General features: G+C 67.2%; 63 protein-coding genes, 1 tRNA gene and 1 pseudogene (1 of these 65 running past the window's edge). 39 read left to right on the top strand and 26 right to left on the bottom strand.

From position 1 onward, the window contains the following. Positions 1–364: 364 nt before the first annotated feature. Positions 365–1,330 (top strand): CARDB domain-containing protein, encoded by a 966-nt coding sequence (locus RJT48_RS06020; RefSeq protein ID WP_345784733.1) that lies wholly within the window; start codon positions 365–367, stop codon positions 1,328–1,330. A gap of 163 nt (positions 1,331–1,493) precedes the next feature. On the opposite strand, the gene RJT48_RS06025 is transcribed toward RJT48_RS06020, so the two are convergent. From RJT48_RS06025 to RJT48_RS06040, 4 genes are all read right to left on the bottom strand, one after another. Beyond that, positions 1,494–1,566, bottom strand: a tRNA-Gln gene (locus tag RJT48_RS06025). Positions 1,567–1,639: 73 nt separating this feature from the next. Continuing rightward, complete coding sequence (locus RJT48_RS06030) at positions 1,640–1,888, bottom strand: hypothetical protein (RefSeq protein ID WP_311171353.1); 249 nt, start codon at positions 1,886–1,888, stop codon at positions 1,640–1,642. A 67-nt stretch (positions 1,889–1,955) separates the two neighbouring features. Beyond that, the gene (locus RJT48_RS06035) at positions 1,956–2,408 is read right to left on the bottom strand and encodes a metal-dependent transcriptional regulator (protein WP_311171354.1); all 453 of its coding nucleotides are present in this window, start codon (positions 2,406–2,408) and stop codon (positions 1,956–1,958) included. 31 nt (positions 2,409–2,439) lie between these two features. Then, a complete protein-coding gene (locus tag RJT48_RS06040; RefSeq protein ID WP_311171355.1) occupies positions 2,440–2,931 on the bottom strand; it encodes a ferritin-like domain-containing protein in 492 nt (163 codons plus the stop codon). A gap of 144 nt (positions 2,932–3,075) precedes the next feature. Here RJT48_RS06040 and RJT48_RS06045 point away from each other — a divergent pair, with 144 nt between their 5' ends. The 5 genes from RJT48_RS06045 (at position 3,076) to RJT48_RS06065 (ending at position 7,568) form a co-directional block, all read left to right on the top strand. Then, on the top strand, positions 3,076–3,504 hold the full coding sequence (locus RJT48_RS06045; protein ID WP_311171356.1) for a DUF5791 family protein: 429 nt from the start codon (positions 3,076–3,078) through the stop codon (positions 3,502–3,504). Further along, entirely contained in the window at positions 3,501–4,475 is a 975-nt protein-coding gene (locus tag RJT48_RS06050) for an NAD-dependent epimerase/dehydratase family protein (RefSeq protein WP_311171357.1), read from the top strand. The genes RJT48_RS06045 and RJT48_RS06050 overlap by 4 nt, the downstream gene beginning before the upstream one ends. A gap of 165 nt (positions 4,476–4,640) precedes the next feature. Next, positions 4,641–4,985 (top strand): HalOD1 output domain-containing protein, encoded by a 345-nt coding sequence (locus RJT48_RS06055; RefSeq protein WP_311171358.1) that lies wholly within the window; start codon positions 4,641–4,643, stop codon positions 4,983–4,985. Between the two features lie 215 nt (positions 4,986–5,200). Continuing rightward, positions 5,201–6,394 carry a DHH family phosphoesterase gene (locus tag RJT48_RS06060; protein ID WP_311171359.1) on the top strand — a complete coding sequence of 398 codons (1,194 nt, stop codon included), beginning with the start codon at positions 5,201–5,203 and terminating at the stop codon, positions 6,392–6,394. A 79-nt stretch (positions 6,395–6,473) separates the two neighbouring features. Next, positions 6,474–7,568 carry an aldo/keto reductase gene (locus RJT48_RS06065; RefSeq protein ID WP_311171361.1) on the top strand — a complete coding sequence of 365 codons (1,095 nt, stop codon included), beginning with the start codon at positions 6,474–6,476 and terminating at the stop codon, positions 7,566–7,568. A 2-nt stretch (positions 7,569–7,570) separates the two neighbouring features. On the opposite strand, the gene RJT48_RS06070 is transcribed toward RJT48_RS06065, so the two are convergent. Further along, positions 7,571–7,741 (bottom strand): HVO_0758 family zinc finger protein, encoded by a 171-nt coding sequence (locus RJT48_RS06070; protein ID WP_311171362.1) that lies wholly within the window; start codon positions 7,739–7,741, stop codon positions 7,571–7,573. Between the two features lie 232 nt (positions 7,742–7,973). Here RJT48_RS06070 and RJT48_RS06075 point away from each other — a divergent pair, with 232 nt between their 5' ends. From RJT48_RS06075 to RJT48_RS06090, 4 genes are all read left to right on the top strand, one after another. After that, positions 7,974–9,101, top strand: a complete 1,128-nt coding sequence (locus tag RJT48_RS06075) for an MFS transporter (RefSeq protein WP_311171451.1) — start codon at positions 7,974–7,976, stop codon at positions 9,099–9,101. Positions 9,102–9,153: 52 nt separating this feature from the next. Further along, positions 9,154–10,287 carry a glycosyltransferase family protein gene (locus tag RJT48_RS06080; RefSeq protein WP_311171363.1) on the top strand — a complete coding sequence of 378 codons (1,134 nt, stop codon included), beginning with the start codon at positions 9,154–9,156 and terminating at the stop codon, positions 10,285–10,287. Between the two features lie 157 nt (positions 10,288–10,444). Continuing rightward, positions 10,445–10,954 carry a DUF7109 family protein gene (locus RJT48_RS06085; RefSeq protein ID WP_311171452.1) on the top strand — a complete coding sequence of 170 codons (510 nt, stop codon included), beginning with the start codon at positions 10,445–10,447 and terminating at the stop codon, positions 10,952–10,954. Positions 10,955–11,084: 130 nt separating this feature from the next. Further along, positions 11,085–11,684, top strand: a complete 600-nt coding sequence (locus RJT48_RS06090) for an NUDIX hydrolase (protein ID WP_311171364.1) — start codon at positions 11,085–11,087, stop codon at positions 11,682–11,684. A 21-nt stretch (positions 11,685–11,705) separates the two neighbouring features. Here RJT48_RS06090 and RJT48_RS06095 read toward each other — a convergent pair. The 6 genes and pseudogenes from RJT48_RS06095 to trpC all read right to left on the bottom strand — a co-directional run. Next, a pseudogene (locus RJT48_RS06095) lies at positions 11,706–12,131 on the bottom strand (Hsp20/alpha crystallin family protein); the annotation flags it as partial. Further along, a complete protein-coding gene (locus RJT48_RS06100) occupies positions 12,128–12,286 on the bottom strand; it encodes a DUF7559 family protein (RefSeq protein ID WP_311171365.1) in 159 nt (52 codons plus the stop codon). The gene RJT48_RS06100 and the pseudogene RJT48_RS06095, both read right to left, overlap by 4 nt. 115 nt (positions 12,287–12,401) lie before the next feature. After that, a complete protein-coding gene (locus RJT48_RS06105) occupies positions 12,402–13,196 on the bottom strand; it encodes a 2-amino-3,7-dideoxy-D-threo-hept-6-ulosonate synthase (protein WP_311171366.1) in 795 nt (264 codons plus the stop codon). Between the two features lie 27 nt (positions 13,197–13,223). Further along, on the bottom strand, positions 13,224–14,219 hold the full coding sequence (trpA, locus tag RJT48_RS06110) for a tryptophan synthase subunit alpha (RefSeq protein WP_311171367.1): 996 nt from the start codon (positions 14,217–14,219) through the stop codon (positions 13,224–13,226). Between the two features lies 1 nt (position 14,220). Beyond that, entirely contained in the window at positions 14,221–15,519 is a 1,299-nt protein-coding gene (gene trpB / locus RJT48_RS06115; protein WP_311171368.1) for a tryptophan synthase subunit beta, read from the bottom strand. Continuing rightward, positions 15,516–16,427 carry an indole-3-glycerol phosphate synthase gene (gene trpC / locus RJT48_RS06120; RefSeq protein WP_311171369.1) on the bottom strand — a complete coding sequence of 304 codons (912 nt, stop codon included), beginning with the start codon at positions 16,425–16,427 and terminating at the stop codon, positions 15,516–15,518. The genes trpB and trpC overlap by 4 nt, the downstream gene beginning before the upstream one ends. A gap of 148 nt (positions 16,428–16,575) precedes the next feature. Here trpC and RJT48_RS06125 point away from each other — a divergent pair, with 148 nt between their 5' ends. Together RJT48_RS06125 and RJT48_RS06130 are read left to right on the top strand one after the other, a co-directional pair. Next, positions 16,576–17,346, top strand: coding sequence for a pirin family protein (locus tag RJT48_RS06125; protein ID WP_311171370.1), 771 nt, complete (start codon positions 16,576–16,578; stop codon positions 17,344–17,346). A gap of 89 nt (positions 17,347–17,435) precedes the next feature. Continuing rightward, entirely contained in the window at positions 17,436–17,888 is a 453-nt protein-coding gene (locus RJT48_RS06130; protein ID WP_311171371.1) for an MGMT family protein, read from the top strand. 60 nt (positions 17,889–17,948) lie between these two features. Here RJT48_RS06130 and RJT48_RS06135 read toward each other — a convergent pair whose 3' ends face one another. From RJT48_RS06135 to lonB, 3 genes are read right to left on the bottom strand one after another with little or no spacing between them, the layout of a single operon-like run. Further along, on the bottom strand, positions 17,949–18,278 hold the full coding sequence (locus tag RJT48_RS06135) for a hypothetical protein (protein ID WP_311171372.1): 330 nt from the start codon (positions 18,276–18,278) through the stop codon (positions 17,949–17,951). A gap of 51 nt (positions 18,279–18,329) precedes the next feature. Further along, positions 18,330–19,433, bottom strand: a complete 1,104-nt coding sequence (locus RJT48_RS06140) for a CPBP family intramembrane glutamic endopeptidase (protein WP_311171373.1) — start codon at positions 19,431–19,433, stop codon at positions 18,330–18,332. A gap of 6 nt (positions 19,434–19,439) precedes the next feature. Beyond that, entirely contained in the window at positions 19,440–21,614 is a 2,175-nt protein-coding gene (lonB, locus tag RJT48_RS06145) for an ATP-dependent protease LonB (RefSeq protein WP_311171374.1), read from the bottom strand. A 166-nt stretch (positions 21,615–21,780) separates the two neighbouring features. Here lonB and RJT48_RS06150 point away from each other — a divergent pair, with 166 nt between their 5' ends. After that, the gene (locus RJT48_RS06150; protein ID WP_311171376.1) at positions 21,781–22,314 is read left to right on the top strand and encodes a nicotinamide-nucleotide adenylyltransferase; all 534 of its coding nucleotides are present in this window, start codon (positions 21,781–21,783) and stop codon (positions 22,312–22,314) included. 60 nt (positions 22,315–22,374) lie between these two features. Next, positions 22,375–23,220, top strand: a complete 846-nt coding sequence (locus RJT48_RS06155) for an SAM hydrolase/SAM-dependent halogenase family protein (protein WP_311171378.1) — start codon at positions 22,375–22,377, stop codon at positions 23,218–23,220. Between the two features lie 67 nt (positions 23,221–23,287). Here the strand turns inward: RJT48_RS06155 and thsA are convergent, their stop codons facing one another. Further along, positions 23,288–24,856, bottom strand: a complete 1,569-nt coding sequence (thsA, locus tag RJT48_RS06160; protein WP_311171379.1) for a thermosome subunit alpha — start codon at positions 24,854–24,856, stop codon at positions 23,288–23,290. 255 nt (positions 24,857–25,111) lie between these two features. Here thsA and RJT48_RS06165 point away from each other — a divergent pair, with 255 nt between their 5' ends. The 5 genes from RJT48_RS06165 (at position 25,112) to RJT48_RS06185 (ending at position 29,552) form a co-directional block, all read left to right on the top strand. Further along, positions 25,112–25,948 carry an amidohydrolase family protein gene (locus RJT48_RS06165; protein ID WP_311171380.1) on the top strand — a complete coding sequence of 279 codons (837 nt, stop codon included), beginning with the start codon at positions 25,112–25,114 and terminating at the stop codon, positions 25,946–25,948. Between the two features lie 88 nt (positions 25,949–26,036). Further along, positions 26,037–27,419: a D-aminoacyl-tRNA deacylase gene (locus RJT48_RS06170; protein ID WP_311171381.1), complete on the top strand. Its 1,383-nt coding sequence runs from the start codon at positions 26,037–26,039 to the stop codon at positions 27,417–27,419. A 164-nt stretch (positions 27,420–27,583) separates the two neighbouring features. Beyond that, a complete protein-coding gene (gene ftsZ / locus RJT48_RS06175; protein WP_311171383.1) occupies positions 27,584–28,738 on the top strand; it encodes a cell division protein FtsZ in 1,155 nt (384 codons plus the stop codon). A 186-nt stretch (positions 28,739–28,924) separates the two neighbouring features. Then, positions 28,925–29,098, top strand: a complete 174-nt coding sequence (locus RJT48_RS06180; RefSeq protein WP_311171384.1) for a protein translocase SEC61 complex subunit gamma — start codon at positions 28,925–28,927, stop codon at positions 29,096–29,098. Between the two features lies 1 nt (position 29,099). Beyond that, positions 29,100–29,552 (top strand): transcription elongation factor Spt5, encoded by a 453-nt coding sequence (locus RJT48_RS06185; RefSeq protein ID WP_311171453.1) that lies wholly within the window; start codon positions 29,100–29,102, stop codon positions 29,550–29,552. Between the two features lie 137 nt (positions 29,553–29,689). Here the strand turns inward: RJT48_RS06185 and RJT48_RS06190 are convergent, their stop codons facing one another. Further along, a complete protein-coding gene (locus tag RJT48_RS06190; RefSeq protein ID WP_311171385.1) occupies positions 29,690–29,992 on the bottom strand; it encodes a DUF7565 family protein in 303 nt (100 codons plus the stop codon). A 203-nt stretch (positions 29,993–30,195) separates the two neighbouring features. Here RJT48_RS06190 and RJT48_RS06195 point away from each other — a divergent pair, with 203 nt between their 5' ends. Next, positions 30,196–30,951 carry a PHP-associated domain-containing protein gene (locus tag RJT48_RS06195; protein WP_311171454.1) on the top strand — a complete coding sequence of 252 codons (756 nt, stop codon included), beginning with the start codon at positions 30,196–30,198 and terminating at the stop codon, positions 30,949–30,951. 101 nt (positions 30,952–31,052) lie between these two features. Here the strand turns inward: RJT48_RS06195 and hisH are convergent, their stop codons facing one another. The 4 genes from hisH to RJT48_RS06215 all read right to left on the bottom strand — a co-directional run bounded on the left by hisH (position 31,053) and on the right by RJT48_RS06215 (position 33,533). Continuing rightward, positions 31,053–31,697, bottom strand: coding sequence for an imidazole glycerol phosphate synthase subunit HisH (gene hisH, locus RJT48_RS06200; RefSeq protein ID WP_311171386.1), 645 nt, complete (start codon positions 31,695–31,697; stop codon positions 31,053–31,055). A 95-nt stretch (positions 31,698–31,792) separates the two neighbouring features. Further along, positions 31,793–32,380 carry a uracil-DNA glycosylase gene (locus tag RJT48_RS06205; RefSeq protein WP_311171455.1) on the bottom strand — a complete coding sequence of 196 codons (588 nt, stop codon included), beginning with the start codon at positions 32,378–32,380 and terminating at the stop codon, positions 31,793–31,795. 162 nt (positions 32,381–32,542) lie between these two features. Beyond that, positions 32,543–33,214 carry an endonuclease dU gene (locus RJT48_RS06210; RefSeq protein WP_311171387.1) on the bottom strand — a complete coding sequence of 224 codons (672 nt, stop codon included), beginning with the start codon at positions 33,212–33,214 and terminating at the stop codon, positions 32,543–32,545. Positions 33,215–33,356: 142 nt separating this feature from the next. Continuing rightward, a complete protein-coding gene (locus RJT48_RS06215; RefSeq protein ID WP_311171388.1) occupies positions 33,357–33,533 on the bottom strand; it encodes a DUF5786 family protein in 177 nt (58 codons plus the stop codon). 181 nt (positions 33,534–33,714) lie between these two features. On the opposite strand from RJT48_RS06215, the gene RJT48_RS06220 reads away from it, so the two are divergent. Further along, entirely contained in the window at positions 33,715–34,347 is a 633-nt protein-coding gene (locus RJT48_RS06220) for an MBL fold metallo-hydrolase (RefSeq protein WP_311171456.1), read from the top strand. A gap of 84 nt (positions 34,348–34,431) precedes the next feature. Here the strand turns inward: RJT48_RS06220 and RJT48_RS06225 are convergent, their stop codons facing one another. Then, positions 34,432–34,956: a hypothetical protein gene (locus RJT48_RS06225; protein ID WP_311171389.1), complete on the bottom strand. Its 525-nt coding sequence runs from the start codon at positions 34,954–34,956 to the stop codon at positions 34,432–34,434. Between the two features lie 128 nt (positions 34,957–35,084). Here RJT48_RS06225 and RJT48_RS06230 point away from each other — a divergent pair, with 128 nt between their 5' ends. The 5 genes from RJT48_RS06230 to nucS all read left to right on the top strand — a co-directional run bounded on the left by RJT48_RS06230 (position 35,085) and on the right by nucS (position 39,656). Further along, positions 35,085–36,944, top strand: a complete 1,860-nt coding sequence (locus RJT48_RS06230; RefSeq protein WP_425604705.1) for a formate/nitrite transporter family protein — start codon at positions 35,085–35,087, stop codon at positions 36,942–36,944. A 212-nt stretch (positions 36,945–37,156) separates the two neighbouring features. Beyond that, positions 37,157–37,351, top strand: a complete 195-nt coding sequence (locus RJT48_RS06235) for a cold-shock protein (RefSeq protein WP_311171390.1) — start codon at positions 37,157–37,159, stop codon at positions 37,349–37,351. Between the two features lie 230 nt (positions 37,352–37,581). Further along, positions 37,582–38,406, top strand: a complete 825-nt coding sequence (locus RJT48_RS06240; RefSeq protein ID WP_425604706.1) for an aldo/keto reductase — start codon at positions 37,582–37,584, stop codon at positions 38,404–38,406. Then, on the top strand, positions 38,406–38,867 hold the full coding sequence (locus RJT48_RS06245) for a VanZ family protein (protein ID WP_311171392.1): 462 nt from the start codon (positions 38,406–38,408) through the stop codon (positions 38,865–38,867). The genes RJT48_RS06240 and RJT48_RS06245 overlap by 1 nt, the downstream gene beginning before the upstream one ends. Before the next feature lie 48 nt (positions 38,868–38,915). Further along, positions 38,916–39,656, top strand: a complete 741-nt coding sequence (gene nucS, locus RJT48_RS06250; RefSeq protein WP_311171393.1) for an endonuclease NucS — start codon at positions 38,916–38,918, stop codon at positions 39,654–39,656. A gap of 72 nt (positions 39,657–39,728) precedes the next feature. Here nucS and RJT48_RS06255 read toward each other — a convergent pair whose 3' ends face one another. Continuing rightward, positions 39,729–40,388, bottom strand: coding sequence for a type 1 glutamine amidotransferase (locus tag RJT48_RS06255; RefSeq protein ID WP_311171394.1), 660 nt, complete (start codon positions 40,386–40,388; stop codon positions 39,729–39,731). A gap of 148 nt (positions 40,389–40,536) precedes the next feature. Here RJT48_RS06255 and RJT48_RS06260 point away from each other — a divergent pair, with 148 nt between their 5' ends. Both RJT48_RS06260 and RJT48_RS06265 read left to right on the top strand, forming a co-directional pair. Next, positions 40,537–41,067 (top strand): 50S ribosomal protein L16, encoded by a 531-nt coding sequence (locus tag RJT48_RS06260; RefSeq protein WP_311171395.1) that lies wholly within the window; start codon positions 40,537–40,539, stop codon positions 41,065–41,067. Between the two features lie 59 nt (positions 41,068–41,126). Further along, the gene (locus RJT48_RS06265; protein ID WP_311171396.1) at positions 41,127–41,987 is read left to right on the top strand and encodes an ATP-grasp domain-containing protein; all 861 of its coding nucleotides are present in this window, start codon (positions 41,127–41,129) and stop codon (positions 41,985–41,987) included. 31 nt (positions 41,988–42,018) lie between these two features. Here RJT48_RS06265 and RJT48_RS06270 read toward each other — a convergent pair whose 3' ends face one another. After that, positions 42,019–42,381, bottom strand: a complete 363-nt coding sequence (locus RJT48_RS06270; RefSeq protein WP_311171397.1) for an Hsp20/alpha crystallin family protein — start codon at positions 42,379–42,381, stop codon at positions 42,019–42,021. A 93-nt stretch (positions 42,382–42,474) separates the two neighbouring features. Here RJT48_RS06270 and RJT48_RS06275 point away from each other — a divergent pair, with 93 nt between their 5' ends. From RJT48_RS06275 to RJT48_RS06290, 4 genes are all read left to right on the top strand, one after another. Next, on the top strand, positions 42,475–42,720 hold the full coding sequence (locus RJT48_RS06275; protein WP_311171398.1) for a hypothetical protein: 246 nt from the start codon (positions 42,475–42,477) through the stop codon (positions 42,718–42,720). After that, positions 42,713–43,762, top strand: a complete 1,050-nt coding sequence (gene gap / locus RJT48_RS06280) for a type I glyceraldehyde-3-phosphate dehydrogenase (protein ID WP_311171399.1) — start codon at positions 42,713–42,715, stop codon at positions 43,760–43,762. The genes RJT48_RS06275 and gap overlap by 8 nt, the downstream gene beginning before the upstream one ends. Positions 43,763–43,860: 98 nt before the next feature. Next, entirely contained in the window at positions 43,861–45,084 is a 1,224-nt protein-coding gene (locus RJT48_RS06285) for a phosphoglycerate kinase (protein ID WP_311171400.1), read from the top strand. Positions 45,085–45,154: 70 nt separating this feature from the next. Beyond that, positions 45,155–45,649: a metallophosphoesterase family protein gene (locus RJT48_RS06290; RefSeq protein ID WP_311171401.1), complete on the top strand. Its 495-nt coding sequence runs from the start codon at positions 45,155–45,157 to the stop codon at positions 45,647–45,649. A gap of 78 nt (positions 45,650–45,727) precedes the next feature. Here the strand turns inward: RJT48_RS06290 and RJT48_RS06295 are convergent, their stop codons facing one another. Together RJT48_RS06295 and RJT48_RS06300 are read right to left on the bottom strand one after the other, a co-directional pair. Continuing rightward, positions 45,728–46,432 (bottom strand): DUF2391 family protein, encoded by a 705-nt coding sequence (locus RJT48_RS06295; protein WP_311171402.1) that lies wholly within the window; start codon positions 46,430–46,432, stop codon positions 45,728–45,730. A 143-nt stretch (positions 46,433–46,575) separates the two neighbouring features. Continuing rightward, the gene (locus RJT48_RS06300) at positions 46,576–47,649 is read right to left on the bottom strand and encodes a type II glyceraldehyde-3-phosphate dehydrogenase (protein WP_311171403.1); all 1,074 of its coding nucleotides are present in this window, start codon (positions 47,647–47,649) and stop codon (positions 46,576–46,578) included. Positions 47,650–47,953: 304 nt separating this feature from the next. Here RJT48_RS06300 and RJT48_RS06305 point away from each other — a divergent pair, with 304 nt between their 5' ends. From RJT48_RS06305 to RJT48_RS06335, 7 genes are all read left to right on the top strand, one after another. After that, entirely contained in the window at positions 47,954–48,904 is a 951-nt protein-coding gene (locus RJT48_RS06305; RefSeq protein WP_311171404.1) for an aminopeptidase, read from the top strand. A 197-nt stretch (positions 48,905–49,101) separates the two neighbouring features. Further along, positions 49,102–49,392: a DUF7344 domain-containing protein gene (locus RJT48_RS06310; protein ID WP_311171405.1), complete on the top strand. Its 291-nt coding sequence runs from the start codon at positions 49,102–49,104 to the stop codon at positions 49,390–49,392. A 165-nt stretch (positions 49,393–49,557) separates the two neighbouring features. Next, positions 49,558–49,818, top strand: a complete 261-nt coding sequence (locus tag RJT48_RS06315; RefSeq protein WP_311171406.1) for a HalOD1 output domain-containing protein — start codon at positions 49,558–49,560, stop codon at positions 49,816–49,818. Between the two features lie 175 nt (positions 49,819–49,993). Then, positions 49,994–50,653 (top strand): HVO_0476 family zinc finger protein, encoded by a 660-nt coding sequence (locus RJT48_RS06320; RefSeq protein ID WP_311171407.1) that lies wholly within the window; start codon positions 49,994–49,996, stop codon positions 50,651–50,653. A 102-nt stretch (positions 50,654–50,755) separates the two neighbouring features. Further along, entirely contained in the window at positions 50,756–50,980 is a 225-nt protein-coding gene (locus RJT48_RS06325; RefSeq protein WP_311171408.1) for a hypothetical protein, read from the top strand. Between the two features lie 62 nt (positions 50,981–51,042). Then, positions 51,043–51,681, top strand: coding sequence for a protein-L-isoaspartate(D-aspartate) O-methyltransferase (locus tag RJT48_RS06330; RefSeq protein ID WP_311171409.1), 639 nt, complete (start codon positions 51,043–51,045; stop codon positions 51,679–51,681). 147 nt (positions 51,682–51,828) lie between these two features. Beyond that, positions 51,829–52,620: a protein-L-isoaspartate O-methyltransferase family protein gene (locus RJT48_RS06335; RefSeq protein ID WP_311171410.1), complete on the top strand. Its 792-nt coding sequence runs from the start codon at positions 51,829–51,831 to the stop codon at positions 52,618–52,620. A 44-nt stretch (positions 52,621–52,664) separates the two neighbouring features. Here the strand turns inward: RJT48_RS06335 and RJT48_RS06340 are convergent, their stop codons facing one another. Continuing rightward, positions 52,665–53,672, bottom strand: partial view of a pyridoxal-phosphate dependent enzyme gene (locus RJT48_RS06340; RefSeq protein ID WP_311171411.1) — the 3' portion only. Its footprint extends 117 nt past the window's final position; 1,008 of the gene's 1,125 nt are visible here — the last part of the coding sequence; its start codon lies off the right edge, out of view; it ends in the stop codon at positions 52,665–52,667.

Here is a 53,672-nt window from a genome sequence, read left to right on the forward strand (position 1 = left end):
AGACGACGAGGATGCAGAGGAGGATGAGAATGAAGAAGAAGACGCAGATGACGCGAATGAGAATGAAAACGAGGAGGAAGCAACTGCTACCCCAACACCAGCGCCGACTGCAACCCCAACTCGGACACCAACGCCAACACCAACCGCCACTGCAACGCCAACCGCAACTCAGTCACCAACTCCGACCAGGACGCCAACACCGACGGTCACCCCCACTGCAACGCCAACCGCAACTCAGTCGCCAACCCCCACCGCGACGCCAACGGCGACTGCTACACCGACCGCGACCCCAACCGTAACTCAGTCACCAACTCCGACTGCTACATCGACCGCGACGCCAACACCGATCATCATCCCGGCTGCAATGCCGACCGTAACTCAGTCGCCAACTCCCACCGCGACGCCAACGGCGACTGCTACACCGACCGCGACCCCAACCGTATCTCAGTCACCAACTCCGACTGCTACATCGACCGCAACTCGGTCACCGACGGCAACCGGTACCCCGACAACAAGGCCGGCGTCTACGACCGACACCGCAACTTCGCGATACATAGCGACCGCTCCCGCGACGACCGCAGCACCGACGACTACCGCCGCTGAACCGAGGTTCAATATAATCGGGGCGACGCTCAATAACACGGAGATCACCGCAGGGGAGAGTGTACAGATGGCGCTACGGGTCGAGAACGCCGGCGAGCAGGACGGGACGTTCCAGGCAGATCTGACGATAAACTCCGAGACGGTCGACTCGAGGTCAGTCGTCGTCGGGGCGGGTGAGACCAGGACAATAGTATACGAGCCTCGACTCGATGAACCGGGCGAGTACGATATCGCCGTCGCGGACACGTCACTGGGTACGCTGACCGTGACGGCCGCAAGCGACGACAGAACAGTTACAGCCGGGGCCGGCGACGACGCCGACGAAACCGGACCTATCGAGGTCACCGATGCCACAGCGCCGGCCGATTGGATCAAGAAAGGCTACCAGACCACCGTGAGAGCGACGGTCGTGAACACGGCAAACCGGACGGCGAACCGGACTCTTGCAGTGACTGTCGACGGCCAACCGGTCGCAACGGAGACCGTGACGCTCCGACCCAAGGAGCGCGACGTGGTGGTTATCGAATTCGAGGCCGTCGACGGGACAGTCTCGGTTGCGGGCGTTGACGCGGGACGGATTGCTGTCAGTACGAGGACCAGTGACGTGGGAACGGAAACTGACACCCCCGCGAAGGATGCCTGGCTGGGGTTCGAACACGGCATCGCCGTGCTTGTCGCGTTTGTTATGATTTTCGCTAGTGTCGCCGTTTTATCGAGCGAGGGGTAACGGCGCGGAGTGGTCGTGCAACGAACGTCCCAGATACGGGATAGAGCGTCGCCAGTCCGTGCGAAGGGGACGACTCTAGCTCGAAACCGCGTGATGGCCGTTCTCCACTCACGCCGTTGTGCTTGCCGTCAGATACAGTTGAACGGTCGAACGTCTGAAGGAATAGTCCCGGGCGGATTCGAACCGCCGTCATAGGCTCCAAAGGCCCATATGATTGGCCACTACACCACGGGACTGCACGCGATACTCACGTCGCAATCTTTGAAAACCCATCGGGTCGTCGCCGACGCCGGGCGCAACCTCCTCCCGCTATCCGGCCGATTGTTCGGTGCGTTCGGGCTGTCGACGGTCGTCCACGCCCTCGTCAGGTTCGTGTTCGTCCGCTCTGAACTCGACCGAGTACCCGCCGCACTCCGGGCAGACGTGGTACTGGACCTCGAAAGTCGCCCCGCAGCCCTGACAGGCGTACGGTGTCGTTCGGCCGCTCGATGCCGATCGGTCGCGGGGCCCCAGTCCCGCGAACGACAGCAGTCGATCGATCGCTGCTTTCCCATCCATACGGGGTCCCTCCGGCGCGAGGGTCTTGAAAATGTGGGCTTTCGGTTCGCGGTCCCGGTCGGGCAACTCAGTCTGCGCGCTGCTCTCCGGTCTCGGTGCCCTCGGCCGCGACCTCGAGGTGGCAGCAGGCGTCCGTCTCCGGATCGAAACAGTCCGGACAGTCCGCGTTCCGGTCGATGATGGTGTCGAGTCGTTCGGCGACCAGATCGTCGATGACCGGTTCGAGATCGCTCGCTTCCGCGCGGAACTCGTCGACCGAAAGGACGTTCGCGAGGAACCGCTCGATGATACAGTACGTCTGCAGCGCGTCCCGGGCGCGGACGATGCCCTCGTCGGTGAGGGTCACGCCCTTGTACTTCTCGTGTTCGGCGAGCCCCCGGGATTCGAGTTTGCCGATCATCTCGTTTGCACTCGCCGGACTCACGCCGAGACGGTCGGCGAGCGACCCCGTCGACGCCGGGCCGTTCTCCATCTCCTGGAGGAGGTAGATCGCTTTGACGTACTGGTCGGCCGTGTTCATCGCGTCCCTCCGTGGGGTGTCGTGTGTCGTCTCATGACCGGTTTTCCATAACTTTCGTGACCTCCTCGACGCCCTCGGCCTCCTCCTCGCGGATCTCGACGAGGACGTCGATGAGGTGGTCGCGGTCGATGCCGAACGTCACATCGGAGGCCCGGAGCGCGCCGATGAGATCGTCGTAGAACTTGTAGGCGGTCTCCTCGTTACAGAGCTGATCGTAGAGGATGTCGTCGAAGTCGTCCGGTTCGGTCCCGCCGTACTGCGCCTCGACGAGCGCCTCGATCTCCTCGAACGGGATGCTCTCGGCGTCGAGATCCGCGATGAGCGCTTCGAGCCGTTCGCGGTGGTCGGCGGACTCCTCGGCGGCCGCTTCGAGCAGCGCCTCGATCTCGGAGTCGAGCGCCGGCTCTTCGAGCGACTGGTAGTGGTGATACGAGCGCGCCTCGACCACCTCCTCTAAGACGATCCCGATCTGGAGGAGTCGCGCGAGCTGGTGGTCGGAGTCGACGCGGTGGCCGACGCTCACGGCCGCACCTCCCGGCGTACGGCCGATTCACGGAGCATACTCGATCGGTGGGTGTTGAGCGACTTAAGCGGTTCCCCTTCGGGGACCGCCGCAGTTCCCTCCCGCTTCGGAAACCGTTTTGCCGCCGCGGTGTCGAAAGCGGGTATGCTCTACGACGCGGCAGAGGATCCGGCGACGCTTTCGCCGACGGCGCTTCGCGAGGCCTACGAGGCGCGACTCAGGGACATCGTGACTGATCACGGCACCGAAACCGTCGCTGCGGAATCAGGCGTCGATCCCGCAGACCTCGAATCACTCCTGGATGGGCCGGTCCCGGATCTCTCCGTCACCGACGCCGCGGCCGTTCTCGCGCTCGACGACGACCGGGACGCCGAGACGATCGTTCTGGAACTCCGCGATCACTTGCTTTTGGCGATGACCACCGGCGTCGTCGACGTCGACACCCTCGCATCCAACGTGGACCTCGACCGATCGGGCCAAGAACTCCAGCAGGCGATCGAGGGGCGGACCGAGATGACCCTGGAAACCCTCGCGGCGATCCGGCAGTTCCTCGCCGCGCGGAACGATCGATGAGCGGTGACGTTTCGGGGTCGACGGGCGATCTGGCGGAACAGGGAAGCGACCCGGCGCAGTCGAAGCGCGTCGTCATCGTCGGCTGCGGCTACGTGGGGCTCGAACTCGGCCGCCAACTGACTGCGGCGGGCCACGAGGTGACGGGCGTCCGCCGCTCCGACGCAGGACTTTCGACCGTCACCGAGGCCGGCCTCGACGCCTGCCGGGCGGACGCGACCGACCCCGAGAGCCTGACGGCGCTGCCGGACGCCGACTGGGTGGTCTTCGCCGCCAGCTCCGGCGGCCACGGCGCCGAGGCGGCCCGGGAGGTCTACGTCGACGGCCTCCGGAACACCATCGCGGCGTACGCCGACCGACCGTCGCCCCCCGAGCGGCTCGTCTACACCTCCTCGACCGGCGTCTACGGCGACCACGACGGCGACGTCGTCGACGAGGAGACGCCGATCGAGCCGACGACCGAGAAGACGCGCGTCCTCGCGGAAGCCGAACGGGTCGCCCGCGAGGACGCCGGCGACGCCGGCATCGACGGCACAGTCGCCCGCTTCGCGGGGCTGTACGGCCCCGACCGCTACCGGCTCGGCCGGTACATCGAGGGGCCGGTCACCGAGGGCTATCTGAATATGGTCCACCGCGACGACGCCGCCGGGGCGATCAGCTTCCTCCTGAACGACGATCAGGCGCGCGACGACGTCGTCCTCGTCGTCGACGACGAACCGGTCGACAAGTGGGAATTCGCCGACTGGCTGGCGGCCGAGTGTGAGGTGCCGGAGCCGCCGAAGCGGACGATCGACGAACGGCTCGCGGATCCGGACCTCTCGGCTGCTGCGCGTCGTCGGCTGCAGACGAGCAAGCGCTGTTCGAACGACCGACTGCGCGCGCTCGGCTACGAGTTCGCGTATCCGACCTACCGGGAGGGCTACCGCGACGCGATTGACGCATACCGATCCGGAGCCGATCCTGCCGAGATCTGAGCGCTCACTTCCGCACTGGGACGCCTCCGAGAGGACGTCACAGCTGGAGGGCGTCATAGAAAGGCGACCACACCGAAAACAGGAATCACTCAACTCAGAGTAGCGACGTTGTGTCACTCATATTCTCACAACAATGTTATAGCGGAGTGAGGGTTGCAGTATAGTATGAAAAATAGGGGTGAACTACTCATCTATCGTGGATGTATACCGGTCGTCGATGCAGAATACGACGTCCAGAGTGACAGCTCTGCTACGGAGGCGATCATCTGGGCTGTGGCGGACGCCGTCGGTGTTGATCCGACTGCTCTCCCCCCGCTGTTCGATTACGTTGACCCGGACGCCCTCAACGCGCTGTTTGCCCGCCGTGACAAAGGTACGGGGGGAGGCACTATCCTCAGCTTTCAGATAGACACGTGGAACGTGTTCGTCCGATCCGATGGTCGCATCCGCATCTGTGATGGGACCCAACCAACCGATCCGGAACCGGTCTTCGAGTCCACCATCGCCTAACACGGTTTCTCTGCGGTCAGTGCTGCTGGCTCGTTCACATATCCACTTGCGAATGCTTCCAACCCGTTCTCCGGTGAAACCACCTACGTTGTGAATAGTTCACTCATATCTTTCCCCGAGGGTGCCGTTCTCAGCCCGATGGGCGCCAAAAAATGTCGTTGTGTGGGCGACAAAACGAGGGAATCTTCTTGAGGGTGCACCCGGACGGGGGAGGTATGGAGGTTTCCCGCGCCGCCGTCGACGCGCTCGTGGGGCCGGACCTGCTCGATCGCGCGTGGTCGTTCTTCGTCGCGTATCCGGCGGTCGCTGTCGCGCTCCTCGTCGGACTCCTCGCGCTCGTGGTCGGCGTCTACGCCATCCGGCGGTTCGAGCGGCCGCAGGGGACGCGGTTTCTCGAACAGGTCGCCGACCTCGACGAGGTCGCCGTCCTCCTGCATCCGAACCCGGATCCGGACGCAATGGCGACGGGCGTCGGCATCGCGAATCTCGCCGAGCAGGTCGACACCGACGCCCGCGTGCAGTATGCGGGGCAGGTCAGACACCAGGAGAACCGCGCGTTCGAGACGGTACTGGATCTCGATATCGAACAGATCGACCACGTCAGTGACCTCGCAGCCGAACACGTCGTTCTGGTCGATCACAACGAACCGCGGGGGTTCGCGGGCGCCGACAGCGTGCTCCCCTGTGCCGTCGTCGATCACCACCCAGGCGACGGAACCGGTGAGCTGTTCACCGACGTCCGCACCGACTACGGAGCCGCCTCCAGCATCGTCGCCGAATACTTCGACGACGTGGGCGCGGTGCCGGTCCCGCCGGCCAGACACGAAAGCGAGGTCGACGCGACGTACACCGTCCCTACGACCGTCGCGACGGGACTGCTCTACGGGGTTCTGACCGACACGAAGCGGCTCACTTCGGGCTGTTCGGCCGCTGATTTCGCCGCCGCGGGCTACCTGTACCCCGGTGTCGACGAGGAACGGCTCGATCGGATCGCCAACCCGGAGGTGTCGACGGAGGTACTGGAGCTCAAAGCGCGGGCGATTGCCGGCCGCGACGTCCGCGGGCCCTTCGCCGTCAGCGATGTCGGGCGGATCTCCAACGCCGATGCAGTCCCCCAGGCGGCGGAAGAACTCGCCCAGTTGGAAGGCGTCACCGCGGTCATCGTCCTGGGCGAACGCGACGGCACCCTCCATCTCTCGGGGCGGTCGCGGGACGATCGGGTCCACATGGGCCGGACGCTGGAGTCGGCCGTCTCGGCACTCCGTGACGCATCCGCCGGCGGCCACGCGCGGATGGGCGGGGGACAACTTCCGCTGGAGAGGGGATCGATCGTAGTGGGACCGGAAGAGACGATCACCCGGGACGACTTCGTCGACCAGTTGTTCGAGTCGATGTCGGGCGAACTCTAGGCCTCGCTACCGGCCGTGGAGACCGAAGCCTCGACTCCACAGTCGACGCCCGTTTATCCGCGGGGAGCGAATCGGGAGTATGGCGACCAGTCAGGGGACGTGGGCTTACCGCGATCGGTTCGGCGACGCGTTCGCGCGGACCTACTTCCGCCGGTTCGGGCCGGGCGTCGCGTCCAGCGTGGGGATCGGCACGTATCTCGGCGATCCGACAGCGACGGTCGACGAGGGGTACCGGGCGGCGATCACCGAGGCGCTGGAGTCGGGAGTCAACCTCGTCGATACGGCAGTCAATTACCGGTGCGGCCGGAGCGAACGCGTCGTCGGCGAGGCTCTGGACGCGGCCGACGTCGACCGCGAGAGCGTCGTCGTCGCGACCAAAGGGGGCTTTCTGCCCTTCGACGGCGAGCGGCCCGCCGACCCGGCCGCGTACGTCCGCGAGGAGTTCCTCCAGCCAGGCCTGCTCGCGCCAGAGGACCTCGCGCGCGGCAGCCACGCGATCACGCCCGGATTTCTCGATCAGATGTTGGATCGGTCGCTGTCGGCCCTCGGCGTCGAAACCGTCGACTGCTACTACGTCCACAACCCCGAGACCCAGTTGCAGACACGGAGCCGCGAGGCGGTCTACGACCAGCTCGAATCGGCGTTCGAGACGCTGGAACGGCGGCGCGCCGCGGGCGATGTCGGGATCTACGGCGTCGCGACCTGGGACGCGTTCCGGGTGCCGCGGGACCACGACGCCTACCTGTCACTTCCCGAAGTTGTCGATCGCGCCGCGGCCGCCGCCGAGTCAGTGGGCGCCGACGATCCTGGGCTGGGGGCGATCCAGTTGCCGTTCAACGTGCGGATGGCCGACGCGTACACCGTCGACGCACACCGGCACCCGACCGAGGAGCGGGACGTGAGCGCGCTCGAATACGCGCAGGCGGCCGGACTGGACGTGGTCGCGAGCGCGACGCTCGCACAGGGAGAGCTGGCAGCCGGGATCCCGCCCGGCGTCGACGCGGAGTTGCGGGGAGAGACAGCGGCACAGCGCGCGATCAACTTCGCCCGGAGCGCCCCGGGCGTCACCGCCGCGCTCGTGGGGACCAGTTCGCCCGCGCACGTCCCCGAGAACGTCGCCGCCGGGACGTTCGAGCCGTTGGGGGCGCGGGCGTTCGACGCCGTCTTCGAATAGCCTCACCTGAGTTCCTTCCACTCGCGGTCGCACTCGGGACAGTGCCTGACCGTGTAGACTTCGTCGGGATCGTTTTTCGTCCCCAACGTCTCGCCGCACGGAGAGCAGCTCAACCGTCCGTACATATCCTTCTCCAACTCCCCCTCTCGAAGTCCCTTCCGCGTCGACTTCATAACATCCCGAACGTCGTAGGCGCGGAATATAAAGATCAGTATATACCGCTCCGGAGTGCCGCGGCACTGCAGACAGCGGCGCCCGGGTCGAGGGCGGTCCGGAATCGAGCGGCGCCCGGGTCGAGGGCGATTGGGAACAGAGCGGCGCCCGCGCGGAGATCACAACTGTTGAAACCGCAGCCGCGGAAGTGAGGTCGTGTCCCGGCGCCGGCTCTTCAGCACGCTCTGTGCGATGATCTTCCTGGTCAACCTCGCGAGGGTGATCTTCGCGCCGCTTTTGAGCGAGTTCGTCGCGGTGTTCGGGATCGGCGAGGGGACCGCAGGGTTGATCGCCACGCTCGCGTGGCTCGGTAGCGCGCTCCCGCGGCTCCCCACCGGCTGGGTGCTGACGTGGGTCCCGCGGGAGCGCGTGGTCCTCGTCGCCGGGACGGTCCTCACGATCGCCGCCGTCGTGACCGCGAGTGCGACCTCGGTCGTGTTAGTCGGCACCGGCGCGCTCCTGATGGGACTTTCATCGGGGGTGTACTTCGTCGCGGCCAACCCCCTCGTGAGCGAACTCTACCCGGAACGTGTCGGCTGGGCACTCGGCACCCACGGGATGGTCAGTCAGGTCGCCGCCGTCATTGCCGCGCCCTTCGTCACACTCGTTTTGGCGCTGTTTTTCGACTGGCGGATCGTTTTCGTCTGCATCGCGGCCGTCGCTGCCGTCGTCACCGTCGTCCTGTTCTTCGTCGCGCGAGCGACGGACATCCCCCACGCGGGGACTGACGACCGGGATCTGATCGGGGCAATCCGCGCACAATGGCGGGTCGTCCTGCTCGGCGTCGCCGTGATCGGCACAACCGGGTTCGTCTGGCAGGGCCTTTTCAACTTCTACGAACTGTATATGGGCACGAAAGGCCTCGGCGGCGCGACCTCACGGAACCTCCTGACGGTGATTTTCGCGGCCGGCGTCCCCGCCTTCTTCGTCTCGGGGCGGCTCGTCGACCAGCTCCCGCGGGTTCCGTACATCATCGGGATTGTCGCCGCGTTCGTCGTCAGCGTCCTCGCGTTGACGGCGGCCAGCGGGTTCGTTCCGATCCTCCTCCTCACGGGGATAATCGGCTACGTCGTTCACAGCCTGTTTCCCGCGATCGACACGTATCTGCTGGATACGCTTCCCGACGATTCGCGTGCGAGTGCGTACGCGTGGTACTCGGCCGGAATGATGGCCGTCCAGGCGACCGGCGCCTCGGCAGTCGGGAATCTCCGGGAGGCAGGACTCGCATACGACGCGATCTTCGTCGGCCTCGCGCTGGGCCTCGGTGGCGTGGTCGTCGGACTCACGACCCTCCAGCGGGCGGGACGAATCCCGCAGTAGGGGGTCGCCGCAACCCGCGCGCTTTTCCTCGTCCCGTCCTGAGAGAGGTTCGATGGAGTACGTTCAAGCCCGGGTGGCGACGCTCCACGACTTCGCCGACCCGCTCCCGCCGGCGCCGACAGGTCACACGGCGGTCGTCGTGCCGATGACCGAGCGCGAACACGGGCGGCAGGCCGCCGACCGGGTGTTCCGGACCCTCGAACGGCTGGCGCCCGCCCGCGTGGTTGTTCCGCTACGAGCGCCGGCCGAGCGAGTCTCCCGGATCCACGAGTGGCTCTCGACGTACGATCTCACGCTCGATCTCCTGTGGTGCGACGGACCGCGCGTGGGTGATCTGCTGGCCGACGCGGGGCTGGACGGCGACCGCGGGAAGGGCCGCGACGTATGGCTGGGGCTCGGTCCCGCGACCGAAGAGGAGTTCGTCGTCGTTCACGACGCCGATACGACGACCTACGACGAGTCGTTCGTCCGCCGGCTCCTGTTTCCACTCACACGTGGCTATGCGTTTTCGAAAGGATACTACGCCCGTGTGGAGGACGACCGCCTCTACGGTCGGCTCTTCCGGCTCTTCTACGTCCCGCTCGTTCGAGCGCTCCTCGGCGGAACGCCCCATCCCTACCTCCGGTATCTCGACGCCTTCCGCTACGCGCTCGCGGGAGAGTTCGCTGCCACGGCCGACACGGCCCGCCGGATCCAGGCGCCCCGAAAGTGGGGACTGGAGGTCGGGACGCTCGGTGACGCGTTCGACGTCGCCGGCTTCGACGCCACCGCACAGGTCGACCTCGGCACGTACGAGCACGACCACCGCGCGGTCGACGGGTCGGCCGGCCTCTCGGAGATGAGCCGGTCGGTCGGCGAGACGCTCCTGCGGAGCGTCGTCGAGCGCGGCGTCGACGTCGATTTCGACACACTCCCCGAACGCTACCGGGACACTGCGACGACGCTTGTCGACCAGTACGCCCTGGACGCCGGGTTCAACGGAATGGAATTCGATCGCGAGCACGAGCGCGAGCAGGTCAAGCGGTACGCGGCAGCCGTGCAGGAACCGACCAGCCCCGACGACCGACTGCCGGCGTGGGCCGATGCGCCGGTCACGGCGGAAGCCGTCACTGACGCCGCGACGGCAGACGTCGAGGCCGTCGTCGACGCCACGCAGGCGGAAGCACCCGGACAGGACGATGACTGATGGCGAGACTGGGCCGTCGGCGAGGAGCGAGGAGGCGGGCGACGAGGACCCCACCGACGCCGACGACGCGGATGCAGTCGCCAATGACGCCGACGATGTGGATTCAATTGCTAATGACGCCGACGACGCCGATTCAGTTGCCAATGACGTCGAGGATGTGGATTCAGTCGCCAATGACGCCGACGATGTTGATTCAGTCGCCAATGACGCCGACGAACTGGCCGGCATCGTCGACCTCTTCGGGGCGCTCACGCCAGGGGAACTCGAACAGGCGATCGAAGAACTGGCGTTCAAGCGGGGCCAGGAAGTCGACGCCGAGTCGGTCACCGACGCGATCGAAGACGCCGTCGCTGCATACGCCCTCGTTCGCTACGACGATGGGAACCCGCTTTTGGCGCCCGGCCCGGTCGCGTTCCCCACGCTGCCGGCGAACGCGGAGGATCTGCCACACATTCTCGATATTCCGACGCGTGACGTCGATCGCGAGGCGGCCGGCCGCGCGGTCGCCGAACGGCTCCGGACCGACGCCGCCCGCGCCGTCGACGCGGGCGACGAGGGAACGATCCATCGGCTCCTCGATGTGACCTACGACGTGGAGGTGTGGAGCGGCGCCGTCGCCGTCGACGACGTTCGCGACCGTCTCGACGACGCGCTCGACGCGGAGTAAGCGCGGGAGCGGTCCCGGTCGCGGTGGAGCCATCCGTCTATTTTGGAACCGTCGGCGTCCGATCGGCGGTATTCTTCACGGATCTTCAGCCGACAGTATAAGCCCTCTCGGGTCGTAACCGGTGACGAGTATGGATCTCTCGGGGGTGTCGACGCACACGCCGGATGCTGTCGAGGACGCGGGCCAGGAGGCAGCAGTGCTCGCACCGGTGCTCTACCGCGACGGCGATGCGCACATCCTGTTTACGAAGCGTGCGGACCATCTCGGGGAACATCCCGGACAGATGAGTTTCCCGGGCGGGTCACGCGAGCCTGAGGACGAGGGTCTCGTGTCGACTGCGCTGCGGGAGGCCGACGAGGAGATCGGACTGCGATCCGAGGAGGCGACCGTCGTCGGCCGCCTCGACGACATCCTGACGGTGACGGACTACTCCGTGCGGCCGTTCGTCGGGCGTGTGCCCGACCGCTCGTACGACCCCGACGAACGCGAGGTGGCCGAGGTCGTCGCGCTGTCGGTCGCGGAGCTGACCGATCCGGCGAACTACGAATCCGAACGCCGCGAACACCCCGAGTACGACGCCCGACGCATCCACTTCTTCCACGTCGGCGACTACACGGTCTGGGGCGCGACCGGTGTGATGCTCGTCCAGTTGCTCGAACTCACGACCGACTGGACGATGCCGCCGGAACCCGACCGCGAGGTCGATCCCGACGCCGAACTGCCCGTGTAGCGGCGGGGACTGTTACTCCGCTTCGGACTCGGCGTCGACTTTGGGAATCCGAACCTGCAGCGTGCCGGACTCCGTGACTGTCGCGGTCGCGCCGTCGGGATCGACCGGAGCGCCCGCCGGCAGCGGCGCGACGCCGTCCAGCGAGAGCCCACGGCCGGGGAGACGCATCTCGAAGCCCTCGTGGAAGTCGCGGAAGCGGTCGATCCGAACCCGGACCTCCCGATCCTCGAAGCGGACCTGCACGTCCTTCCCGCGGACGCCCGGGGCGTCGAATACGACGAGGAAGGCATCGTCGCTTTCGAGCAGGTCGTACGGGAGCGGCTTTCGTTCTTGCACGCGGGCGACCGCTCGGCCGACGCGTTCGAGGGCGTTCTCGGCGAGTTCCTCACCCAGTTCCCGGAGCCGATCCGGCCCATCGAGGTCGTCGGGCGTCTCGAACCCGCTCATAGTTCGATCGCCTCCAGGGGAGCGCTCTCGCGACAGTACGGGCAGACGAAGTCGGCGACGCCGACCTCCTCGGGCATATCGTAGGTGTAGTGCAGCTCGAACATATCGAGTTCACACTCGTCGTCGGTACACCGAACTTCGAGCGTCGTAGGCATATCCGACGGTTGGCCCGCCACGGGCATAAGCGCGCGGGCTTGTGGACAGACGCCTCCGGATGGCGACGGGAACAATTGGAGCGCGTCCGGACGGCAACGGAAAGAACCGGAGTCGCTACGCTTCGAGGCCGAGTCCGGCAGCCTCGACGGCCTCGCCGGCTGATGCGTCGTCGTGGATGATCGCGCTGACCGCGCGGGTGATCGCTTCGGGATCGTCGTGCTGGAAGATCGAGCGTCCCATCGAAACACCGGCCGCGCCGGCGTTCATTGCGCCGCGAACCATCTCCGCGGTCTCGCGGTCGGTCCCGCGGCTGCCGCCGGCGATGACAACCGGCAGTCGCGTCGCCGCACAGACACGCTCGAAGGAGTCGGGATCGCCGGAGTAGGCGGTCTTGACGACGTCGGCGCCGAGTTCCTCGGCGATGCGGACGGCGTGGGCGAGGCTCTCTGCGTCGTGTTCGTCGACCCCGGGGCCGCGCGCGTAGCTCATCGCCAAGACGGGAATCCCGAGCCGGTGGGCGGTCTCGGTGAGGTCGCCGAGTTCGGTCAGCTGCTCCGGCTCGTGGTCGCTGCCGACGTTGATGTGGAAGGAGACGGCGTCGGCGCCGACGCGCAGCGCCTCCTCGACGCTGCCGGTCTTGCGCTTGTCGTTCGAGTCGGGACCGATCGCGGTCGAGCCGTTGAGGTGAACGATGTATCCCTTGCCGTTCTTGTTGCCGTGTACGCGCGGCGCGACGCCCTTCTGCGTGAGGACGGCGTCTGCACCGCCGCGCGTGATCGCGTCGACGGTCGATTCGAGGTCGACGAGCCCTTTGACGGGCCCGAGTGTGATACCGTGGTCCATCGGGACGATGAGGTATCGCCCTGCTGTCGAGATCCGGTCGAGTCGCGCGGAACGTCCTGTGTTCATCGTGTGTGAGACTGTGGCAACCGTCGGTTATTTGCCTTCCGCTTGGGGCACGCGTTGTTCGTACCCGCGGAGCGCACCCTCCTTGAGTTCGTGTGCCTTCGCTTCCAGCCTGTCAGCGACTGTCTCGGCCGAATCGCCCGATTCGGCGCCTTCGGCGACGATGTCGACGAGCGCGCTGCCGACGATGATCCCGTCGGCGCCGCCGGCGACGATCCGTTCGGCGTGTTCCCCGCGCTTGATCCCGAAGCCGACCGCCTTCGGGACGTCGTAGTCGGCGATGCGGGCGAGGCTCTCTTCGGTCTGGCCGGAGACGTCGTCTTTCGCGCCCGTCACGCCCAGTCGGGCCTGGACGTACACGTACCCGGACACCTGCGACATAATCCGATCGAGGCGCTCGCCGCGGGTCGTCGGCGCGACGATGAACACCAGGTCCAGGCCGAACTCGTCGCAGGCCTCCCGCAGGGGGTCCGCCTCCTCGGCGGGGAGGTCGGGGACGACGAACCCAGAGAGCCCGACCTCGGCGGCGCGCTCGACGAACGCCCGGGGACCGGGGCTCGCGGCGTCGCCGCTCGCGTCCGAGGCGCCCTGCGCCTCGCTTTCCCCGTACTGGTAGATGAGGTTGTAGTACGTCATACAGACCAGCGGGACGTCGACGTCGAGGTCCTCGACGAACGCGAAGAAGCGATCGGGCGTCATCCCGCCCTCCAGCGCCCTGACGATGGCGCCCTGGATCGTCGGCCCCTCCGCGATGGGTTCCGAGAAGGGGAGGCCGAGTTCGATGACGTCTGCGCCGCCGCGGGCGAGCGCCTCGACGTATTCGAGCGAGGACTCGTAGTCCGGGTCGCCGGCTGCGAGGTACGGGATGAACGCCGGTCCGTCGGCGAACGCGGCTTCGAGGTCCGAGTCGCGGGCGGCAGCGTCGGCGGCTTCGCCGCCGTCGGTCCTCAGTCCGTCCGCGTCGTCGCGGCTGCCGTCGGCCCCCGTTCCGTCGGTGTCGCTGGCGGTGTCGGTCGCGTCGCCCATCTCAGATCCCCCCCGAGAACTCCGCGAGCGAGGGCGCGGCGTCGATGTCCCGCTTTTCGGTCTCCTCGATGACGGTTTCGAGGTCCTTGTCGCCGCGGCCGGAGACGTTCACGAGCACGGTGTCACCCAGGTCTTCGTAGTTCTCTTCGAGGTAGCCGAACGCGTGAGCGGTCTCCAGGGCCGGGATGATTCCCTCCAACTGCGAGAGCCGGTGGAAGGCTTCCAGCGCGCTGTCGTCGTCGACGTTGACCGCGTTGACGCGCCCGTCGTCGACGAGTTGCGCGAGCTCCGGGCCGACGCCGGCGTAGTCGAGGCCGGCTGAGACGCTGTGGCTCTCCATAATCTGGCCGTCGCTGTCCTGCAGGAGCTTCGTCCGCGCGCCGTGGAGGACGCCCTCCTCGCCGGTCGACAGCGACGCGGAGTTCGGCGCGACGCCGGCTTCCTCGTCGACGTCGAGGGTCGATCCGCCCGCTTCGACGGCGTAGAGGGCAACACCGGCGTCGTCTCGCGGCTCGTCGCCGCGCGATTCGTCCGCGGAACGCCGTTCCGCGTCGTCGACGAAGTGCGCGAAGGTCCCCATCGTGTTCGAGCCGCCGCCGGCGCACGCGAGGACGGAATCCGGCAGCCCGCCCGTCTTCTCGCGGAGTTGGCGGCGCGCCTCCTCGGAGATGACCGCCTGGAAGTCCCGGACCATCGCCGGGAAGGGGTGCGGACCGACGATCGAGCCGATGACGTAGTGGGTGTCCTCGACGTTCGTCGCCCAGTCGCGCATCGTCTCGGAGATGGCCTCCTTCAGCGTGCCGCGGCCGGTCGTGACGGGGTTCACCGCCGAGCCGTTGAGCCGCATCCGGAAGACGTTGGGCCGCTGGCGGTTGATGTCGCGTTCGCCCATATAGATCTCACACGGCATTCCCAGGTGCGCCGCCGCCATCGCCGTCGCAGTGCCGTGCTGGCCCGCGCCGGTCTCGGCGACGATCCGCTCTTTACCCATATACTTCGCCAGCAGGACCTGGCCGAGCGCGTTGTTGAGCTTGTGGGCGCCGCCGTGGAGCAGGTCTTCCCGCTTCAGGTAGATGTCCCGACCGTACCGCTCGGAGAGCCGACCCGCGTACTGCGTCGGCGTCGGTCGCCCGCCGAAGTCCCGCAGTCGCTCGCGGAACTCGTCCATAAAGCCGTCCTCGTTTGCCAGTACGTAGCGCTGGTAGGCGTCCGTCAGCTCCTCGATCGCCGGCATCAGCGCCTCGGGAACGTACTGTCCGCCGTACTTGCCGAATTTGCCGTCCGCGTATTGCTGTGTCATCGTGAGTCGGAATCCGTGTTCGTCGGTGTCGTATCTGTCGGCTCTTCGCTCTTATGTGCCGCGCCTGTCGGCGCTCCCTGCACCGACTCCCGGTCCGTCGGCGCTCCCTGCATCGATTCCCGGTCCGGCGGTTCGGCGTCGACAGCCGTGAACCGCTCGGTGTTGGCTCGCACGTCGCCGTCCATAATCGCCGTCCCGATCAGGAGCGCGTCGGCGCCGGCCGCCCGCATCCGCCGCACGTCGTCGACGGTCGTGATCCCGCTTTCGGCCAGGAGCGTCACGTCGTCGGGGACGTGCGGTGCGATCCGCTCGAACGTCCCGAGATCGACTTCCAGTTGGCCCAGGTCCCGGTTGTTGACGCCGATGATCTCCGCGCCGACGTCGAGGGCCTGTTCCAGTTCCGCGCGAGTGTGAACCTCAACGAGCGGCTGGAAGCCCCGCGCTTTCGCCGCTTCGTACAGCGTCGCGAGCGAGTCGGTCCCCTCCTCGTCGAGGAAGCGAACGATGAGAAGCAGCAGATCCGACGCGACGGCGTCCAGTTGCGCCTCGCGGACGACGAAATCCTTCCGGAGAACGGGCACGTCGACGGCCTCGCGGATCCGCTGGAGCCTCGCCGTCGAGCCCCCGAAGTGTTCGGGTTCGGTCAGCACCGACAGCGCCGTCGCGCCGCCGTCGACCATCCCGCGGGCGAGTTCGACCGGGTCGTCCGTCCGTTCGCCCTCCGTCGTCGGGCTGGTCGGCTTGACCTCGGCGACGACCGGTACCCGCCCCGACGCCTCCGCGGCTGCGACCGCCGCGGGGAACGACCGGGCGTCGACGGCGAGTCGGTCCCCGCCGCCGGACCGCTCCCGGGCCGACTCGAGGATCGACCTGACTGCCGGCGCAAGTTTGTCCTCACTAGCGTTCATCTATGTGCATTAACGGACTCTTCTGCACATAAGGCTTGCGCGTCGCCGGCGTTCGCCACCGGCCCCGCCACCAGCGACACGGGACCGTCCCGACACGACGGCTCCCGACCGGGGAATCCATAAAGCCACAGAGCACGTGCTTTTGGGAATGAACGAGTCGGCTGCGACCGGCGAGGCGCCCGGGATCCACACGGCGCCCCGGACGGACGTCTCACAGAACCAGGGCGAATTCAGGATCCACTTCAACTTCCCCGGGCGAGCGCTCCCGGGCCACGAGGACCACGGCTACGGCCCGCTGGCGACGGTCGTGGAGTCGTTTATGGACCCCGGCACGCTGATTCGGATGCACCAGCACAGAAACGAGGAGATCGTCTCCTGGGTCCCGGAGGGGGTGATGCGCCACGACGACCGCCAGGGCAACGAACTCGTCACGGATCCCGAACACCTGCTGGTGATGAACGCGGGCAGCGGCTTCTGGCACGCCGAGGAGACGCTGGCCGACGATCCGCCGCTGCGGATGCTCCAGATCTTCGTCCGCCCACACAGCCTCGATCTCGACCCCGGCATCCAACACGAGCAGCTCCCCGACGTGGCCCCAAACGAGTGGCGGCACCTCTTCGGCCCCGCCGGCAGCGATGCGCCGCTGTCCGTCCGCAACGCCGTACACTGCCACGACTGTCGGCTCAACGGCGGAGCGACCGTCACGTTGCCTACCCGTTCCGGCTGGGATACCTACCTCTACGTGTTCGATGGCGCGGTCACGATCGGGGACGAGGCGGCCGAGGTCGGCTACACCGAGAGCGCGCTGGTGACCGGCGACGGCGAAGTCCCGGTGACCGCGAGAGAGGATTCCATCCTCGTCGCGTTCGCCATCGACCCCGACGCGCCGATCACGCGGCAGGGGACGATCGGCCGGTAGGCCATCGGGTACCACGGTCGTCGAGCGTCAAGACCGGCCTCCATTCCCGGACCGTCAAGGTTCAAGGCCGTCGGCCGCGGAACGCGACTATGGACGACGGCGTCTTCGCCCGCGAGTCGGACCGCCTGGATCGATCCGTCGAGATCGGCATCGTCGGCGGCCGCGTCATCGGCGTGTCGTTCCCGACGACGCTCCCGGACGACGCCGAGACGGCCCATCCGCTGCTCGATCGCGTCTTCGCGTACCTCGACGGCGAGTCGGACCACTTCGACGACGTCGAGATCGGCCTGACGGTTCCCAGAGACCACCGTCGCGTCCTGGAGGCGACGCGCAACGTCCCCTACGGCGAGACGGTGACGGTCGAGCGCGTCGTCCGGATGGCTGGCCTCGATCCCGACGAAGCCGGCGACGTCGAGACCGCACGTGAGGCTCTCTCGGAGAATCCGGTGCCGCTTTTCGTGCCGGACCACCGCGTCCGCGACGCGCCCGGCGGTGAACCGGCAGCCGTCGCGGAACGACTGCGCGGGATCGAATCCGGGTGAGCGGCCCGACTGGCGGTCGACGGCGGCCTCGCGGAGTACGGGTGGAGGCCGCTCTCCCGCTCACTGCCGTCGCAGGAGAAAGTAGCCGAGGAACCCGAGGACGAACAGCCCCGTCGACGCCACCGACACGGTTTCGAAGCCCGGGACGAGTGCGAGCAACTGTGTCACGCCCGCGAGCACGAACGCGGCAGCGGTTCCGATTACGATGCGCTCGTCGTCCGACAGGGAGCGGTTCGTGTACACGACGTACCCGAAGAAGCCGACAACGGCGGCGAAGCCGAGGTCAGCGGCGGTCTGGACCACCGGATTTCCCGTGATAATCGACGCCGCGAGCAGCGCCAGGTAGCCGACGAGCACCGACTGCAGGATCGTCCGCGAGCGCCTGTCCATACCGACTTCGCGTCCCCCGCGGGCAAAAGTGTGAGCCCGCGACAGCCGCGGTCAGTCCGCCTCGGGCGGCCACTCGACCCCGAGCCCCTCGTGGACGAGAAACTCCAGGGCGTTCACCAGGTAGTGGGCGACGGCGACGACGAGCAGGCTCCCGGTGACGATATACCCCGCCGCGAGAACGAAACCGAGCGCGCCGGTCACCACCACGCCGAGTCGACCCTGCGCGCCGTGGCCGAGCGCGAACGCGCCGGAGGAGAGGACCGCAAGGAGCCACGGCGACACCTCGAACCCGGCCGCCATAACGCCAATGAGCGCTCCGCGGAAGAGCAGTTCCTCGAAGCCGGCGATGATGGGCAGGACGACCAAAAGCAGCGTCGCCCACCCGAGCGGCGTCTCCGGTGCGAGCGCACGTCGCAGTCGCTCCCCGCCGCCGAGGTCGAACTGCGCGCCGAGAGCAGCGCCGGCCTCGTTAGCAGCGTAGAGTGCGACCCCGAACACGGCGCCGAGGGCGATTGCTTCCGGACCTATCGTGTCCGGCGTCACGCCGAACGCCCACGCCGGGATCTCGGCGTACCACGCCCCCGCCAGCAGCAACACCCCGAACAGTCCCTGCGAGAGTGCGACGTTCGCCAGGAGCGCCCCCGTCGAGAGGTCCGGGGGCCCCCGCGCGAGTTCTGGCGTCGCCGGCGGGGAGTCCGCATCGGCCGGCAGCGGACCAGGTCCCACGTCCGGCGCCTCGGCTCTCTCTGCCGACGTCGAGCGGGATTCCGGGATCGGTCCCCGAACCGCACCGGCGTGGTCGGAAACGGGATCGTCGTCGTGATGGCTCGTGCCGTTGACGTCGTCGTGATGGCTCGTGCCGTTGACGTCGTCGTGACGGCCTGCTCCGGCGACATCGTGGTGGTCTGCTCCGCCGGCGTCGTGGGCGGCGATCGGCTGATCGCCGGAAGAGATCCCTGACTCCTCGTCGGAAGAGATCCCTGACTCCTCGTCGGAAGAGGCCCCTGACTCCTCGTCGGAAGAGGCCCCTGACTCCTCGTCGAGAGAGACCGCCGGCTCGTCGTCTGGAATCGCGCCACGAGACGCGTACGACAGCAAGAGCAGGCCCGTGGTGACGACGAACGCGAAACCGGCGAACGTCGCCCACGCGGGCATCGAAGATTACTGCGGGCTCGGGCTGGACGGGCCGGAGACGGCCTCGCCCTGCGAGAGCGCCGAGCCGGTGATGCTCTTGAGGCGGGCGACCAGCGAGTCCTTCTCGGCCTCGCCTTCGAGGGCGATGTCGAGGACCTCGCTGATGTGCGAAACCGGAATGATCTCGACCATCTCCTCGTACTCGTCTTCGATCATCACGTCCTGCATATTCGCCGCGGGGATGATGACCCGGGTGCAGCCGGATTTGGCGGCCGCTTCGATCTTGTGCGTGACGCCGCCGACCGGGAGCACGTCGCCGCGGACGGAGAGACTCCCCGTCATCGCGAGCGACTGATCGACGCCGACGCCTTCGAGCGCGGAGATCACGGCCGTCGCGACCGTGATCGACGCCGAGTCGCCGTCGACGCCCTGCTGGCCCGTCTGGACGAACTGGATGTGGATGTCCTTCTCGGAGATGTTCTCGTCGGAGAACTTCTTGATGATCGCCGAGACGTTCGAGACGGCCTCCTGGGCCATCTCCTTGAGCTGCCCGGTCGCGATGACCTCACCGGGGCCCTGCGAGGGCGTGACCTCGGCCATCACCGGGAGCATAATCCCGGAGTCTTCGCCCATCACGGCGAGCCCGTTGACGCGGCCGACCTCGTAGCCTTCCGAGACCTGCAGTTCGTAGTCCTTCCGGCGTTCGATGTAGTCGTCGGCGAGCTGCTGTTCGATCGAGCGGCTGCGGCCCTTCGCCTGTAGCACGTGATCGCGCGTGACGAAGTCGGCGTCCTCCGATCGGGCGATGTCGCCCGCGACCCGGACGAGGCCACCCAGATTCCGAAGCTTCAGGGTCAGGTGGCCCTTGCGGCCCGCCCGGCGCCGCGCTTCGAGGATGACCTCCTCGATCGCTTCCGCGGAGTACTCGGGCAGGCGGCCGTCCTTGCTGACCTCCTGGGCCACGAAGCGGGCGTACTTCCGGCGCATCTCGGGGGTGTCCTCGATGGTGTCGTCCATATACACCTCGTACCCGTAGCCCTTGATCCGCGAGCGCAGGGCCGGGTGCATGTTCTCCATCGCGTCGAGGTTCCCGGCGGCGATCATAATGAAGTCCGTCGGGACCGGTTCCGTCTGGACCATCGCGCCGGAGGAGCGCTCGGACTGGCCGGTGATGTGGAACTCGCCCTCCTGGATCGCGGTCATCAGGTGCTGCTGGCTGCGGATGTCGAGCGTGTTGATCTCGTCGATGAACAGCACGCCCTTGTTCGCCTTGTGGATCGCGCCGGGTTCGACGCGGTCGTGACTCGGCGTCTCCATCCCGCCGGACTGGAACGGGTCGTGGCGGACGTCGCCGAGCAGTGCGCCGGCGTGGGCGCCCGTCGCGTCCTCGAAGGGCGCAGTCGTCGTGTCGGCGTTGTTGACGATGAGGTTCGGCACCATCGCGTCGCCGCCGCGGGAGCCGTAGCGGAAGGCGAGGTAGATGACGCCGGCCGCGAGGATGCCGAGCAGGATCTGCCCGGCGATGATGAAGGAGTAGCCGATGACGATGGCGATGATGATCCACATCAGGAAAGAGCGCATCTGGTTGCGCTTGCGGGCCTCCTCCTTGTGGGCCTCGACGATCTGGTCGCCCTTTCCGGCGGGCACGGTCCGCACCTTGGGGTTGTTGCCGTCGTCGGGGTTGTGATAGACGAGGACGTCCTGGAGTTCTTCCGGCGGCAGGAGTTCGGACATCGCCTTCGCGAGCATCGACTTGCCCGTCCCGGGCGAGCCGATCATCATCACGTGCCGCCGCTGCTTTGCGGCTTTCATTACGACGTCGCGAGCGTGTTCCTGCCCGATGACCTGGTCGACGAGCCGGTCCGGCACGTCGATCTCCTCGGTCGAGTCGATCTTGAGGCCGCCGAGGAGGTCGTCCTCGTCGACGTCGTCCGCCACTTCCGCGTCGACCTCGACGTCGCTGCCGAGGTCGTCGATCGTCCCCTCGGTATCGTCAGGGGCCTCGTCTCGACCCTCGGGAGGTCGACCGTGCTCGTCCGGCGCGGGACCGCGCTCCTCGGGACCCAGCGGGTCCTCCGGCGGGCCGCTGACTCCGTTGTTCGCCCCGCCCGTGTGGTCGGACGGCGGCGAGTCGGGCGCCTCGTCGGTGACGCCGTCCCCCTCGTCGGGGGCGTTCTCGTCGGCTTCCGTGTCGTTACTCATAGAATGATTCGCTATTGATAACGACGGTCGGGCGACTGATATACTTTCTCCTCACGTGCACCCTATGCGCTACGGTGAAAAAGCCCGTACAAGCCGTTAAAGGCGGTATTCTGTGGACTTGAACGGTCTCGCGGAATTTATAAACGATGGGGGCGAGAGACGACGTATGCGGGGGTTCTACATCGGCCGGTTCCAGCCCTATCATAACGGGCACCACCGGATGGTCGAGGAGATCGCAAGCGAGGTCGACGAACTGGTGCTCGGCATCGGGTCGGCGGGCGACTCCCACACCCCCCGGAACCCGTTTACGGCCGGCGAGCGCGTGATGATGGTGACGAAGTCCGTCGTCGATCTGGACATCACCACCTACGCGGTCCCGATCGAGGACCTCGAGCGCAACTCGGTGTGGGTGAGCCACGTCCAGAGTATGTCGCCGGCCTTCGACGTCGCGTACTCGAACAACCCGCTCGTCATCCAGCTGTTCTCCGAGGCGGGCGTCGAGGTCCGGCAGTCGCCGATGTTCAACCGCGACGTCCTGGAGGGCGCGGAACTCCGCGAGCGGATGATCCGCGGCGGCGACTGGGAGAGTCTCGTCCCCCAGCCCGTCGTCGACGTGGTCGACGAGATCGACGGCATCGAGCGGATCCAGCGCGTCAGCGACACCGACGCCACCGGCGACGAGAGCGACGACCCCGAGTGAGGCAGCGACGACGGCCACGCAACAGAGCGCGTAAGTGGCCGAACGGCGTACGACGGCCCGATGATCACCCTCGCCTCCGACTTCGGCTCCCCGTACCCCGCAGCGATGAAAGGGGTCATCCTCCAGCGGACCGACGCCCGACTCGTCGACGTCGCCCACGATTTCCCCCGGCAGGACGTGCGAGCAGCGGCCTTCTGGTGTCGCGAGATCCTCCCGTACTTCCCCCCGGCAGTCCATCTCGTCGTCGTCGACCCCGGCGTCGGCACCGACCGTGACGCGCTCGTCGTCCGCGCGGGGCGACACGCGCTCGTCGGCCCCGACAACGGAGTGTTGCTGCCCGCGGCGCGCCGGATCGCGGCGGCGGAAGGCGCCGAGGGCGCGAGCGGCGAAGCGGCCGAAAACACGAGTGAGACAGGCGCCGAGATCCAGTGTTTCGCCTACGAATACGCGGATCCCGCCTCCTCGACGTTCCACGGCCGCGACGTGTTCGCCCCCGCGGCCGCGGCGGTGCACGAGGCCGGCGTCGACGCAATCGAGACGATGGAGGCACTGTCGTCGGTGGAGTCGTTCCCGGCAGAGGCCACCCCGGAGACCGTCGTCGACTGTCAGTTCCCCGATGCGGACGTCAGCGGCGACGGAGCCCGGGGAGAGGTCCTCGTCGTCGACGACTTCGGCAACGCGATCACGAACGTCCCGGGATCGTTCTTGGACGATCGAAGCGGGGAGACAGTCCGGGTGAACGGGACAGCAGCGACGGTCGCGCGGGCGTTCGCGGCGGTCCCGACCGGCTCCCGGCTCGTGACAGTCGGGAGTCACGGCTACGTCGAGTGCGACGTAAACCAGGGGCGCGGCGACGAGGCGTTCGACCTCGCGGCCGGCGATAGCGTCCAGATCGACGCAAAATAGCGGCGGGGCGGAAACTGGCCGGCCGTAGGCGCGGTCGGCGTCAGGCCGGCTGTAGGCGCGGTCGGCGTCAGTTCGCGGCGATGACGTCGTCGATGCGGATGACCATCGTCGCGGCCTCACTGGCGCCAGTGACGGCGTCGCGCTTCACCGCCGCGGGATCGAACACCCTGGCATCGATCGGATCTCCGATCTCGCCAGTCCGGCCGGTCGCGATGACGCCCGCCGCCCCCTCGCTGTCGAAGGTCGAGCGGAGTTCGACGACGGCGTCGATCGGATCCATCCCGGCGTTCGTCGCGAGCGTCCGGGGGAGCGCCTCCACCGCGTCGGCGAACGCCTCGACGGCAAGCTGCTTGCGGCCGTCGATCCCGGCCACGGCCGATCGGAGGTGCTCGGCGATCGCGATCTCGGTCGAGCCGGCCCCGGGCACGACGCCGCCGGACTCGATCGCGGCGACGGTCACGTCGACAGCGTCGTTGATCGCGCGTTCGAGTTCCTCGACGATGTGCTCTGTCCCGCCGCGGAGCAGGATCGTCACAGTCTCGGCGGCGTCACCGCCCTCGACGAAGGTGAGTTCGTCGTCCCCGAACGTTCGGATCGAGATGCGCTCGGCGCGGCCGAAGTCCGACGGGGTCAGGTCGCGCACGTCGCCGAGTTGCCGGGCGCCGGTCGCTCGCGCGACGGCGCTTGCGTCCCCGCTTTTGACACTCTCGAACGCGAGGATACCGTGCTTCGTGAGGTGGTTTGCGACGCGGTCGGAGACCGACTTCGTACAGACCACGACGTCGACGCCGGCGTCGGCAAACGCCGTCGCGTAGCCGCGGAGCTCCTCGTCCTCGGCGTCGATTGCGGCCTCGAGCTGTTCGACCGACGAGATGGTGTACTCCGCGTCGGCCTCGCCCTCGCGGATGTCGAGTTTCGTATCGACGACGGCGACAGTGGCGTCCTCGACGGTCCGCGGCATCCCGTCGTGGAGGCGTTCCTCGTCGACGACGACCCCTTCGACCAGTTCGGTCGACGAGGAGGACGCCCCGGTCTGCGTGTGGATCCGGACGTCGTCGTCGGCGATCGGTTCGCCCGCTTCGTAGACGGCACGAACCGCGCCGACGACGACGTCGGCCAGGACGTCCGCGGCGACGTCACCGGTCCCCTTGCCCGTCATCGACGACTCGGCGACCGCCGCCAGCACCTCGTCGTCGAGTTCGACGTCGAGGGTCTGCTCGGCGATCGCCTCCTGTGCCAGCCCGACTGCCTCGTGGTACCCCTCGACGACCACCGTCGGGTGGATGTCGTCGTCGAGCAGGTCCTCCGCCCGGCGCAGGAGTTCGCCTGTCAACACGGCCGCCGTGGTCGTCCCGTCGCCGACGCTTTCCTCTTGGGTCTCCGCCACCTCGACGATCATCTGCGCGGCGGGGTGCTCGATGTCCATCTCCTGGAGGATCGTCGCCCCGTCGTTGGTGACGACGACGTCCCCCGAGGTGTCGACGAGCATCTTGTCCATCCCGCGCGGACCGAGCGTCGTCCGAACCGCGCTCGCGACGGCTTTGCCAGCCCGGATGTTCGAGTCGCGGGCGTCCCGCCCGCTGGTCCGGTCGCTATCCTCGGAAAGGACGTACAGCGGTTGCATACGTGTCGACATACTTATGATACTCCATAGAGGAATAAGCCAGCGATTCTATAAATATATTTCGGGTTTAACGGCCGAAAGAGCGCCTCTATAGCCATAATTCCGGTTTCTACTCCTGCATAATCTGCGGCTATACCGCCGAAATTTCCGGATACTACCAGCTTCTGTATGGGAAATATGGCCGCCGACGTAGCGCCGGCGGCGGCGGGGGCAATATCCCTCCGACAAGCGCTACTACTATTTGGATCGCCACGACAGTGTTCGACGATGCTCGAACTGAACCACGGGTTCAGGGTCGTCGACCTCCACGCGCGCCTGGAACCGGGCGACGAGGAGGAGGTCGCGACCCGGGGACGGGAGACGACGCCCGAGGCGCTCGAACGGGAACTCCACCAGGCGGGCGTCGTCAGGGCGGTCGTCTCGCCGTCGTCCGGTAGCGCCCCTGCCGGCCAAGGCTATCTGCAGGCTAACAACGCCGTTGCCCGTCTCAGCGTCGACCGCCCGTTTCTGGCGTTCGCGCGGGTCGACGGCCCCCGCGACCCGAGCTCCCGTGCGTCGGCCCGACTGCGGAACCTCGCCGCCTCGCGCGAGCAGCACCACGCCAGTCCCGACGACATCGAGCAGTACGCGTACGACGACCGATTCCACGGCTTCACGCTCGCGCCGGCCGAAGACGGCCTCCCCGACGAGGAAACCCTGGACCGCCTGGAGGACGTCGGCCTCCCGCTCGTCGTCAACGGCGGCCAGTCGTTCCCGCCCTCGGCCGCCGCCGAGACGCTCCTCGATCGGGATCTCCCGATCGTCCTCGGCGGGTTCGGCGGGTATCCGCTGGATCGTGACCTGATGATGGATGCGATGGATCTGCTGGGGCAGTACGACCAGCTGTATCTCGACACCCGAAGCGTCCGGTTCCGGGACGTCCTCGAACGCGCGCTCTTGGAACACCCCGACCGCGTGCTCTTCGGCAGCGGCGCCCCCGAGATCCACCCCAGCGTCGGCGTGATGGAGATCCTCACCCTCGACGTCTCGGAAGACGCGATGCGGCGGGCCTTCTCCGCGAACCCCTCTCGGATCGTGCCCGGGCTGGCACCCGGCGAGACGTAGACCGTCGCAGGGACGATCTCCGCGGGCCGGGACAATCCCCCCGATCCGCTCCGAGAGTTTTTATACCGAGGGGCGACCACTCCTCCCCGTGATCGGACTGGTCGTGAGTCGGGCGGACGCCGCCTCGGTCGCCATCGGAGAACAACTCCGGTCGCTCGTCGCGTGGGACGAGCGGACGGATCCGACCGGCAGGGACGCCGAGACGCACTACCGGCACGGCGACTTCGAGCTCCGGAGCTTCGAGGGGTGGCACCTCGAACTCGACGGCGTCGCCGCGGAGTTCTCCGAACCGCCCGCGTTCGTCGCGTTCCTCTCGCGGCACGCGGGCGACACCGGCCCGCTTTTGACGGCGCACTTCACCGGGAACTTCGGGCCGGCGGAGTACGGCGGCAAACCGGGCGAACTCGCCCGGACGTGTCCCAACGTTCAGCGGGCGGTCGTCGCGGCGTTCGACCGCCACGCGCCGGATCGCTACGACGTCGGCGTCGAGTGCACCCACCACGGCCCGAGCGACGTCGGCGCGCCCTCGCTTTTCGTCGAACTCGGGAGCAGCGAGTCCGAGTGGAACGACCCCGCCGGCGCTTGTGCCGTCGCGCAGTCGGTGCTGGAACTCTCGGGGATCGGCCCCGACGCAGGTGCGGATGGAGATGGGCGAGACGCGATCGCTCCGGATGCTCCGGAGGCACGCAGGCACGTCGTCGGCTTCGGCGGCGGCCACTACGCGCCGGAGTTCGAGCGGATCGTCCGCGAGACCGACTGGCGCGTCGGTCACGTCGCCGCCCACTGGGTGCTGGGAGCGATGGGCGCCCCCGAAGCCAACGCGGACCTGATCGACCGAGCGTTCGAGCAGTCCGCCGCGTCGCGGGCGCTCCTTGTCGGCGACGATCCCGAACTGGCGGCCGTCATCGACGACCTCGGCCACCGGGTCGTCGACGAGACGTTCCTGCGAGCCACGAGCGGCGTGGACCTCGCACTCGTCGCTGCACTCGAAGACGCGCTCGGGCCCGTCGACGACGGGCTTCGGTTCGGTACGCCGGCGGAAGGGGCGGGAGCCGACGCCCTCGACGAATTCGAGGTCGTCTCGCTGCCGGCGGACCTCCTCGCGGAGGCGTCGGGGATCGACCAGGAGGCGACGCTAGCGGTGCTGCGTGATCGAGTGCTCGCGTTCGAGACCGTCGAAGGCGGGACGAAACCCCGCGGCCGCGCCGCCGTGACCGACGCCGCGGCGCTGGATGGGGTCGTCGACGCGCTCGCGGACGTACTGGCGAGAAAGTACGACGACGTCGTCTGCGAGCCTGAAGCGGTCGTCGCGACCCGCGAGACGTTCGATCCGGCGGCGGCGGCCGAAGCGGGCGTCCCCGAGGGGCCAGCCTTCGGCCGGCTTGCCGGGGGCGAGGCAGTCGAGATCGGCGGGCGGACGGTCACGCCCGAGGAGGTTCGGGTGGAGGAGACGGTCCGATTCCCGGTCTGAGCGCAAAACCGATCTCAGCTCTGAGAACTCGGGATCGGTTCGTGAGTGAATCCGGATCGACCGATTTCGCTGAATCGGCCGAAAACACCCGCCTCAGCGTCAGACGCGCGTCAGACGAAAGGGGGAAAGATAATGAGGCTGTGTCCGGTAGGAGTCCCCAGACAATGGACTCCATCGTCGACGACGCGATTGACGAGGCCGAGGAGACGGGGGATGGGAACGCCGTCGACGGGCCCGAAGACGGGGACGCGCCCCCGACGGGAACGATGACCGACGAGGAACTGCAGGAAGTTCTCGTCGACTTACAGACGGACATCACCGTCGTCGGCTGCGGCGGCGCCGGCGGCAACACCGTCAACCGAATGCACGAGGAGGGCATCGAGGGGGCGACGCTCGTCGCCGCCAACACCGACGTCCAGCACCTCGTGGAGATCGAAGCCGACACCAAGATCCTGATGGGCGAGCAGAAGACGCAGGGCCGCGGGGCCGGGTCGCTGCCGCAGGTCGGTGAGGAAGCCGCCCTGGAATCACAAGAGGAGATCTACGGCGCCATCGACGGCTCCGATATGGTCTTCGTCACGGCGGGACTCGGCGGCGGAACCGGCACCGGCTCTGCCCCGGTCGTCGCGAAGGCGGCTCGTGAGGTCGGCGCGCTCACGATCGCCATCGTCACGACGCCGTTCACCGCCGAGGGCGAGGTGCGGCGGACGAACGCCGAGGCGGGCCTCGAACGCCTCCGCGACGTCGCCGACACGGTGATCGTGGTCCCGAACGACCGGCTGCTCGACGCGGTGGGCAAGCTCCCGGTCCGGCAGGCGTTCAAGGTGTCCGACGAGGTACTGATGCGCTCGGTGAAAGGAATCACCGAACTCATCACCAAGCCCGGCCTGGTCAACCTCGACTTCGCCGACGTGAAGACGGTGATGGAGCGGGGCGGCGTCGCGATGATCGGCCTCGGCGAGTCGGATTCGGAGTCGAAGGCCCAAGATTCCGTCAAGAGCGCGTTGCGCTCGCCGCTGCTCGACGTCGACATCTCCGGGGCGAACTCCGCGCTCGTGAACGTCACGGGCGGGTCGGACATGAGCATCGAGGAGGCCGAGGGCGTCGTCGAGGAGATCTACGACCGGATCGACCCCGACGCGCGGATCATCTGGGGGACCTCCGTCGACGAGGAGATCGACGGCACGATGCGAACGATGATCGTCGTCACGGGCGTCGAATCCCCGCAGATCTACGGCCGAAGCGACGAGGAACCCCAGCCGGAACCGCAGGCCCCGCCGCAGGGACAGGGCGGCGCCGAGATCGACTACGTCGAATAGCGCACCGATCCCTCCGTTCCCGGCCGTTGCCGTCTTGATTCAGCCTTTCTCACCGAGAGTTCCAAGTCGCGTTCGCCGTCAGGTCCGTCCCTTCCGGACCTGTGGCTCCCCCGTGTCGGGTCACCGCATCCACCGGTAGCGCTATCAATAGATAGAAAAAGCCCGGCGTCCTATCGCTCAACAACGATGGACGTCAAGTACGATCTGGCCAGCTACGTGGCGGTGCTGAAGAAGGCGAGCACGCCCTCGTGGGAGGAGTTCTCACAGGTCAGCCTCATCGCCGGCGCCGGCATCTTTCTCGTTGGGTTCCTCGGCTTTCTCATCTACGCGGTGATGAGCTTCCTCCCGGGGGGTGTCTGAAGTGCCGATCTTCTCGGTGAAGACCACCGCCAGCCAGGAGCGAACCGTCGCCGACATGATCGCGAACCGCGAGGCCGAAGAGATCCACGCGGTGTTGGCCCCCGACTCGCTGACGAGTTACGTGATGGTCGAGGCCGACAACGACGCCGCGATCACCCGGGCCTTAGAGGAGATCCCGCACGCCCGCGGCCTCGTCAAGAGCGGCGACCAGGCGGGCCGCTCCTCGATGGCGGAGGTCGAACACTTCCTCTCGCCGACGCCGGACGTGGAGGGCATCGCCGAGGGCGACATCGTCGAACTGATCGCCGGGCCGTTCAAAGGCGAGAAGGCCCGCGTCCAGCGGATCGACGAGACGAAAGACCAGGTGACCGTCGAACTCTACGAGGCGACGGTGCCGATTCCGGTCACCGTCCGCGGCGACCAGATTCGCGTCCTCGACAGCGACGAGCGGTAGTCCCGCTGTCGCGGCGGGAGACAGTAGTGACGTTTTTGCGGTCCGAACACACAGTCCGTGCGGCGTGGGCGCTCTCGCTCGGCAACGGAACGGGTTTTATCGAGAGGTACAGCGGAGATCACCGATGACCGGCAGCCTCACAGCGCGTCGCGGCGCTTGAGTTCCTCGACCACCGAGTGGAGGTCGGCCTCGTCCTCGATGGCGGCCTTGATCTCCTCGCGGACGCGGACGGCCGAGGAGTCGGCGTCGTAGGCGCGGACGTACTCCGCGCGGGAGTGCTCCTCGAAGGCGTGACGGATCGCGAAGTACCCGTCGGGGACCACGCTGCCGCAGACCGTGCACTCGTGGCGGTCGTGGTCGACCGTCTGGTGGATGACCGCGGCCTCGGCCTCCTCGAAGCGCTGCTCGCAGCCGTCGATGCCGCACTTCCACAGGGACATACCCGAACGGACGGACAGCGGTGACAAAACGGTTCCGCAGGCACGGGGAAATAGAAACCACTAACCCGGGGCCGTTCGGACCGACCTACGTGACCGACACGGCCGCGTCCGAATCGGGGACGACGTCCACCGACGAGACGGCCGTGGCGGCATCGGCCGGTCGCTCGGACGCGGCGACATCGACGCGGGCCGGACCGGATCCGGTGGATGCAACCCGCGTCGATCCGCACGTGAAACTCCTGAACGAGCGCGTCGTCGCCCGAGCGAAGGCCCGCGGCCTCGACGCGCTGGTGTACGCGCCGCATTTTACGCGACTGTCGGAGATCCGCAGGCGCGCAGAGCGCTTCTCGGACGAGGACCTGCTCGTCGTCCCCGCCCGTGAGGTGTTCACCGGGAGCTGGCGGAACCGTCAGCACGTACTGGCGATCGGCCTCTCCGAGCCGGTCCCGGACTTCATCAGCCTGGCGGGAGCCCTCGCGGAGTTCGAGCGCCAGGACGCCGCCGTCCTCGTCCCGCACCCGGGGTTTCTGAACGTGAGCCTGAACCGGGAGACCATCCGGGCGAACGTAGAGCGGATCGACGCCATCGAGACGCACAATTTCAAGACGTATCCGCAACAGAACCGCCGCGCCCGCGAACTCGCTGACGAGGCGGGCCTTCCCGGATTCGGCTCGTCGTACGCGCATCTCCTCGGGAGCGTGGGCGAAGTGTGGACGACGTTCGACCGCGAGATCGGCAGCGAATCCGATCTCGTCGAAGCGTTCAACGCAGGGACGCCGCGACGGGTGCTACGCCGCCAGGGTGCACGCCACGTCGCTCGCGCCGTCGCCGAGTTCGCCCACCTCGGCTACGAGAACTCCTGGAAGAAGATCGACCGCCTGTTCCTGTCCGGGACCGAGCCGACGCACCCGGGACACGTCGCCTACGACGGCCGTTTCGAGGACGTCAGAGAGTACTGATACTGAGCACTCTCACTGTTCCCGCCGAGGGCCCTCAACGGAGGTTGCGCTCGGCAGGAAGCGACGAGAGTACTCAGTATGACGGCGCCCCCCGCTCGCACTCACCGATCGGCGCAGTACTCGACGAAGTTCCGGAGGATCCGCAACCCGGTCTCGCCCGATTTCTCCGGGTGGAACTGCGTCCCGAAGATCGTGCCGTCCTCGTTTGCGACGACCGCCGGGAAGCGGACGCCGTAGTCGGTCGAGGCGACGACCGCGTCCGAATCCTCGGGATCGGCGTAGTACGAGTGGACGAAGTACGCGTACTCCCCGTCGACGCCCTCGACAATCGGGTGTTCGCGTTCGACGTTGAGCTCGTTCCAGCCCATATGGGGCACCTTCAGGTCGGTCTCGAACCGTACGTTGGTGCCGGGCACGAAGTCGAGGCCCTCGACCTCGCCCTGCCCCGCGTGGTCGGCCTCCTCGCTCGTCGTGAGGAGCATCTGCATCCCGAGGCAGATCCCGAAGATCGGCTGGCCGCGGTCGGCCGCGTCGGCGAGGGGCTGCCGGAACGGGCCGGCGTTCTCCATCCCCTCGCTAAACGCGCCGACACCCGGGAGGACGATGCCGTCGGCGGCCGCGAAGTCGGCCGGGTCGTCGGTGATCGAGACCGACGCGCCCGCACGTTCGAGGCCGCGCTGGGCGCTCCGGAGGTTCCCGAGGCCGTAGTCGACGAGGACGACGTCCGCTACCGTCTGAGCGCTCATACGATCGCTTCGTGACGGCGGGTCAAGTCGTTTCCGACACTGTCGGGCGTCGCCCCAGCCGGGACCGCGACGGGACTCGGTGGCGACATCGTGGGTCAGAACTCGCCGAGGCTCGACTGCCCGCCGTCGCTCTCGCCGAGCCCCGCGATCTCGGCCGCCCGAACGATCGTCTCGAAGAAAGTCTCCCGCTGGCTGCCGTCGTACAGCGTCGCCGCCGGATGGACGGAGACGAGCGCGCGAAACGGCTCGCCGCCGAGTCGGACGTCGACGACGTCGCCCGCCTCCTTCGTCACCGCGACCGACCGCTCCAGCAGGTGCTCGGAGGGGACCTTCCCGAGCGTCACGACGAGTTCGGGGTCGATCGCGGCGAGTTCCTGTGTGAGGTACCCCCGACAGTTCCCGAGTTCCGCGGTCGTCGGATCGCGGTTCTCCGGGGGTCGACAGCGAACGCAGTTCGTAATTCGGACGTCCGCGCGGGCGAGCCCCGCATCGCGGAGCGCGTCGTCGAGGATGCTCCCGGAACGGCCCACGAACGGTTCGCCCTCCTCGTCCTCGTTTTTACCGGGGGCCTCGCCCAGAAAGACCAACTCGGCGTCCGCCGGACCGACCCCGTTGACGATCTGCGAGCGGGAGTCGACGAGGTCCGGACAGCGCTCGCAGGCCGTCACTGCCAGTCCGTCCATCGCATCGTCGGCCGTGGCGTCATCCCTAGTGGCAGCGTCCGTGGCGTCGTCCATCGCGTTGTCGTCCGCAGCGTCGTCTCCCGATCGCGACGTGCCCGACACCGGGCCGTCGCCGACGCCGTCGTCCTCTGCGGTCATATCGGAGAGGCGGACGGGCGCGACTTACCCGTGACGGTCCGCGTCGTCGACGGCCGTATCGTCGGCGCCGGCGCCGGTGCCGCCATCGCCGGCGCTGGTGCTGTCGTCGCCGGTGCTGCGGTCGCGGTCCCACGCCCGGGCGCCACGGGCCGCGAGTCGAGCCACCCGAAGGGGTTCGGGACGGCCGCCGGTCGGGGTGTAGGCCCGAACGACCCGCGCGGCCTCCTCGCGCGCCATCTCCCGGTCGTCGCCGGGAAGGACACTTCGGACGAACAGCGTCTCGTCGTTCACGCTGAGCCGTCGCCGCGGCGGGAGCCGCTCGTAGAGGGCGAGGCGAGTATCGAGCGCTTCGCCGTCGAAGGCTTCCCGCAAGCCGTCCTCCAGCCCGGGGCTCTCCTCGTAGGAGACCGAAATGACGGGGCGGTCGGCGTACTCGGCGATTCGGGACAGGTCGAGCATATTGAACCACGCCGGGGCGATGCCGGAGACGAGTAGGTACTGGACGTCCGCCCGGTCGAGTCGATCGAGGAGCCGACAGACGGCGTCGGTGGCGTCGAGGGCGCCGACGGTCGCAGTCGCGAAGGCGAAGCCGTCGGCTGCGCGGTCCGCGCGGACGACAGCGCCGCAGAAGAGACACTGACCGCTCTCCTCGTTGGTCGACTCAGCAATCCCGAGCGCCCGTGTTCCGGGTTTCACCACCGGTTAAGTCCGTGTGTAGTTTCGCTCCGCAGTTCCGAACGCACCGCTCCGCGGCCTCATACTGCTTACTCTCACTGTTTCCCGCCGAGCGCGACCTCCGTTAGCGGCGCTCGGCGGGAAGAGACGAGAGTGATCAGTATCACTCCTCTTTGATGTCTTTCAGTCGATCGAGAAGTTCGTCGTTCGACGCGCCGATCTCGAATTCGACGTCCCCCTTGTGGTCCGTCTGGGAGGTCGCGACCCCGTCGTCGTCTTCGAGATCGGTGTCGAAGTCCTGGTTCTCCTGTTCGGACTCATCGTAGCTCCCAAATCCCATACATAGTAAGGTAATACAGCAAACGATAAAAATGCACGGGGGCGTGAGGTCGTTGCCGCTGTCGACCGAGGGGTTCTGTTGCTACCGCGGTCGAGACCATCTCGTCGCTGCCGACGGCCGAGACCATCTCGTCGCTGCCGACGGCCGAGGCTTTTTCGTCGCCGCCGGCGTCGGACCCGCTATGGAGATTCACACTGTCACGGAGGGTGCAACGGAGTTCACCTGTAACGCGTACCTGCTGGCCGGCAGTCCCCCGGCGCTCGTCGACGCCGGCACGATGCCGGGCGTCGAGGACGTCGTCGCAGAGCACGTCGAGGACCTGGAAGCGGTCTATCTCACCCACCAGCACGGCGATCACGTCGGCGAACTCGACGCCGTCCTCGATCGTTTCGACGCCGACCTGTACGCCTACGGCGACCACCCGCGCCGAACCGGCGGCCTCGCCGACGGCGAGACAGTCGAGATTGCCGGCGAGTCCTACGAGGTGGTCTACACGCCCGGCCACGCCGAGGACCACGTCTCCTTCGTCGGCGAGACGCGCGTGTTCAGCGGCGACGTCGTCGTCTACAACGACGGCGCGTTCGACGACGGGAGTTTCGGCCGGACGGACTACACGGGTCAGTCCAGAGAACGGCTCATCGAGAGTCTCGACACGCTGCTGGATCGATTGCCCGAGACCGTCTCGGAGCTGTACGCCGGGCACGGCGACGTCTACCGGGCAGATCCCGACGGCGACTCCGACTCCGTCCGCGACGTCGTCGCCCGGGCGCTTTCCCGCGCCGAACGGCGGGAGCCGAAGTACCCCGAGGAGTGATACTGTCGGGCACGCGTTCGGAGAGAGCCGCCTCACCGAGAAGAGAGGGTGTTCATAAAACGGTAGAGTCCGACAGGGCGAACGTCACTCGACGACGAGCGTCACGGTCGTCTCCTGCGTCTCGTTGAGCGTGACAGTCACCTCGTACTCCCCCGACTCGGATGGGTTCGTCACCGCCGGATAATCGAGAACGACAACGTCGCCTTCAGTCAGTTCGTAGTCCGTCTCCAGGGTCACGTCGAAGGAGTACTCGTTGTTGTTGGCGCCGCTGATCGCGTCTGCGCCGAACTCCTCTTCGAGGCTCCCGTCGTCGTCCGTGTCGACGCCGACTGTGATGGCGTCGTGGCTCGTGCTGTCGACGACGAACCGGTCCCGGGGATACGTCGCGGAGACGACCGACAGGGTCCCCCCGGCGAGCGACTCTTCGACGGGCACCCGCAGCGTCTGGGCTCCTGCCGCGCCCGCGTCGGTGTTTTCGAGTTCGACGTCGGCGCCGTCGGATTCGTCGTCTGACCCGTCACTCCCGGAGCCGCCACCTGTCAGCGTCGAGCAGCCCGCTGTCGCCGCGATCGCCGCCGAGGCGGCCGCGAGATAGGTTCGTCGGTACACGGTGGTGCTCGGCCGCGGAGAGGGGAGTATCTGGTGATCTGGACAGAGCGGAGCCGGCGGGCAGGTCGATCCGGGCGGGCTGCCACAGACACCACAGTAAAGTCGTCCCGTCTCGGTGGAGTTAACCGATGGACGACTCGGAGCGGGACGAGGGGACCGAGCCGGGAGACCGAGGCGAAAGCGAGCCGTATCCGGACAAGGCCGATCTCGACGAGTCGGTCCGTGAAGCCGTCGAGCGCTCGCGGATGGGCGCGCCGGCCGTCGGCGAGGCCGTCCGGGATCGGTTCTCCGCCGACGAGGTGTTCCAGCGGATCATCGCCGCGGCCGACGAGGAGGTCACTTCCTCGGGCCGGGAACTCTTCTTCAGCGGCATCGCCGCCGGCTTCGCGATCAGCATCACCTTCCTGCTGTACGCGTCGCTGTCGGCGGCGACCGACAGCAAGATCCTCGGCGTGCTCCTGTATCCGCTCGGTTTCATCTACATCATCATCGGGGGCTACCAGCTGTACACGGAGAACACGCTCCCGCCGGTCGCGCTGACCTTAGAGCGGATCGCCAGCCTGCCGACGCTACTCAGGCACTGGAGCATCGTCCTCCTCGGCAACTTCACCGGCGGCGCAGTCGGGACGCTCGTCCTCGTGTGGGGCGGCGTGTTCGACCCGGCCGCCGCGGCGGAGGCGCTCGCGATCTCCCGCAAGGGCGCCTTCGAGACCGGCTGGTGGCCGCTGTTCTTCAAGGCGGTCTTCGCGGGGCTCATCGTCGCGGGCGTCGTCTGGGTCGGGTTCAGCTCCCGCGATACGATCTCCCGCATCGTCGTGACCTACCTGGCCTTCCTGGCGATCCCGCTGGGCGGTCTCTTCCACGTCGTCGTCTCCTTCTCGGAGACGCTCTATCTCCTGCTCCACGGCGAGATCGGGGCCGTCGTCGGCCTGACTGAGTTCGTCCTGCCAGTGCTCATCGGGAACACGCTCGGCGGGATCACGCTCGTCACGCTCGTGAACTACTTCCAGACGAGCGAGGACCGCCTCGAATCCGCCCGCTTTGCGGGGATCGAGCGGCGGCTGACGCCACGGGAGTGGGCGTTCGGCCGGTTCGCCGGCCGGTCGTACGTCCCGATTCTCGATCCCTCGGAACGGGCGCTCTCGCGGGGCGACGAGTACCGCATTATGGTCCCGATCGCGAACCCGCGGACGGAGTCGAATCTCGTCGACGTGGCGTGTACGCTGGCGAGCGCGCGGGACGACGCGACAGTGCACGCGGTCCACGTCGTCCAGACCCCCGGCTACCGGTCGTCGGCGCCCAGTCGGAGACAGCGGGAGCGGATCAGTGCCGAATCCGAACGGCTGATGGCTCCGATTCGCCAGACGGCCCGCGGCTACGACGTGAACTTCGAGACGTCGATGACCGTCACGAACCGTTCGTTCGAGGAGGTGTTCGACGCCGCCCGGCGGACGGAGTCGGATCTGGTCCTGCTGGGCTGGGAGGAGGACCGCCTGTGGAGCGACGCGCGCGCCGAGCGTCCACTGGCGGAACTCACGAACCAGCTTCCGTGTGACTTCCTCGTCGTCAGGGATCGCGACTTCGACGCCTCGCGGATCCTGTTGCCCACCTACGGCGGCCCGAACGCGGACCTGAGCGCCGAGGTCGTACAGCTGCTCCAGTCGGCTGTCGGCTCGGCGGTGTCGCTCCTCCACGTCGTCGGGAGCGACGCCGAACGGGAGTCGGGCGAGCAGTTCCTCGAGGAGTGGGCGCTCGATCACGACCTCACCGACGCCGAACGTCTCGTCGAGACGGGTACAGTCGAGGCGGCAATCGAAGGCGCGGCGGCGGACCACACTCTGTTGATCCTCGGCGCCACCGAACGGGGGCTGCTCTCGCGGCTGTTGACCGACTCGCTGCACATCGACGTCATCAACGACGTCGACTGCTCCGTGCTGTTGACCGAGCGGCCACACGAGCGCTCCCTGTTCGAGCGGCTCTTCGGGTGAGCGACCGCCGCGGCGAGACGCAAAGCAACGCTGAGGATGGCGGACGGGAACCGGCCGCGACGGCTGATGATGACCGTTGTAGTCTCGTACCGGTGCTCGCCGGTACTGAGAGTTGCGAGCACCGGCGAAAAGGGACCGCAGTCAGTATGGAGTTCCGTGGTAGCGAGTACCGCACAACAGTTATCCCCCGGCAGGGCGTCGGTACGAGCGCAATGGCAAACGGCACGGTTGATTTCTTCAACGACACGGGCGGTTACGGTTTCATCTCCACCGAGGACGCGGACGAGGACGTCTTCTTCCACATGGAAGACATCGGCGGCCCCGACCTCGAAGAGGGACAGGAAGTCGAGTTCGACATCGAGCAGGCGGACAAGGGTCCGCGTGCGACGAACCTCGAACGACTGTAAGGGGTCGCGGCGATCCCGCGTACTGAACGGAGACTGACGGTGAACCGGGCACGCGAGCCCGGTTCGACCCCGGCAGATCTCTGAAGTGTTCTCTTTGAGAACTGATCGGTGAGTCGCAACGCCGGAAGCACGACAGACACGTCCACAGCGGCGAGCACATACCGGCCCGCCGCCGACACGTTCTCGGCAGCGGGGTCCAAACGGACCGTATGGCTGAAGGAGACGTCGAGATGGAGTACGCCGAGGCGTACGGTGCCCGCGTGCCCAAGGTGGGACTCGGGACCTGGCAGCTCACGGGCGGATCGTGTTACGAGACGGTCTCGCGGGCGCTCGAACTCGGATACCGACACATCGACACCGCGCAGATGTACGAAAACGAGACCGAGGTCGGGCGCGCGATCGCCGACGCGGCCGTCGACCGGGACGCGGTCTTTCTGACGACGAAGGTTTCGCCGCGAAACGCCGGCTACGACGCCCTGCTCCGCTCGACGAAAGAGAGCCTCGAACGGCTCGATACTCCCTACGTCGACCTCCTGTTGCTTCACTGGCCGAACCCGATCGTCTCGGTCGAGGACACGATGCGGGCGATGGACGAACTCGTCGACGACGGGCGGGTCAACCACATCGGCGTCAGCAACTTTCCGCGAGTCTTCCTCGAACGCGCCCGGGACGCCGCGACGTCCCCCATCGTCACGAACCAGGTTCAGTTTCATCCGTACAGGCCGCAACGCGGGTTGCTGGGATACTGCCAGGACGAGGGACTCGTTCTCACCGGGTACAGCCCTCTCGCACGAGGCATCGCGCTGGAGGATGACACCGTCCAGCGACTCGCCGCCGAGTACGACCGGACGCCCGCACAGATCGTCCTCCGGTGGGCGACCCAGCACCGCGACGTCGTCGTGATTCCGAAGACGAGCGACGAAGAGCACCTCGCGGAGAACCTCGCGCTGTTCGATTTCAAGCTCACGGGATCGGAGGTCGACGAACTCACGAAGCCGTCGCTCCGGAAGTCCCTGGGTGCGATGCTGAACGGGTTGGTGAGCGAATTCCGGTAATGTCACGCGGCCGATTCCGGGGCCCGTGGTCACCGCGGCGCGCCCGCCGCGCGGCCGCCGCGTGGCTCGTCGTCGTCGTGCTGGCGTCGGTCGTCGATCCCGCAGCAGTAGGCAGCGCCCTGGGAGGGACCGCGAGCGCGGCTGGAGACACCGGGACCGGAGTCCCGGTCGGTATCGACGGCTACACCCTGGCCCACGTCGTCGCCTACGGCGTCCTCGCGTGGCTCGTCAGTCACGGAATCGACCGGGAACAGAGAAAAAGCGGGGGAAGTACCCTCCGGACCGCGATCCTCGTCGTCGCTGTCGCGACCGCCGCCGGCGGCGCCGTCGAACTGCTGCAGACCGGCGTCGCCGCGCGCTCGGGGAGCGTCGCAGACGCGGCCGTCAACGGGATCGGCGCGATCGTAGGCGTCGTCGCCCGCAGCGCACTTCGTGGCGACAGCAAATCCAAGAAACGGTGACGACGCGCGCGGTTTTTATCCGACCGCCGACAACGGCCGACGAGACGGATGTCAGTCACGACGCTCCACCGACCCGCCCACCGGGACGCCCTCGGGTTGCTGGAACGGGCGTTCGGCGACGGTCGGATGGTGACCGCCTTCGGGCGATGTACGGTCGAGTACGACGGCCGGGCGTCGTCGAGTCTGGGTCCGGGCGACCGACTCGTGATCTGCAAGCCCGATGGGACGGTGCTCGTCCACACCGACGAGAGCCGCGAACCGGTGAACTGGCAGCCCCCGGGCTGTACCCACCGTGCGAGCGTCCGGGACGGGCGGCTCAGGATCCGGAGCGAACGCTCCTCGCCCGACGAACGGCTCGACGTCGCCTTCGAACGGCTCGAACAGGTGACGGCCTACGAGGTCACGGATCGGAGCGACCTGACACTGACGGGCAGCGAGGAGGACCTCCGCCAGCGAATTCTGGACGACCCGAGCCTCGTCGAACCGGGGTTCGAGCCGACTGCGACCGAGCGGGAGACCGCCGCCGGCCCGGTCGACGTGTTCGGCGAGGACGACGCGGGACGACCGGTGATCGTGGAACTGAAACGGCGGCGGGTCGGGCCGTCGGCCGCGAGCCAACTGCGGCGGTACGTCGAGGCAGTCGACGCTGAGTTCCCCGACTCGGGCGTCCGCGGGATCCTCGTTGCCCCGTCGGTGACCGACCGGGCGGCATCGTTGCTCGAAGAATTAGATCTGGCGTTCGTCCCGGTAGCGCCGCCGGAAGAGGACGCCGACGGCGGCGGGGAGTGATACGGGCCTCCCCGGGAGTGAGACGGATCATCGGAACCGCGCTGTCTCACCCATCACCGGAACCGCGCTGTCTCACCCCTCGCCGGCGAGTCGAACGAAGTTCGCGAACGTCCGCTCGACGGAGACGTCCCCGAAGTCGCGGGCGTCGGAATCTGCTGGCCACCCGAAGTCGGCCTCGATCTGCGGCAGGAGAGCGGCGGTGAATTCCGGGTGGTACTGGACGGTCCACAGGGGTGCGTCGCGGTGGCGGCTCCCGACGTCCTCGTAGTAGTCGGCGGTCGCGATCCGCTCCATCGGGTCGCCGAGTTCCGTCACGAAGTCGCCGTGGATCATCGGGACGCGCCCGCCGACGCCCTCGAACAGCGGATCGTCGGCCAGCCGAACCGTCTCGATCCCCTTGTGGAACCCGCGGTGTTCGACGCTGCCGCCGAGGGTATCGTTGACGATCTGGTGGCCGAAGCAGACCGCAAGCGTCGGCACGCGCTCGGCGACGAGTTCCCCGACCACCTCGCGCAGGTCGTCCATCCACGGGTACTCGTCGGCCTCGTAGACCCCGGCGGTGCTTCCCGAGAGAACGACCGCGTCGGCGTCATCGAGGAGCGCGGGTCGACCGCCCTCGTCGGCGTAGGGGGTCACTCGGACGCGTGCGCCGGCCGCTTCGAGGTGGCGACGGATCTCCGGGAGGAAAAAGCGGCTCTCCGGATCCACCTCGTTTTCGAAGACCAGGATCACAGTCGGATACTGGGGCGGGACGACCAAAGTTGTTTCACCGGTGGGGTGGTGGACGACCAGAATTCGGCGGAGAGGCGACTCGCCGACAGCCCGGCGGACAGTTCGAAGCGCTTTTACGGCGAATCGGCCTTGTACTCGACAAGTAACTATGTCCGACAAACCCGCCTCGATGTACCGGGAACTGTCGAAGCCGTCCTACACACGGCGCGAGTACATCACAGGGATCCCCGGCTCGAAGATCGCACAGCACAATATGGGCAACCTCCAGACGGGCCCGCAGGACTACCCGGTCCAGATCAGCCTCCGACTCGAAGAGGAGTGTCAGGTCCGTCACGGCTCGCTGGAATCCGCGCGGCTGTCCGCCAACCGCGTGATGCTCAAGCAGGTCGGCCAGGAGAACTACAAGATGGTCCTCCGGAAGTTCCCCCACCAGATCCTCCGGGAGAACAAACAGGCGACCGGCGCCGGCGCGGACCGTGTCTCCGACGGGATGCGGCAGGCGTTCGGGAAGATTGTCGGGACCGCCGCGCGCGTTCAGAACGGCGAGCGCGTGTTCACCATCTACTGTGACCCCGAGGACGCCGACATCGCGAAGGACGCCCTCCGGCGGGCGTACAACAAGATGTCGCCGCCGTGCCGCATCGACGTCGAGAAGGGCGAGAAGCTGCTCGTCTCGTAGATCCTCCAGGCCGCTGCGACCCCCTCGCTTTTTGCGGGCTGCCGCCGTTCGATCAGCCGATGCTTCGGCTCGCCGTAACGACGGCTGCGGAGACGTTCGAGCGAATGCGCGACCCGCTTGCGGATCGTGACATCGCCGTCGAGCACCTGCAGGCGGACTCGCGGGTCGTGGACCTCGCGTCGCCGCCCGCCGACCGCTTCGACGTCGGATTCGTCTACCCGTCACGGCTGATGGAGGGCGGCGTCGTCGACGGCCGACACCGGATCCCCTGGGTGAACGGCCGCGACGCCGTGGTGACCTCGCGGAACAAGGCGGGCGTCATCGCGGGGCTCGCGCGGGCGGGCGTCCGGGTCCCGGAGACGCGGTTCGTCTCGAACCCCGCGAGCGACGAGGACGTCGCCGCTGCCGCTGCCGATATCGGATTTCCAGTCGTGGTCAAACCCAACTCCACGACCCGGGGTGTCGGCGTTGCGAAGGCGACTGACCTCGACTCGCTTCTCGGCATCGTCGATTACCTGGATCTCGTCCACGACTACCGGGCGACCGGCGACCGGTCGTACCTGCTGCAGGAGTTCCTGCCCGAGGCGCGCGACTACCGGGTGATGGTCGTCGACGGGACGGTGGTCGGCGGTGTCGAGCGCCGGCTGCCGTCGGCGGCGCGCGAATCGGGGCGATGGAAACACAACGTCCACCGGGGTGCGACGGCGACGGCGGTCGACGTGCCGGCGGAACTACGCTCGCTCGCCGTCGAGGCCGCCGAGACGCTCGGGATCGACTATCTCGGCGTCGACATCCTCGTTTCGGGGGAGCGGGCGGTCGTCTCGGAGACGAACGCTCGCCCGACGATCGACCACGAGAAGTACGAGACGGGCTTTTGGGACCGGCTCGCGTCGCTGATCCGTCGGACTGCTGAGCGGTGAGGTGAGCAGTCGAAGTCGTGAAAAATCGGCCTTACTCGAGGTCGATCGACGCGGAGTCGTCGACCTTCTCGAAGGAGACCTGGAGGACGCCGTTGTTGAACGACGCGTCCGCGGTGTGCTCGTCGACCCGCACGGGCAGGCGGATGCGCTCGTCGTACTCCCGGCGGTCACCGGCGGCGGAGATAGTGAGCATCTCGCCGTCACACTGGAGTTCGATCGCGTCCTTGTCGACGCCGGGGAGGTCGGCGACAAGTCGCACTGTCTCACCCTCGTCGTAGACATCGACGTGGGTCTCGGAGGCGAACCCGGCGGCGTCGCTCCCGGTCATTTCGTCCATCATCCGTTCGATGCCGTCGAAGAAGTCGTCGAACGGGTCGTCGCGATCGTCTCTCATCGGATGTGACTAGGTCGGTTTCGATGAAAAGCCTTCTCCCCCCGGCGGGATCGGCCGGACGATGCGATCACGGTGCCAGATGATGAGATCACAGTGTCAGATGATGAGATCACAGTGTCAGATGATGCGATCACGGTGTCAGATGATGCGATCACGGTGCCAGACGATGCGATCACGGTGTCGGAAGAGATGATCACAGCGCCGGACGACGAGCCGATCCTCCGTGGGTGCGAGTCCGGTCAAACGACAGCACAGCGCGGCGTCCGTCGCTGCCCGGCCTTCGAGTGCAATGTCACAGGGATTCAAGTAGGAGGACGGAGTGTACTCGAATATGAGTGAAGAATCGGAAACCAGCGTCGGCGCGACTGTCGACGACGCCGATGCGGTGCGGGTCGGGCTGAACGGCTTCGGCCGGATCGGGCGCAACGTCCTCCGGGCGGTGCGTGACCACCCACGAATCGAACTCGTCGGGATCAACGACGTGATGGACGTCGAGGATATGGCGTATCTCGCCAAGTACGACACGGTGATGGGCCGCCTGGACGTCACCCGCGAGGGGGATTCCCTCGTCGTCGGCGACACGGCCGTCCCACTGTACGACGTACAGGACCCGACCAACCTGCCCTGGGACGACCTCGACGTCGACGTCGCGCTCGAGTGTACCGGCATCTTCCGGACGAAGGCGGACGCGTCCGCGCATCTGGAAGCGGGCGCCGACAAGGTCGTCATCTCCGCGCCCCCGAAGGGCGAGGAGCCGGTCAAACAGATCGTCTACGGCGTCAACCACGACGAGTACGACGGCGAGGACGTGCTCTCGAACGCCTCCTGTACGACGAACTCCGTCAGCCCCGTCGCGATGGTGCTCGACGACGAATTCGGCATCGAGAGCGGGATGCTGACGACCGTCCACGCGTACACCGGCAGCCAGAACCTCATCGACGGCCCGATGGCGAAGACGCGTCGCGGACGCGCCGCCGCGGAGAACATCGTACCCACCTCGACGGGCGCGGCGAAGGCGACGACGAAGATTCTCCCCCAGCTGGAGGGGAAACTCGACGGGATGGCGGTCCGCGTGCCGGTCCCGAACGGATCGATCACGGAACTGGTCGTCTCGCTGGAGGCAGCGCCCTCGATCGAAGAGCTCAACGACACGTTCCGCGACGCGGCCGACTCGGGGCCGCTCGCAGGTGTCCTCGGCTACACCGACGACGAGGTCGTCTCTTCGGACATCCTGGGGCTGCCCTTCTCCTCGACGGTCGACCTCGAGTCGACGAACCAGGTGAACGGCGGCGACCTCTACAAGATTCTGACGTGGTACGACAACGAGTACGGCTTCTCGAACCGGATGCTCGACGTCGCCCGCTACATCACCGACGAGTAGCCTCCCGCTCTCCCGGAGGCCGGCACCGACCCGGTAACTGCCGGGGCGAGCCGCTTCGACTCCACTAAGTACCACGCCCACGACATACCCACCCACAGATGTCCACGCCCACAGCCCCCTTCAGAACCCTCGACGACCTCGATCCCGCACAGCGCGTTCTCGTCCGCCTCGATCTGAACTCCCCGATCGCCGAGGGCGAACCGCAGGACAACCGCCGGTTCGAGCGCCACGCCGAGACCGTTCGGGAACTCGCGGCGGCCGACCACCGAGTCGTCCTGCTCGCCCACCAGGGACGGCCCGGCCGCGACGACTTCGTCTCGCTTGCGGGACACGCCGAGATCCTCGAAGCGCACGTCGGCGGCGACGTCGGCTTCGTCGACGACACGTACGGCGATGCAGCCATCGACGCCATCGAAGCGCTCGCCCCAGGGGAGATCCTCCTGCTCGAAAACACCCGGATGTGCGACGAGGAGTTGCCGGAGGAAGATCCCGAGACGAAGGCCGACACCGAGTTCGTTCAGACGCTCGCGCCGCACTTCGACGCGTACGTCAACGACGCCTACTCGGCGGCCCACCGCTCGCACGCGTCGCTCGTCGGCTTTCCGCTCGTGTTGCCCGCGTACGCCGGCCGCGTGATGGCGACCGAGTACGACGCCAACACCGCGATCGCCGAGCGGGAGTTCGACGGCCAGGTGACGATGGTCGTCGGCGGCACGAAGGCCACCGACGTCATCGACGTGATGAACAGCCTCGGAGAGAAGGTCGACGACTTCCTCCTCGGCGGCATCGCGGGCGAGTTGTTCCTCCGGGCCGCCGGCCACCCGGTGGGGTTTGATCTCGATCCCGAGGCCGACCTCTATGACTCCCAGTGGGAGCAAAACCAGGATCTGATCACTGACCTGCTCGACGAGCGCGGTGAGCAGATCACGCTCGCGACGGATTTGGCGTACGAGGACGACGCGGGCGACCGCGCCGAGGTTGCCGTCGACGACCTCGAAGAGAAGGATGTCTCGTTTCTCGACATCGGCTCCGACACCGCCGCGGCGTACGCCGACGTCGTCCGTGACTCGGAGGCTGTCTTCGTGAAGGGTGCCCTCGGTGTCTTCGAGGAGGAGGCGTTCTCGGTCGGCACCGTCACGGTACTCGAGGCCATCGCCGAGACGGACTGTTTCTCGGTTGTCGGCGGCGGCGACACCTCCCGCGCGATCGAGATGTACGGGCTCGACGAGGCCGACTTCGGGCACGTCTCGATCGCCGGCGGCGCGTACATCCGCGCGCTGACCGGTGAGCCGCTGGCTGCCGTCGAAGCCCTGAAGCGGTAGCGCTCGGCCACGCGAGGGATCGATCCAGGGGCCGAAGCGCTGAAGCGGCAGGCCCGCGGATGCCCACCCGATGCTCGTCGGACTCTGCTCGGACACCCACGACAACCTGGCTCTGGCGCACGGCGCAGTCGAGACGTTCGCGGACGCGGGCGTCGACGCCGTCATCCACTGTGGCGACGTCGTCGCGCCCTTCACCGCCTCGGTCTTCGACGCCGACTTCGACTTCCACGCGGTCCGCGGCAACAACGACGGCGAGTGGTCGCTCGCGGAGACGATCGAGAAGTTGGGGACGTACCACGGTGAGAGCGCCCACCTGCTCCTCGATGGCCTCGACGTCGCCGTCTACCACGGCACGAGCGAACAGCTCGTCGACGCGCTCTGTGCGTCCGGCGAGTACGACTACGTCGTCCGCGGGCACACCCACGAGCGGACCCGCGAGGACCGCGACGGGACCGTCCATATCAACCCCGGCGGCCTCCCGTTCCCCGGCGCCGACGACGATTACCACGTCGCCGTCCTCGACACCGACTCGGGTGACGTGACGTTCCACGAAATCGAGCCGTAAGAGACCTGCCGGAGGCGAGCGGTCGGGCATCCCCCCCGTCCCCTCCGTCCCCGCGTCCTCCCGTCCCGGCATCCCCGCCTACGATCCCGGGAGGATATCGCCCAGCGCCGCGCCGACGCTCATCGGGACGAACGCGACGACGACGGTCGCAAACGCGAGCAGCGGTGACGTCCACTCGACGCGGCCCCAGACGGTCATCATCACCAGCGCATTCACGAACGCCACGCCGAGCACGCCGACCAACCGTCTGGGGACGATGCCGAGGATCGGCTTGTAGACCCGCACGTCCTGGATCTCCGCGACGTACAGGATACCGATGGTGAGCCCGACCGCGCCGATCACGGTCCCGGCCAGCAACGGCGGGTGCGCCGCCAGGAACTCCCCCACCTCGTTGGTGCCGCCCTCGACGAACATCGGGATCCCGAAGAGCAGGCTCCCCAGGAGGGCCTCCGCGAGGTCCGCCCGGTCGTAGCCCCGGATGACCTGCCCGAAGATCTCGTCGTCGTCCTGGGCGGCGACGACCGCGGCGTTGCGGGCGGCTCGGACCTGCTCGCGTTCCTCGGGGGAGTCCACCGTCTTCGCGAGGGTGTCGAACTCCGCGAGGAGTTGCCGTAGCTCCTCGTCTTCCTCGTCCAGCGGGAACTCTTCATCCTCCTCGTCCGGCGGGAACTCTTCATCCTCCTCGTCCGGCGGGAGCACCTCGTCCTCCTCGGCCGGCGGGAACTCATCCGCGCCTCCGCTTCCGTCGGGCGGCGTGTCCGCGGCTCGACCGTCGTCGCTCACGACCGCGACATTTCGGTGCGCGATTATAAACGTATCCGGTGGCCCCGGGCTGCCTTCGTCTCAAAACGACTGTTGCCGTCTCTTACCGGTGTTCACCAGTATCGGTCGCGATGAGAACCGGAGAACAGTTACAACAGCCCGTCTCAGTCGTCCGCGGCCTCGGCTTCGACCCGATCGGTGTCGTTGAACCCCGAGGGATCGCCCGAGAGTCCGAGGCCGAGCGTCCGGTTCGTCCGCGCGATGCTCTCGTCGGCGTCGGCCGACTCGGTCATCGCCCGGATCGCGTCGACGTTCTCGGGGATCACGTCGGACTCCTGGTGGATCGCCTGGAAGAGATACAGGTCCCGCCCCTCGATCGCGATCGACTCGCCCCACACGCAGTTCTCCCAGATGTCGCCGCGGGGACGGCCGGCGTCCAGCGCGAAATCCTTCAGTTTGCCGGCGCCGTCGAGACCGAACCCCTCGGGGATGACGTACACGCGCGATTCCCCTTCGAGCAGCTGTCGGACGTGCGCCGCCGTCACGTCGGATTCGAGCGTCACGTTGAGCGCGTGGACGTGCATCAGGGTCGCCGGGACCTTCAGCCCCATCGTGTCGATGTCGAGATCCGGGAAGATGGTCGTCACGTCGGGGCCGTGGTGTGAGGGGATTTCGATCGGGTTCGGGAGGATGTCGTTGATCGGCCCGCGGGTGTTCTGGCCCGGATCCCCGCCGCGGCGGACCAGGGTCGCCCGAACCTTCTCGACGCCGTAGGACTCCTGGAAGGGCGCGATGAGCCGCGAGAGCCCGGTCGTGTTACACGAGACGACGCGGACCGAGTCGGCGCCGCGGGCGTCGTCGTAGTTCGACCGCGCGTTGAAACTCATCTCGGCGACGTCGGCATCCTCGCCGCCCTGGAAGATCGCGGGCGTGTCGTAGGAGGTATACAACGACTTGTTCTCCGCGCCGATGCCCGACGGCGTGCAGTCGACCATCACGTCGGCGTCGGCGACCAGTTCGTCGACCACGCCAGCGATCTCGATCCCGGCGTCAGAGAAGAGCGGGGCGCGCTCGGGGATCGCCGCGTACATCGCGTAGCCGCGCTCGACGGCAGTGTGGGCCTCGAAATTGGGTTGCGTCTTGGCGACGCCGGCGACCTCCATATCGGGCTGGGCCGCGACGGCGTCGGCGACGCGTTTGCCGATCGTTCCGTAGCCGTTGACACCCACTCGTATCATTACCGGAAAATCGGAGGAGGAGACGCATAGTTATTTCGGAGCGAACGGATGGGAAATTAACTCCTGGGCGAGTAACGCGGGCGATTTCCCCGGATCCGAGTTGTGGAGAGATCCCGGCGACGATGGAACCAGATCGGCAGTCGATCGTCCGTCTCGCGGCGCCATCTCTCACTGTATCCAGGCGCTTCCGATCCGGACCTGAGCCGATGCGATGCGCTCCGGGTCCAGACGAACTCCGAGCCAAACGCGAGCCGATTTCGGTCCGATGCGAACGCCTAACTCCGCGGGGGCCCGAGGGAAGCGTATGTCGAACGATGGACTCGCGGCCGCCGCGACGACGGCGGTCGAACAGTGTATGGCACTCGACGCGGCGGAGTCCTGCGTCGTCGTCACCGACGACAAGCGACGGCCGATCGGCGAGGCCCTCTACGACGCGGCCAGCGCGGTCGCAGCCGAGACAACGATCCTCCAGTATCCGCCGGGCGACCAGCACGGCGAAGAGCCCCCTGGACCGGTGGCCGCGGCGATGGCCGCCGCGGACGTGTTCCTCGCGCCGACGACGAAGAGCGTCAGCCACACCCGCGCTCGCGGCGACGCCTGCGAGGCGGGCGCCCGCGGCGCGACGCTGCCCGGAATCACCGAGGAGGTGTTCCTGACCGGACTCGACGCCGACTACGACGCGATCGCCGCCCACTGTGCGGACGTGCTGGAGCAGGTCGCCGACGCCGAGGAGATCCGCGTGACGTCGCCGGCGGGGACCGACATCACCGTCACGCCGGGCGGCCGCGAGTGGCACACGGACACGGGCATCGTCCACGACGCAGGCGACTTCTCGAACCTCCCGGCGGGTGAGGTGTTCGTCTCGCCGACGGACGCGAACGGAACCTACGTCGTCGACGGAACGATGCGACCGCACGGCCTGCTCGACGAGGGCCAGCGGCTCCGCTTCGAGGTCGAAGACGGCTACGTGACCGAAATCTCCGACGACGAGATCCGCGCGCAGGTCGAGACCGCCGCCGAGGCGGTGGGCCGCGACGCCTACAACCTCGCCGAACTCGGGATCGGCACGAACGTCGGGGTGACGGACCTCGTCGGCTCGGTGCTGTTAGACGAGAAGGCCGCGGGGACCGTCCATCTCGCCATCGGCGACGACGCCGGCATCGGCGGCGACACGGACGCGCCGCTGCATCTCGACGGGATCGTGCGGGAGCCGACCGTGATGGCGGACGGGGAGGAAGTGGAGCTTCCTCGGTAAGCGAACGGCGGAGCCGTGAGCAGGGGAGGTCGTAGACCTCCCGAACGTCGAGCGGTGAATCAGCCCGCAGAAAAAGGGCGCTTGTTACTCAGTTAATTAAATATCGGGAGGCGATGAAAAACTCCGTGTATCATACGGATCCAGCCCAATATACGAGTGTGAAACAAACAGTTCGGTCGATTTCTTTTGATGAGACGATGGATGCGTTAGCGGACGTTCAGCGACGGAAGCTTTTGATTGCGCTAATAGACCACAACCCACAGGATGATTTACCAGTCGTTGTCGCTGACTCTGAAAGCGAGAGCGATAGCGTTGAGCGTCTCATAACGATGCAGCACGTCCACTTACCGAAGTTGGATGATTACGGGTTTGTTGAGTGGAACAAGGATACCCACGAGGTGACGAGAGGATCAAAGTTCGATGAGATCAAGCCACTGCTCGAACTTCTCGAAGACCACGAAGACGAACTGCCACCAGGCTGGTTGTAGGTTCTCACCTGTATTCTCCACAGTCTCCACTGAGCGATACGTGAACCACAGACACTGAACCAGCCGTGTCAGTCACGTTCCGCCGAAAGTATCCGAATCCCCCGTCGGAACGAGCTTACGAGATTTTTCACTTCGTGGAAAAACTGAAATAAAATAGAAGGGACTATGGCTGTCGGTGATTCTATTGAGGGAATGAAATACGACATTTCTCCGGACGAATCCGTCGCCCAAGCAGTTGTGATGAGTGTGAGCGAGTTCGAAAATACCGCTTTCAGTGACCTTCCACCCATCTACGAGACCATAGATCCAGACGCACTAAATACAATATTCACAGACGAGGAGGCGACTATCCATCTCTCATTCAGTTACAGTAACTCCCACATTGTTGTTTGCAACGGGGAATCACTCACAGTCGAAGATACGTAACTGGCGTCCTGTGGTAGAATGCCAGTACGGACTGAGCAGTGCGTCTCTCTCATAGCGAGCGAATCGACGGAGGAAGACCGGGGTCGAGGCCAATTGTTCGACATCCTCACAGTCCTTACCACACGCGGCGTGTCGGAAGGGCGGACTTTTACGGCCCCATAGGCTATGAAGGCGTATGAGCACGCCACAGGACCGCCTCGCGGTCGAGTGTCCCTCCTGTTCGACCGCCGAATCGACGGTCCACGAGGTTCTGAAGGAAGGCGGCGGTCGCCACACCGTCAAGTGTACCGAATGCGGCCACGTCCACAAGGTCAAAATCGAGGACGACGACGAGGTCGAACGGACGGTCGTCATCTCCCAGGACGACGAATCGTTCTCGACGCGGACGGACGTCCCGCGCGAAGAGACGCTCGCAGTTGGCGATGAGTTCATCGTCGACAGCGAGGAGGCGATTATGCTGGTCCGGATCACCGGCCTCGAGATCGGTCCCGAGCAGCGCGCCGATGAGGCGGCGGCCGCGGACGTCGAGACGATCTGGACGCGCGCGGTCGACAACGTCACGGTGAAGACGACAGTCAACCCGAAAGAGGGGACCGGCGACCGCGAGTCGACGCGGAGTTTCGATCTCCGCCTGCCGGGCGACCACGAGTTCGTCGTCGGCGAGACCGAGTCCTTCGGCGACGAGGAGTTCCGCGTGAAGGCGATCCAGGTCCGCGAGGACGCCCCCGAGTACCGTCACGGAAAGCTCGACCACGAGGGCGATATGGTCTACGCGAAAGACGTCAAACGACTGTACGGCACTGACCAGACGACGTCGGCCTGGTCAGCTTGGTGAGACCCGACGGCCCGCTGGCCGCCGGGTGACCTGTCCGCGCCGGTCGCTTCTCAGCCCTGTCGACGGTAGTTTTAGTTCCCACCCGGGAGAATAGCCGCTGCAGTGACACGAACAGCCGCCCATCCCCTCCTCACAGCCGTGGCCCTCCTCACCACAGGAACCGCAGCCGTGTCGGTCGTGCTCGCGGGGCTGGTGTTCCCGCAGTGGACGTTCAGCACCCTCGGATTCGTCGGCTACTTCGCCGCCGTCGGCGCGGTCGTCGCCGCAGGGCTCGCACTGGCCACCGTGGACATCGCGGATGCCGTCGAGCGAGTCCTGGCACCCTAACCCGACGATCGATCACCGCGACCGGGGAAAGATTCGACTCGCTGGAGCGCCTATCCACGGCTGTGACCGCGGATCCGGGGGACGAACGGAACGCGCTCGTCGAGGGACTGCGTCGGCGCGGCCACGTCGAGAGCGACCGCGTCGCCGACGCGCTGCGGACAGTGCCGCGTCACGAATTCGTCCCCGCGGGCCGCCGGTCCCAGGCCTACGCCGACCGCCCGCTGTCGATCGGGAGCGGCCAGACCGTCAGCGCGCCGCATATGGTCGGGATGATGTGCGAGTTGCTCGCGCCCGACGCCGAGGACGAGGTCCTCGAAGTCGGTACGGGATGTGGATATCACGCCGCAGTGACCGCCGAACTGGTCCCGGATGGACACGTCTATTCGGTCGAGTACGACGCCGACCTCGCCGACGACGCCCGGGAGACGCTGGAGCGCCTCGGCTACGCCGACCGCATCTCGGTCCGCGTCGGCGACGGCCGGAAGGGATGGGTGGAACACGCCCCGTTCGACGGCGTCTACGTCACGTGTGCCGTCCCCTCAGTCCCCGACGCGCTCCGCGAGCAACTCCGTCCCGGCGGGCGGATCGTCGCGCCGGTCGGCAAGGCACGCCAGACGCTGGTCGTCCTCGAAAAGCGCGACGGCGGGACCTTCGAGCGCACCGATCACGGCGGCGTCCGGTTCGTTCGGATCCGGGGGTGATACTGATTACTCTCGCTGTTTTCCGTCGAGCGCCACCCCCGTTGACGGCGCTCGGCGGGAAGCGACGGGAGTAATCAGTATGAGGGGAGGACCCCTGCAGGACCCCGGAGCGTGCAGTTGATTAAGCCCCGCCACCGAGATTAGCGTATGGACCCCGGGGAACTGCGTGCGGAGATGGTCGACGGCCTCCAGGAGCGACAGCCAGTCGACGAGGCCGTCGCCGTCGCGATGCGGACGGTTCCCCGCCGGGAGTTCGTCGAGAACGCGCCGTATCAGGACCGGCAGAGCGAGGCGGGCGGGACCACGGTGCTCGCGCCGGCGATGGTCGCGCGACTCCTGACCGCACTCGATATTGTCGCTCCGGACGCCACGCCGACGGCGTCAGATACTGACGAGACGCCACCCGAACAGACGGGCGACGTCCTCGTCGTCGGCGCGGGCGTCGGCTACACGGCCGCGCTGCTCGCGGAACTGCTCGGAGAGCGGCACGTCCACGCGGTCGATATCGACCGGAAACTCGTCTACGCGGCGCGGTCGAACCTCGAATCAGCGGGGTACGGCGGCGTCCTCGTCGACGCCCGCGACGGCGCCGGGGGGTTGCCCGAGTACGCTCCGTTCGATCGGATTCTCGTCGAGGCGGCCGCGATCTCTCCACCCGACCGGCTGGTCGACCAACTCGCGCCCGGGGGCCGGCTCGTACTGCCGCTCGGCGGCCCCGAACAGACCCTCGCCGTCGTCGACGAGTCGGGCGAGGTGATCGACCGGCGCGGTCCCGTCGCGTTCAAGCCGCTGCTCGTCGACGGCGAGCAGGGCAGCGCCCCGGCGCGGAACCGGACGCGCCGGGAAGACGCCGAACGGGAGCGCGAGCCCGGCTACTTCGCGAAGACCGGCTGGGAGCAGGAGTGGATCGACTGGGACGAACAGTTGCGTCGGCGGTGAGTCGGAATCGTCCGTCTGCAGTCCGCTCTCAGTGACGCGACGGTTCAGGTTTTCAGCCCGCTGCCGGTGAGCGGCACCACCACGTCGTCGTCGTGCGCGACGACGCCACGCTCGCGGTATTCGGCGAGCGCGGCCGGGGCGACCGCGCAGGTCGGCTCGACGTAGAAGCCCCGCTCGTAGAGGGCGTCGCGTTCGCGTTCGACGGCCGATTCGGGGAGTGCGATCGCGTCGCCGTCCGTCTCCTCGATTGCGGCCAGAATCTCATTCTTCCGGACGGGCTCTCGGATCTGGATCCCGTCGGCAATATCGTTGTCGCCGTCGGCCGCGTCGTCGCCGTGGAGTGCCACCGCAATCGGCGCGTAGCCGGCGGCCTGCGCGCCGAGGAGCCGCGGCAGCCGATCGATCCAGCCCAGGTCCCGGAGCGTGCGGAACCCCCGATATGCGCCCAGAAAGAGCGTGCCGTGGCCGAGCGGCGTCACGACCGCGTCGGGAGCTGTCCAGTTCCGCTGGGCGCACAGTTCGCAGGCGAACGTCGCCGTCCCCGAGAGAAAGGCCGGATTCCACGCGTGGGAGGCGTACCACGCGTCGCCGGACTCGACCGCGTCGACGCAGGCGGCCGTCACGTCCTCGCGACTGCCCTCGATCGGGACGGGCGTCGCGCCCACCTGCTCGATCGCACGGCGCTTCGCGGGTTTGACCGACGCCGGCACGTAGATCTCGGCGTCGATGCCCGCGCGGGCGGCGTAAGTCGCGATCGCCGCCCCGGCGTTGCCCGAGGAGTCCTCGACGACGCGGTCGACGCCGAGTTCGGCGGCGAGCGACAGCGTCACCGCGGCGCCGCGGTCCTTGAACGAACCGGTCGGGAAGACGTACTCCAGTTTGAACGCCGCGTCCCACGCCGGCGCGTCGACGAGCGGCGTCAGTCCCTCGCCTAGCGTGACGTGCGCGTCGACCGGAAGCAGCGAGTCGAAGGACCACAGGCCGGCGGTGGTGTCGGCCCACGATTCCGGCGGGGCGGACGGCAGCGAGTCGGTCCCGCCAGAGTGGTTTGT

It is taken from the genome of Halobellus ordinarius (genome assembly GCF_031823395.1).
In the GTDB taxonomy this organism is placed as follows: Archaea; Halobacteriota; Halobacteria; order Halobacteriales; family Haloferacaceae; genus Haloquadratum; species Haloquadratum ordinarius.

What these genes read in the sequence shown, in the direction of transcription:
- RJT48_RS06135 (WP_311171372.1), bottom strand. Translation starts at nt 18,278, where the DNA reads ATGGACAGGCGCTCGCGGACGATCCTGCAGTCGGTGCTCGTCGGCTAC.
- RJT48_RS06150 (WP_311171376.1), top strand. Translation starts at nt 21,781, where the DNA reads ATGCGGGGGTTCTACATCGGCCGGTTCCAGCCCTATCATAACGGGCAC.
- RJT48_RS06090 (WP_311171364.1), top strand. Translation starts at nt 11,085, where the DNA reads ATGGATCTCTCGGGGGTGTCGACGCACACGCCGGATGCTGTCGAGGAC.
- RJT48_RS06265 (WP_311171396.1), top strand. Translation starts at nt 41,127, where the DNA reads ATGCTTCGGCTCGCCGTAACGACGGCTGCGGAGACGTTCGAGCGAATG.
- RJT48_RS06030 (WP_311171353.1), bottom strand. Translation starts at nt 1,888, where the DNA reads ATGGATGGGAAAGCAGCGATCGATCGACTGCTGTCGTTCGCGGGACTG.
- RJT48_RS06140 (WP_311171373.1), bottom strand. Translation starts at nt 19,433, where the DNA reads ATGCCCGCGTGGGCGACGTTCGCCGGTTTCGCGTTCGTCGTCACCACG.
- RJT48_RS06070 (WP_311171362.1), bottom strand. Translation starts at nt 7,741, where the DNA reads ATGAAGTCGACGCGGAAGGGACTTCGAGAGGGGGAGTTGGAGAAGGAT.
- RJT48_RS06260 (WP_311171395.1), top strand. Translation starts at nt 40,537, where the DNA reads ATGTCCGACAAACCCGCCTCGATGTACCGGGAACTGTCGAAGCCGTCC.
- RJT48_RS06125 (WP_311171370.1), top strand. Translation starts at nt 16,576, where the DNA reads ATGAACGAGTCGGCTGCGACCGGCGAGGCGCCCGGGATCCACACGGCG.
- RJT48_RS06075 (WP_311171451.1), top strand. Translation starts at nt 7,974, where the DNA reads ATGATCTTCCTGGTCAACCTCGCGAGGGTGATCTTCGCGCCGCTTTTG.
- RJT48_RS06080 (WP_311171363.1), top strand. Translation starts at nt 9,154, where the DNA reads ATGGAGTACGTTCAAGCCCGGGTGGCGACGCTCCACGACTTCGCCGAC.
- RJT48_RS06245 (WP_311171392.1), top strand. Translation starts at nt 38,406, where the DNA reads ATGTCACGCGGCCGATTCCGGGGCCCGTGGTCACCGCGGCGCGCCCGC.
- RJT48_RS06315 (WP_311171406.1), top strand. Translation starts at nt 49,558, where the DNA reads ATGGCTGTCGGTGATTCTATTGAGGGAATGAAATACGACATTTCTCCG.
- RJT48_RS06190 (WP_311171385.1), bottom strand. Translation starts at nt 29,992, where the DNA reads ATGTCCCTGTGGAAGTGCGGCATCGACGGCTGCGAGCAGCGCTTCGAG.
- trpB (WP_311171368.1), bottom strand. Translation starts at nt 15,519, where the DNA reads ATGACACAGCAATACGCGGACGGCAAATTCGGCAAGTACGGCGGACAG.
- nucS (WP_311171393.1), top strand. Translation starts at nt 38,916, where the DNA reads ATGTCAGTCACGACGCTCCACCGACCCGCCCACCGGGACGCCCTCGGG.
- RJT48_RS06270 (WP_311171397.1), bottom strand. Translation starts at nt 42,381, where the DNA reads ATGAGAGACGATCGCGACGACCCGTTCGACGACTTCTTCGACGGCATC.
- gap (WP_311171399.1), top strand. Translation starts at nt 42,713, where the DNA reads ATGAGTGAAGAATCGGAAACCAGCGTCGGCGCGACTGTCGACGACGCC.
- RJT48_RS06180 (WP_311171384.1), top strand. Translation starts at nt 28,925, where the DNA reads ATGGACGTCAAGTACGATCTGGCCAGCTACGTGGCGGTGCTGAAGAAG.
- RJT48_RS06205 (WP_311171455.1), bottom strand. Translation starts at nt 32,380, where the DNA reads ATGGACGGACTGGCAGTGACGGCCTGCGAGCGCTGTCCGGACCTCGTC.
- RJT48_RS06035 (WP_311171354.1), bottom strand. Translation starts at nt 2,408, where the DNA reads ATGAACACGGCCGACCAGTACGTCAAAGCGATCTACCTCCTCCAGGAG.
- RJT48_RS06060 (WP_311171359.1), top strand. Translation starts at nt 5,201, where the DNA reads ATGGAGGTTTCCCGCGCCGCCGTCGACGCGCTCGTGGGGCCGGACCTG.
- RJT48_RS06155 (WP_311171378.1), top strand. Translation starts at nt 22,375, where the DNA reads ATGATCACCCTCGCCTCCGACTTCGGCTCCCCGTACCCCGCAGCGATG.
- RJT48_RS06320 (WP_311171407.1), top strand. Translation starts at nt 49,994, where the DNA reads ATGAGCACGCCACAGGACCGCCTCGCGGTCGAGTGTCCCTCCTGTTCG.
- RJT48_RS06300 (WP_311171403.1), bottom strand. Translation starts at nt 47,649, where the DNA reads ATGATACGAGTGGGTGTCAACGGCTACGGAACGATCGGCAAACGCGTC.
- RJT48_RS06100 (WP_311171365.1), bottom strand. Translation starts at nt 12,286, where the DNA reads ATGCCTACGACGCTCGAAGTTCGGTGTACCGACGACGAGTGTGAACTC.
- RJT48_RS06335 (WP_311171410.1), top strand. Translation starts at nt 51,829, where the DNA reads ATGGACCCCGGGGAACTGCGTGCGGAGATGGTCGACGGCCTCCAGGAG.
- lonB (WP_311171374.1), bottom strand. Translation starts at nt 21,614, where the DNA reads ATGAGTAACGACACGGAAGCCGACGAGAACGCCCCCGACGAGGGGGAC.
- RJT48_RS06165 (WP_311171380.1), top strand. Translation starts at nt 25,112, where the DNA reads ATGCTCGAACTGAACCACGGGTTCAGGGTCGTCGACCTCCACGCGCGC.
- ftsZ (WP_311171383.1), top strand. Translation starts at nt 27,584, where the DNA reads ATGGACTCCATCGTCGACGACGCGATTGACGAGGCCGAGGAGACGGGG.
- RJT48_RS06290 (WP_311171401.1), top strand. Translation starts at nt 45,155, where the DNA reads ATGCTCGTCGGACTCTGCTCGGACACCCACGACAACCTGGCTCTGGCG.
- thsA (WP_311171379.1), bottom strand. Translation starts at nt 24,856, where the DNA reads ATGTCGACACGTATGCAACCGCTGTACGTCCTTTCCGAGGATAGCGAC.
- RJT48_RS06240 (WP_425604706.1), top strand. Translation starts at nt 37,582, where the DNA reads ATGGAGTACGCCGAGGCGTACGGTGCCCGCGTGCCCAAGGTGGGACTC.
- RJT48_RS06130 (WP_311171371.1), top strand. Translation starts at nt 17,436, where the DNA reads ATGGACGACGGCGTCTTCGCCCGCGAGTCGGACCGCCTGGATCGATCC.
- RJT48_RS06050 (WP_311171357.1), top strand. Translation starts at nt 3,501, where the DNA reads ATGAGCGGTGACGTTTCGGGGTCGACGGGCGATCTGGCGGAACAGGGA.
- trpA (WP_311171367.1), bottom strand. Translation starts at nt 14,219, where the DNA reads ATGGGCGACGCGACCGACACCGCCAGCGACACCGACGGAACGGGGGCC.
- hisH (WP_311171386.1), bottom strand. Translation starts at nt 31,697, where the DNA reads ATGAGCGCTCAGACGGTAGCGGACGTCGTCCTCGTCGACTACGGCCTC.
- RJT48_RS06305 (WP_311171404.1), top strand. Translation starts at nt 47,954, where the DNA reads ATGTCGAACGATGGACTCGCGGCCGCCGCGACGACGGCGGTCGAACAG.
- RJT48_RS06065 (WP_311171361.1), top strand. Translation starts at nt 6,474, where the DNA reads ATGGCGACCAGTCAGGGGACGTGGGCTTACCGCGATCGGTTCGGCGAC.
- RJT48_RS06310 (WP_311171405.1), top strand. Translation starts at nt 49,102, where the DNA reads ATGGATGCGTTAGCGGACGTTCAGCGACGGAAGCTTTTGATTGCGCTA.
- RJT48_RS06020 (WP_345784733.1), top strand. Translation starts at nt 365, where the DNA reads ATGCCGACCGTAACTCAGTCGCCAACTCCCACCGCGACGCCAACGGCG.
- RJT48_RS06105 (WP_311171366.1), bottom strand. Translation starts at nt 13,196, where the DNA reads ATGAACACAGGACGTTCCGCGCGACTCGACCGGATCTCGACAGCAGGG.
- RJT48_RS06235 (WP_311171390.1), top strand. Translation starts at nt 37,157, where the DNA reads ATGGCAAACGGCACGGTTGATTTCTTCAACGACACGGGCGGTTACGGT.
- RJT48_RS06045 (WP_311171356.1), top strand. Translation starts at nt 3,076, where the DNA reads ATGCTCTACGACGCGGCAGAGGATCCGGCGACGCTTTCGCCGACGGCG.
- RJT48_RS06215 (WP_311171388.1), bottom strand. Translation starts at nt 33,533, where the DNA reads ATGGGATTTGGGAGCTACGATGAGTCCGAACAGGAGAACCAGGACTTC.
- RJT48_RS06055 (WP_311171358.1), top strand. Translation starts at nt 4,641, where the DNA reads ATGAAAAATAGGGGTGAACTACTCATCTATCGTGGATGTATACCGGTC.
- RJT48_RS06230 (WP_425604705.1), top strand. Translation starts at nt 35,085, where the DNA reads ATGGACGACTCGGAGCGGGACGAGGGGACCGAGCCGGGAGACCGAGGC.
- RJT48_RS06220 (WP_311171456.1), top strand. Translation starts at nt 33,715, where the DNA reads ATGGAGATTCACACTGTCACGGAGGGTGCAACGGAGTTCACCTGTAAC.
- trpC (WP_311171369.1), bottom strand. Translation starts at nt 16,427, where the DNA reads ATGAACGCTAGTGAGGACAAACTTGCGCCGGCAGTCAGGTCGATCCTC.
- RJT48_RS06285 (WP_311171400.1), top strand. Translation starts at nt 43,861, where the DNA reads ATGTCCACGCCCACAGCCCCCTTCAGAACCCTCGACGACCTCGATCCC.